Origin of the sequence: Brevibacterium moorei (assembly GCF_024580735.1) — a bacterium.
GTDB classification, from domain to species: Bacteria; Actinomycetota; Actinomycetes; order Actinomycetales; family Brevibacteriaceae; genus Brevibacterium; species Brevibacterium moorei.
This window is the reverse complement of sequence record NZ_JANIJX010000016.1, coordinates 1-57671: the sequence shown is the minus strand read 5'-3', so window position 1 is coordinate 57671 and position 57671 is coordinate 1. Positions and strand designations below refer to the sequence as shown.

Here is a 57671-nt window from a genome sequence, read left to right as displayed (position 1 = left end):
CGTGGTGCACGCTCACGCGCATGTTCTCAGGCGCAGTGCGCACGACTCCGGCGAAGTACCAGCGCAGGTATTCACCGTAGACGGCGCGCGGCAGGAAGGTGTCCTCCCGGGTCGCCGCGCACAGGGCGAGGATGTCGGCTGCCGGGGCGTAGTCCGGCGCGGTCCAAACGGCGAAGAGTTCGGCTGCGATTGCGGGAACGCTCGCGCCCCCACCCAGCCCCGCGCGCTGCGCGACCAACTGAGTCCACTCGTAGAGGTCGGGCCCGTTGCGCACGCGCGCGGCGCCGATCGTCTCATCAGTGAACAGGGTGAGTTGGCGGGCCGTGGCGTTGAGCAGCAGTTCGCGCGGCTGCTCGGGGTCCCAGATCTCGCCGGGTCCGGCCTCGGCATCGTCGCAGACGTGGACGTGCAGTGTGCGGTGGGGAACCGTGGAGGCGTAGGCGCTCAACCGTTCCAGGACCGAGGTCCCACGCGGGCCCGCGCCCACGATCGCCACGGAGTGGGGGCCGACCGCGGTTTCCAGTGGAACTCCGGAGGAGGGATGGACGGACTCGGTCACGGGTGCGGGGATTTCTTCAGCCACGCACTCAATCCTAGAGAGTCACCCTGGCCGTCCCCACACATCCCGACTCGCAGCGACGCAGGGCCGTGCTCGCGCTGCGCGACGCGACGCGCATCGGCTGCCACCGAACCGGCCCGGAAGACATTCGCGCGGTGTCCTGCACTCCGTCGTGCAGGACACCTAGCGAATACCCCTCAGGCGAACGGCTGCGAGGCCTCGTCGAGGCGAGCGACGGCCTCGGCCGGCAGGTCGAGGTCCTGCGCGGCGAACAGCGCGGGCAGCTGTTCGGGTGTGCGGGCCGAGGCGATCGGCGCCGTGATCCCCTTGGCCAGCAGCCAGGCGATGGCCACGGAGGCCGGCTGGGCGCCCAGGCCGTCCGCGACCTCGCGCAGGGTGCCGACCAGCTTGAGGCCCTCGGGGGTGCCGTACTTCTTCAGCGAGTGCGCGCGGGGGGCGTTCTCGAAGTCCGCGGCGGTGGAGTACTTGCCGGTCAGCAGACCGGCGGCCAGGGACCAGTAGGAGAACACGGCCAGGTCGAACTCTTCGGCCACGCTGCGGTAGCCGGCCTTCGGGGTCTCCGCCGGGCCCTCGTATTCGTGCCGGTAGACCAGCGAGTACTGCGGCTGGATCGCCACGGGGGCGGCCAGGCCCTCGCGCTTGGCGGTGAGCATCCAGTCGCGCTGACGAGCCGGGCTCAGGTTCGACATGGCGATGTAGCGGACCTTGCCGGACTTGACGGTGGCGTCGAAGGCCGCGGCGATGTCCTCGATCGGGGTGTAGTCGTCGTCGAAGTGCGCGTAGTACAGGTCGATGTAGTCGGTCTGCAGGCGGGTCAGGGATTCGTCCACGGTGGCCGCGATGTTCGCAGGCTCCAGGTTCTTCCGGCCCGGCTGGGCGCCCACCTTGGTGGCGATGACGACCTTGTCACGGTTGCCGCGGGCCGCCGTCCAATTGCCGATGATGGTCTCCGACAGGCCACCCACCGGACCGGTGTAGGACGCGGAGGAATCGATGAAGGTGCCGCCGCCCGCCACGAAGCCGTCGAGCACGTCGAAGGAGGTCGGTTCGTCAGAGGTCCAGCCGAAGACGTTGCCGCCCAGGTTGATGGTGCTCACGGACAGGTCGGTATTCGGAATCAGAGTGTATTTCTCAGTCATGCAAACAGTCTAAGGGCGGAGTGGCCCCCTTGCGCGGCCCAGCGCGAACTCTTGCCCGGCCTTGCACGACCCCGCGCGCACCCTTGTACCGCCCCGCTCTCATCCCAACGCTTCGCCCACACAATCCCAACGCCCGAACCGTCCTGTGGGCTAGTGTGCCCGCGTGCGGTTCTCAATAGCGTCGAAACATGACCCGAAACGACCCGCGCACCGCAGCGCCCCCACCCCGCAACTCATCGAAGAACTCATCGTCACACCGTACCTCCGGCGCGTTCCGCACCACCGCGCGCCGCACCCTGCGTTCCATCCTGGCACTGCTGGTAGCCGGCCTACTGGCCCTGGCACCCGCCCTGTTCACGGGACCGGCCCAGGCCTTCACCTTCCCCGATGGCTATCCCAAAATGGGCAAGGTGGCCGAGGCCGTTAACGGCTACTCCGTGAAAACGGCTTCCAGCTCCGTTCGCACCACCCTGTTCCCGCTGTACACGGAAGCCGGCGATAAAGCCGACCAGCTGGCCTACTGTGTGGAATTCACCGTCAACGCCCAGTACGACATCGGCATGAACGTGGGCGACTGGAACAGCTTCCCGGGCGAGAACAACTTCGCCGAGAGCCTGGAGGTCAGAGAGAAAGTCGCCTGGATCGTCTCCCACTCCTACCCGCAGATGAGCCTGGACGCTCTGCGGCAGACCTCCGGCATTTCCGGGCTGTCGGAGAAGGCGGCGATCGCCGGGACCCAGGCCGCCATCTGGAAGCTGACCGATGACTTCGTCTACCGCGGCTTGACCAGCAATGCTCCGAACGCCGCGACGAAACAGGTGGGCGACCTCATCGCCTATCTGACCGGCGATGCGAACACGCGCGAAACCGAATCCGACGCCCCGCAGCTGACCGCCAGTGGCCCGGACGCCGCAGGAGTCGCGGGCAGCAGGGTCGGCCCGTTCCGCTTCACCGCCTCCGCTCCCACCGTCGCGGTCACCGCCGATCCCGACTACCCGCTGGTCGATGCCGAGGGCAAGGCGATCGACGCCACGGCAGTGCCCGCCGGCACCGATTTCTACCTCGACGTACCCGCCTCGGCGGGTGCCGGCTCCGCGACGATCACCGCCTCGCTGACCGGCCCGGAGCGGGTGGGCATGCTGGTGACGAACACGGATCCGCGCGCCCAGACCCTGATGATCGCCCGCAGCGACCAGACCGAGGTCACCGCCTCAGCTCTGGCCGACTGGACCGATGTGCCCAAGATCGGCACCGAGGCCCGCGATGGGGACGACGAGGATTCCTTCCTCCCGGAGACCGGCCCCGCCACGATCGTCGACACCGTCGCCTACCAGAACCTGCGCCCCGGCACGGAATACACCGTCAGGGGCGAGTTGATGGTCCGCGATGGCTCCGCGAACGGCAAGCCCACCGGCATCACGGCGGAGAAGACCTTCACCCCCGAAGAGGCATCCGGCTCCGTCGAGCTGACCTTCGAGGTTCCAGCCGACGTGCTGCGCGGCGAGGTCGTGGTCGTCTTCGAGCGCCTGTACCAGGACGATCAAGAGGTCGCCGTGCACACCGACATCGAGGACGCGGATCAGACCGTTTACCGGCCCGCCATCGACACGGACGCCTACGACTTCACCGGTCACGACCCCGACTCCGATCCGGACCGCGACACGTTGGGCAAGCAGCTGCCGGCCACCGGCGGTGTGCTGCGCGACTACGTGTCCTACTCCGGTCTGCGCCCGGGCGACACCTACCGCCTGCGCGGGACCGTAATGGACCAGGAGACCGGCGAATCCACCGGCATCACCGGAATGGCCGACTTCACCCCGGAGGAGTCCTCCGGCGTGGCCCACATGGACTTCGACATCCCGGCCGAGCACGCCGGACGCACCCTGGTCGTCTTCGAGCGCCTGTTCCTGCTGCCCGAATCCGCGGACGAGGTCCCGGCCGGGGAAACGCGGATGCGCCGGTTCTCCTCCGAGACCGATGAGCCGAAGGAGAAGGAGCTGGCCAAGCACGAGGACCTGGCATCGGCCAGGCAGACGGTCACCGTCTCCCCACCGCCCACTCCGGAACCCTCGGAGACCCCGAGCGAAACGCCGACACCGGAACCCTCCGAGACGCCGACGCCAGAGCCATCTGAAACGCCGAGCGAAACGCCCAGCCCGGAACCCAGCGAGACACCCTCGGAGACTCCTTCTCCGGAGCCTTCCGAGACTCCCTCTGAGACGCCGTCCGAGACTCCGACGCCGGAGCCCTCGGAGACCCCGAGCGAAACGCCCCGCCCGGAGCCCAGCGAGACGCCCTCGGAATCACCGACCCCGGAGGACACGCCAGAACCCAGCGAGGCGCCCAGTGAGACTCCCTCGGAGACCCCATCGCCGGAACCGTCGGAAACGCCTGCCGACACTCCGAGTGAGACGCCGAAGCCGAGCGAGACCCCCGAGGAGGAGGTCCTTCCCAGCATCGTCCCGACCCCCGAGGACTCGCCCAGTGCACCCGCGGCACCCCCGGCGGGCCCTGAAGCCCCACGTGGACCCGAGGCCCCGGAACAGCCCGAACAGCCGAAGCAGCCGGACACCCCGGAACGCCAGGGCGATCGCCTGCCGCGCACCGGTCTGGAAGCGGGCCTGGCACTGACTGCGGGGCTGACCCTGCTGGCCATCGGCGGCATCACCATCGCGGTGAGCTACAGGCGCCGCCGGCGCTGACCGCATCCGGTGCCGACCGGCCCAGCCGGGTGGGACCGGCACAGGCCCGGAATCCCGGGCTCAGGCCTTCGCCAAAGCGGCGGATACCTGGGCCCGGGATTCGACCTGCAGCTTGCGCAGGATATTCGACACATGGAAGCGCACGGTCGCCTGGGAGACGAAGAGCTCCCGGGCGATCGCCGGGTTGCCCATCCCGGCGGCGATCAACTTGGCCACCTGGCGTTCCCGCTCGGTCAGCAGGCTCAGCTGCAGCTGAGCCACATCCCCGGACTGCGCCGTGATCCTCCTGCGCAGTTCGCCCACCCTGTCGATATAGCCATAGGCCCCGATTCGGTCCAGTTCGCTCAGCGACTCCAAGACCGCGTCCTCGGCCCGCTTGTAGTCACCCAGACCCGCCAGGAACTCCGCCTGGTCCGCCAGGGTCAGTGCCCGCGGCAGCGGATAGGTCCGCACCTCCAGGGCGCGCGCATAGGCGGCAGCGGCGTCCGATTCAAGACCCCTGGCCTGTGCCAGCCTGGCCTGCAGCCAGTCCAGGGTGCCCCAGTACTCGAACCAGCCCGAGCCGCGCAGCCCGGACAGCCGCCCGATCAGTTCGGCGGCCTCGGCCACGCGCCCCAGGTCAAGCAGCGCATGGGCGCGGTAGCCCAGATAGCCGCGCCGGGAGTTGTGCGAGGTGAGCAGGGCCGGATCCGCGGTCGCGGCCAGCGCGGCCTCGGGGTCGCCTGCCACTCTGGCCGCCTCACAAGCGGCGATGATGGGCGTGTCGTGGCCGAAGGACTGCCAGTCCATCTCCACCAAGCGCTCGGTCCCGCGCAGGAAGCCGGCGGCCTCGCCGGAGCCGGTGATGCTCGCGTGCAGGGCGCGCAGCGCCGCTGCGGTCAGCCTCGTCTCGATGTCCAACAGGACCTCGAAGACATTCATGAAGGTCTCCAAGCGGTCCAGCGCAGCACCGTACTCCCCCAGCAGGATCTGCGCGTCGACGTAGAGCAGATAGGGCGCGCCCGCGCCCCAGGGCAGGCCCACCGTGTCCATCAGGGTCAGCGCCTGCTCCATCAGATCCCGCGCCTGAACCACCTGATCGCTGAACAACTGCGCCGAGGCCAGGGGCACCAGGCAGTCCGTCTTCAGGGGCGTGTCCGGCAGTGCGGCGGTCAGCTCCAGCAGCCGCGGGAGCGCGGCCATAATGCCGGGCACGTCATTGGCTCGATAGACGGCGACGATCGTATAGCAGTCGACCACGGCGGAGAACTCCCGCGGGGTGACCATCCAGTGCAGCAGCGGATCCGCCACCTGCGCGGGGTCGCTGGGAGCCCTCTCGAAGATGCCCCTGACCAGCGGCACCATGGGCAGCAGGATGTTCGGCCCGTCGGGCGAGCGCAGGGTCATCATCGCCAGCAGGAAGGCCATGAACGACTGGATCGTGCGCTCGTCGGGGTCCTCGGTCGGCGCCTGCAGGACCGCCAGCGCCCGCTGCTGCGGAAACTCCTGATCGACCAGGTAGGCGCGCAGCATGAGAACGAGGAATTCCCGCAGAATGGACTGCGGCAGAGCTTCGAGTTCGCCCAGCAGGTCCAGGCACGCATAGCAGCTCTTCGCCTTGGTGTGGATGAGCGCCAGGCGGGTGATGAGGACACCGCGCCTGACGGGATCGTCGGCCAGGTCCAGGGCCAGGCGCAGCACCTCGATGGCGGACTCCGGCCGGCCGCGTTCCAGCGCCGCCGTCGTGCAGTATTCGACATCGCGGCCCAGTTCCTCGTCCCAGGCCGAGGCCCCGCGCAGGCGGTGCACAACGGCGGCGTGGCCGTCGCTCACCTGGGCCAGAGCGCGGTGCACGGCGGCGGCGCGCTCCCGTGGCACGGCCTGCCGCACCGCGTCCGCGACCAGGGCGTGGCGCGGCGCCAGGGTGGCGCCGAACCCGGCCTCGACGATGATCCCCGCCGCCAGGGCCCGCTCGAGCGCTGCGGTGACCCAGTCGGCCGGTTCCGTGTCCGGCTTGCCGTCCTCGGTGTCGATCCCGGGGTCGGTGGCGGCGCGCATGGCGGCCTGGCGCAGCCGCTCGGCGGGGACCTCGGCGCCGGCCAGGCAGACCAGTTCGCCGATCAGCCGCGCGGCTGAGTCGGCCGCCCGGTATTCGGAGGTGAGGGGGTTCCTGGCGTCCAGGGTCCGGCGGATCGGCAGGTCCCACACCAGGTGCAGGCGGGAGACCTCGTCGGGGGTCAGGCGGGAGAACAGTCCGTCGATGCCCAGGAAGGATCCGCCGGCGGCCCGGCACAGGTCCGCGGCGTTGCGGCGGGCGATGCGCACGGCGAAGCGGTCCAGTGCCAGGGCCTGGACCTCGTCGGGGGTCAGCGGTTCGACGTGCAGCACCCGGCCCGTTCCGCCGGATGCGGTGGCCAGCAGGAAGGAGCCCAGGCTGGAATCGGCGTGGGGTGTGCGGATGCCGATGGCCACCAGCACGCCGGGGCGCATCATCCGGGGCAGGGCGTAGCGCAGCACCCGTTCGGATTCCGCGTCGAGCCATTGGGCGTCGTCGATCACCAGCAGTCGGGCGCCGGTGTCGACCTTGGCCTGCAGGGCGCGCAGGCAGTGCCTGGCCACGGCCACCGGCTGGGGCAGGTCCTCGGCGTCGAAGATCGCATCAGCCTGGCCCAGGCTGCTGAGCAGTCGTTCGATGTAGGCGAAGGGGATGGACTGTTCGTCGTGGGCGGCGATGGTGCGGTGGACCCGCCAGGTGTCGTGGGCGCGGGCCTTCTCCACCAGCCGCCCCAGGGTCACGGTCTTGCCCATTCCGGACGGACCGTCGACGACGAACAGATGTGCCCTGCCCGCATTCGCTGCGGACAGGGCATCATCGAGTGCTGCTTCCCGGTGCGCTGTGGGACTACGCATGGATATTCCTTTTTCAGTGCAGGTAGTTCACCTCACATACTACGGGCATCCTGAGCAATCTCCTATGGCATTTTCCGACCGGTCAGCGCACCGTTGCGATCACTGCTCCGCTTTGATCAGATCGGAGGCCTTCTCCCCGATCAGCATGCATGTGATGTTCGGGTTGACGGCGGTCAGCTGCGGCATCACCGAGGCGTCGACCACGCGCAGGCCCGCCACGCCCTTGACCTTGAGATCCGGGGTCAACGGTGCCATCGGATCGTCGGCGGCGCCCATCTTGCAGGTGCCGGCCGGGTGGTAGACGGTGTTGTGGGTCTTGGACACGTATTCGGCGATGTCCTCGTCCGACTGCGTCTGGACCCCGGGGAACAGTTCCCGCCCGGCGTACTGCGCCATCGCCGGTTCGGCTATGATCTTGCGCGCCAGTTTGATGCCCTCGACGGCGATCCGCATATCGTAGCCCTCGGGATCGGTGAAGTACTTCGGATCCACCATCGGCTTGTCGCGGTAGTCAATCGAGCGCAGCCGGACCGTGCCCGTGGACTTCGCATGGGTGATGTTGGGCGTCAGCGCGAAGGCCTCTTCCGCACTCGGGTAGCCGTAGCGGCGGGTGTGCATATCGAAGGGCACGCAGCCGTAGTGCATCATCAGGTCCGGCAGTCCGGTGCCGTCTGCGCCGTCCTGGTCGACCTTCGTGAAGATGCCGATCTCCCACCACTGGGTGGCGTCCCTGGTCATCGGGACCTGGGACTCCCAGGAGATCACCGCTTCGGGGTGATCGCGCAGGTTCGAGCCCACCCCGGGCGCATCGACCAGCACGTCCAGGCCCAGTTCGCCCAGGTGATCGGCAGGGCCGATCCCGGAGAGCATGAGCAGCTGCGGGGTGCCGATGGCACCGGCGGACAGGATGACCTCGCGGGTGGCGTGCAAGCGGGACGAGCGGTGGAAGGGGTTGTCCACGAACTCGACGCCGGTGGCGCGCGGGCCCTCGGGTCCCTGTTCGAAGATCAGCCGGGTGACCTGGCGATCGGTCAGGATGTCCAGATTCTCCCGGTCCAGGATCGGGTGCAGATAGGACACCGAGGATGAGGCGCGGGTGCCGTCGGCCTTCGAGTTGATCTGGAAGAAGTTCGCGCCGTGGCTGACCGTGCGTCCCTCGTTGAACAGCTCACGCGGGATCCCGGCTTCTTCGCAGGCGTCCAGCACCGCAACGCCCACCTGGTCCTCCGGCGGAACCGACATGAGTTCGACGGGGCCGTCGTGGCCATGGCCCTCGCCCGGACGGTCATTGGACTCCAGGCGCTTGAGCAGGGGCCTGACCTCGGCGGCCGACCAGCCGGTGCAGCCCAGGGACTCCCAGTAGTCCAGGTCCTCGGCCGGGGTGTGGAAGGCGATGCAGGAGTTGTGCGATGAACACCCTCCCAGCACCTTCGCGCGGGCGTGGCGCATGAAGGAGTTGCCGTTGGTCTGCGGTTCGATCGGGTAGTCCCAATCGAAGCCGGACTCCAGGAGTTCGGGCCAGCGGTTCAGGGTCAGCACCTCGGCCTTGTCCACATCCGTGGGGCCGGCTTCGAGCAGGGCGACGGTGATGTTCGGATCCTCGCTGAGCCGGGCCGCCACCGCGGCACCCGACGAGCCGCCACCGATCACGATGTAGTCGTATGAGTCGCGCGAGTCGTTGGTCTCAGTCATATGTCACTCTCCGTTCTGCTGCGGGAACCAACCGCTCACGGCCGGTTCGGTGTTCTCGTAAATGTGCTTGGCCTCGACGTATTCGCCCAGGCCGCTGGGCCCCAGCTCCCGGCCGATGCCCGAGTTCTTGAAACCGCCCCATTCGGCCTGCGGCACATAGGGGTGGTAGTCGTTGATCCAGATCGTGCCGTGGCGCAGGGCCCGCGACACCCGGTTCGCCGTCCCGGAATCCGAGGTCCACACGGCACCGGCCAGACCGTATTCGGTGTGGTTGGCGATCTCGACGGCCTCGGCCTCCGTGGAGAAGGTCTCGACCGTGATGACCGGGCCGAAGCCCTCCTCGACCACTGCGGGATTGTCCCAATCGCACTGATCGAGCACGGTCGGCGTGTAGAAGAAGCCGTCCTTGAGTTCGTCGCCGCCCCAGGATCCGCCCACGCGCAGGCGGGCGCCGGCGGCCACGCCGCGCTCCACATAGTCGGTGACCTTGTTCCGGTGTGCCTCGGAGATCAGCGGGCCGGTCTGCGCGGCCTCGTCGAAGGGCCCACCCAGGCGGATGTCCGCGGCCCTGCGGACCAGTTCGTCGACGAAGCGCTCGGCGATCGTGTCCTGCACGATCAACCGGGTGCCGGCCGAACACACCAGGCCGGAGTCCAGGAAGCCCGCGTTGAGCGCATTGTCCACCGCCGCGTCGAAGTCGGCATCGGCGAAGACCACGTTCGGGTTCTTCCCGCCCAGCTCCAGCGCGACCTTCTTGATGGTCTGCGCCGCCGACTGGGCGATCGTGCGCCCGGTGACCAGCCCACCGGTGAACGACACCAGGTCCACATCCGGGTGGCTGGACAGGGGCGCGCCCGCGGTGGCGCCGGCGCCGAGCACCAGGTTGCCGACACCGGCGGGCAGGCCCAGCTTGTCGAGCACGTCCATGATGAGGATCGCGGTGTGCGGGGTCAGCTCCGCCGGTTTGAGGATGAAGGTATCACCGGCGGCGATGGCCGGGGCGATCTTCCAGGAGGCCTGCAGCAGCGGGAAGTTCCACGGGGTGATCATCCCGCACACGCCCACCGGCTCGTTGACGACCCGGGAGATCACCGTGGGATCGCCCGTGTCGACCAGCCGGCCCGGATGCTGATCGGCGATCTTGCCGAAGAACCGGAAGCAGCCCATGATGTCGTCCATATCGCCTTCGGCCTCGACCAGGCGCTTACCGGTGTCCAGGGCCTCGGCACGGGCGAATTCGTCCTTGCGCTCCTTCATCGCATCCGCGACCGCCAGCAGCAGGTCGCCGCGCTGGGCGGCCGGCGTGGCCGACCACTGGCCTGCGTCGAAGGCCCGCCGGGCGGCGGCGATGGCGCGTTCGGTATCCGCCGCCGAGGCCTCGGACACCACGCCGACCGTGGAACCATCCGCGGGGCAGTGGATGGTGCGCGTCGCCCCGTCGGCCGCCGGCACCCATGCGCCGTCGATGTACAGCGTCGCCACGCCGTTAGTCTGCTCAGTCATCGTTCTCCTTCTTCGGGTTCCGTCCCATTCGAGTTCTCCTTCGAGCGCCGGGCAGCGGGCTCGGTCTCTGTGAGTAGTTGGCGGGGGTTCACGGGCCGGGCGGCTGCCCGCCGGTCCCCCGTGCCCCCGAGGTCCTCCGGCTGCGGCGGGCGCGGGCCGGCGGCCGGTTCCAGGGCGTCCTTGGCCTCGACGATCGACTCCGCGACCTGGTCGGCCAGGTTCTCCGCCTCGATCTGATCGACGTCGTCCCACTGTTCGGGCGCCGGGCCGTCGATCGGGCCGGTGTCCGATGCGCTGTCGAGGCTGGACAGGTACATCACCCTGGCGTCGTAGCCATCGAGCACATCGGAGATGATCTGCTCCTTCGTGTAGCCCATGATGTCCCGGCCCCGCGAACCGGTGGAGGAGAACACCTCGAGCTTGAAGTACACATCGTTGACCGTGCGCACGTTGACCGCGAAGCTGGGCACCGGATAGGCCACGGGGTATGCCTCGTATTTGAAGTGCTCGCCGTTGCTGAAGGTGACCACCAGGTCGGTGTACGGGATCGGATAATCCGGATGCTCGCCGCGCTCACAGCTGACATCGGCGCCGTTGCGCTCCATTTCGGCGGCGACCTCTTCCAGGGCGGGTGCGGCCACGGTCTCCACGAAGCGCTTGGCCTGGGCTGCCGAGGTGTAGTTCATCCGCCGGCCCAGGCGCTGGCGCCAGTTCCGGCGTGGGTCGCGACCGGCGTCGGCCCGCGAGGACAGGATGTCCGGCAGCGATTCCGCCCTGGCGTCGAGCACCATGCGCTCGCGCCGCAACACCTTGTACAGGCTGTACATGACGAGGTACACGAGAATCGACAGCGGCAGGCCCACCATCACGGTGGCCGCCTGCAGAGTGTAAACGCCGTCGATGAACAGCATCGACAGTGTCAGGCCGCCGGTGATGACCGCCCACACGATGCGCAGCCAGCGGGGGCCGTCATCATCGGTCGACAACGACTTCGACGTCATATTCGCCATCACCAACGAACCGGAATCGGCAGATGTCACGTAGAAGAACAGCCCGGTGATGACCGCCAGCGCGATCGTGAAGGTGGAGCCCGGATACTGTTCGAGCAGCGTGAAGAAACCGGATTCGGGCAGGTTGATCGCCTGATCCAGGAAGCCCCCGTCGCTGTTCGGGTCGCGGAAGAAGCTCAGCGCGGCATTGCCGAAGATCGACACCCACAGCATGATGAAGGCGAACGGGATGAGCAGCACGCCGATGACGAACTGGCGCAGGGTGCGCCCGCGGGAGATCCGGGCCAGGAACAGGCTGACGAAAGGCGCCCAGGCGATCCACCAGGCCCAGAAGAACAGGGTCCAGTCCTTCATCCACTGTTCGGCCGGGTAGCCCTCCGTCCCGCTGGTCTGGGCGAAGGTATTCATCATCATCGAGGCGAAGCCGGCGAAGAAGTCGCCCACGTTCTGCACCAGGGCATTCAGCAATTCGTGGGTGTTGCCGGAGAACAGCACCCACAGCATGAGGGCCACGGCCAGGTAGACGTTGAGTTCCGACAGCCGTCGGATGCCCTTGTCCACGCCGGAGACGGTGGACAGGATCGTGATGAACACGGCCAGAGCCATCAGGGCGATCTGCACGCCGATGGACTGCGGGATCCCGAAGATCGCCGACAGGCCGTAGTTGAGGAAGACCACGCCGATGCCCAGGGACACGGAGATGCCGAAGACGGTGCCGATGGTCGAGGCGATTTCGGCCACATGGCCAACGGTGCCCTTGACGCGCTTGCCGAAGATGGGGGCCAGGGCCGAACGGATGCTCAGGGGCAGGTGATAGCGGTAGGCGAACAGGCCGAAGGCCATGCCCATCAGCGCGTACATCGCCCAGCCGGGGATGCCGTAGTGGAATACCGTCCACACCGGTGCCCACTTGGCCGCGGCATCGGACTCCGGCGCCACGTCCGGCGGGGTCAGGTAGTTCGTGGCGGGTCCGGAGATGCCGAAGAACATGAGGTCCACGCCGATGCCGGCGGCGAACAGCATCGCCGACCAGGTGAACATATTGAAGTGGGGACGGGAGTGGTCGGGGCCCAGCCGGGTCCGTCCCACCCGGGAGCAGGCGACGACGATGACGAAGACCACGACGATGCTGGCCGTGAGTACGTAGTACCAGCCGAAGTTCGTGGCGACCCAGTCCATCGCACCGAAGATCACGGTCTCCGCCTGTTCGGGCAGGAGCATCGCCCACAGGGCGAAGGCGACCATGATGACCGCCGCCCCAATGAAGACCGGCCAGTTGACGGCAGAGGTGCCCGATGAGGGCTTGGCTCCGTCCTCTTGGTCCTCTTGCGGTCCGGGCCTCTGAGAACTCGGGGCTGCTTCTGTCAAAACACGGCCTACTTCCTTATGGACGACGAGTCGATTACATCAAGTTGCCTTCACAAGTCCCCTTCATCCTATGGGGCACCCCCTGAGGTTCGCCAGCTACGCCCCCTACTTTACCTACCGGATGGTAAAGTGTCGAAGTATGAGTTCCGCGCATCCGACCGACACCCGTCGGCGCATCCTCCAGGCCGCCAAGCAGATCGCCCAGGACAACCGTTCAATTCAGGGCGTGACCATCTCGCTGGAGGCCGTGGCCAAGCGTGCCGGGCTGACCAAACCGGGACTGCTGTACCACTTCCCGACTAAAGAGGCCCTGATCACCGGCCTGGTCGACGCGGCCGCGGCGAACTGGGCGCAGATGATCTCCGCCGCCTGTACGCAAGCCGCGGTGGAGGCCTCGGACGGGACGGGGGATTCGGGCTGCGCCGGAGCACCGGGACACGATCCGGAGCCGGCGGGGGAACCCGCGGAGTTCAGCGTATTCGCCCGATACCGCGGCTATGTGCGGGTCGCGACCTCGGCCCGGGTGTCGCGAGCCGACTACTGGATCTTCTCCGATGCCCTCTACCATCCAGCGCTGTCACATGTCTGGCACGACCGGCTGAATCCCTGGTTCTCCACGGCCGGGGTGTCCGCCCCCGCCCGGGCATGGCTCACCACCGCGCGCTTCTGTGCCGACGGCGCGTGGATGTCCGAGGCCACCGGCATGTTCCCCGCGGCGGAACTCGACTCCGTGCGCTCCCACGCTTTGGAGCTGGTGGATCGTGCACGGGCAGCGGAGGACGAGCACGGCTGATGAAGTCCTGGCTGTTCCTGTGCGCGGCGATCGCCGCCGAAGTCGTCGGCACCCTGGCACTGCGGGCCAGCTCCGAGCACGCCGCCTGGATCGCGGTAGTCATCGTCGCCTATGTCCTGGCGTTCACTCTCATCGCCCGGAGCCTGCGCACCGGCCTCGGGCTCACCGTCGTATACGGAACGTGGGCGGCGGCCGGGGTTGTGCTCGTCGCCCTGCTGAGCACCGTCGTATTCGCAGAGTCCCTCAGCCCACCGGCCATGGTTGGAATCGGGCTGACAGTCGTGGGCGTCGTCCTGGTGGAAACCGGATCCGGCGAATCCGAAACCAAGGACTGGGAGACCGCGCTCGACGACGTGGTCGATGACATGGTCGATCTCAGCACCGATCTCGGTGCCGATTTCAGTGCTGATCATGGTGCCGGGCACGATGCTGATCATGATGCTGCGAGCGGTGATGAGAACCACAGGCGGGAGGGAACATGAGCTGGGTCTGGCTACTCGCCTCGGTCTGCTGCGAGGTCGCGGCGACACTGGGCCTGCGCATCGGCCAGGACAGTGACAAGCGCCGCAGCAAGTGGCGGTTCATACCGATCGGCCTGGGCTACGCCGCGGCCTTCGGCTGCCTCCGGCTGACCCTGGACGCCGGGATGCCCTTGGGCGTGGCCTACGGAATGTGGTCGGCCCTGGGCATCGTCAGCGTCGCACTGCTCTCACGCCTGCTCTGGCGTGATCCCCTGACCCGCCGCATGCTGGCAGGAATCGGCCTGATCATCTGCGGCGTGGCGATGGTGGAGCTGGGCTGACCGCCGACCTCAGCGCGCGGACTTGGACTTGCCCTCGACCAGCAGGGCTCCGGCGATCGCGGCGAGCCAGGCGTTATGGGATACGGAGACGCCATCGCCGGCGGGGCGCACGCCGTCGTCCTTGGTGAAGTCCTCGGTGCGGAAGTACATGGTCAGCATGCCGGCGCTGAAGATCGCCAGGCCGGCACCGGCCACCCGGTTGGGCACGAACGGGGCGAGCAGCGCACCGCCCACGGCGATCTCACCGGCGGCCAACAGCTTGCCGAAGGCCTTGTCATCGAGCTGGTCCAGGAAGGGGAAGCCCTTGGCGGCCATGCCCTTGAGGAAGCCGGCGCTGCCGTCGTCCAGGCTGAGCTTCTCGATTCCGGCGTTGAGGATGGAGGCCCCGGACAGGCCCCGGAGGATTGCCGTGCTCAAACGATGCGTCATGTTTCGACCTTCCGATCGGCGTGCAGGTGGATTCGATCATGCGCCCGCGGACTCCCCCGGGCACCCGTCCACTGTAATCCGGTGCCCGCACACGCATTGCGGAGGGTCGGCGATTGGTGGCGCACGAGGCCGACCACCGCGGCGATCCCTACGCCCGGGCGCCGAAGCGGTGCAGCCAGGCGTCGGTCCCGCGCCGGTGCCTGCGCACCACGTCGACGGGGTAGGCGCCCAGTCCCACCCCGGTGCCGATGCCCACGCAGATCGCGGCGGCCTCGGCGAAGGAGGACATGCCCTGGCCCCCTCCCATCAGTTGCAGGATCCCGAAGAACACCGGGATGCCGGGCATCAACGCGCCGGTGAAGCCCATGAGCGCCAGCACTTGTTGCGGATAGCCGGAGCGGACCGCATAGAATGCGGCCAAAGCCCCCAGCACCACCGCGGCCAGGGAGTTCGCCCACAGGGTGGGCAGCCCCGCCCCGATCAGCAGCGCCTGGTTGACCGCACCCGTCACCAGGCCCAGGCCGGCCGCCGGCAGCACCAGTGGCAGTCGGCCGCCATTGGCGAAGGCGTTGGCCACCGCGCCCAGCGCGCAGAACACCAGCACCAGGTACCAGGGGAAGGACGGCAGCTCGTCCAGGCGCGGATGCTCCATGTGCAGCACCTCCCCCAGCATGAAGGTGAAGGCCCCGGCTATCGTCAGGGAAATCACCGCGACCAGCAGGCTCGCAGTGCGCGTCATGGCGGAGACGAAGTCGGAGGCGATCGCATCGGAGACCGCCCCGATGACCTGCGGCAGCGGCACCAGGATCAGCCAGCTCACCGCGATCGCGGCGGCCGCGCCCACCGGGTCGACGAAGCCCACGAGCACCAGGACCGTGGCCAGCGCCCCCGAGGTGCAGCCCTGCACGGCGGTGGCGAAGAGCTTCGGCATGCGCACCGCACCGGTGGCCGCACCCATCAGAGACGAGGCCAACTGCACCAGTGCGGCGGACACCCAGGCCTGCCAGGAGACCCCCACCTGCATGCTGATGAAGAAGGCCAGCATGGTCAGTCCGCCCATGGACAGCCACCATGGGGTGGCGGACTCACGCAGCCGGTCCACCCTGTCCTTGGCCGCATCCAGGCGCGCTTCGACCGCGAGCTCCGCCGTATCGGCCGAGGTCGCCGCCTGTACCAGCCCCATCGCCACGTCCTGCAGGGCGCGGGCCCTGGTGCAGTCGATCATGTCCAGCCCGCGGGCAGCACCCGACACAGAACTGGTCGACCCGTCGCCGCGCGTCGTATCGATCAGCAGAATCCGCCCGAAGGCGTTGAAACCCAGATTGTCCACGCCCAGCGCCACGGCGGTGCGCCGCACCACCGGCTCGACCTGCGAACTGGTCTGGCCCGATTCCATCAGTCCGTACGCCAGGACGGTGAGGAAGTCCAGACGCCGGCGGATCTGGGAGGCTGTCAGGGCCGGCGGCCGCTCCATCGGGGTCTCCTGCGGTGTCTCCATGAGTCGATGATAGTGCGAGCCCCGGCTCGGTCCGGTCAGTCCGGCAGCTCGGCCCTGCGGTGCAGCCGGCCGACCGCATCGAGCTCGACCACCGCATCGATGCCGATCCGGCGCAGGAACGGATGGTCGTGGCTGATCACCAGCAGCGCGCCGCGATAGGCGTCGAGCGCCTCGGCCAGCTGTTCGACGCTGGCGATGTCCAGATTGTTCGTCGGCTCGTCCAGGATCAGCAGCTGCGCAGGAGGATCGGCCAACAGCAGGCGGGCGATGCACACGCGGAAGCGCTCGCCGCCGGACAGGGTGGACACCGGGCGGTCCACCGTATCCCCGCGCAACAGCAGGCGCGCCAGACGGTTGCGGACCTCGCCGGCGGGCAAGGCGGGGGCCACCGCCCTGACATTGTCCATCGCGCTCGCCTCATCGTCGAGCCCGTCGAGGCGCTGCGGCAGGTAGCCCACCCGCTCGGTCAACAGCCGACCGCCGGGACGGCCGGCCACAGCGCCGGCACCGTGTCCGGTTCCTCCGGCCGAGGCCCCCGCGGGCTCGACCTGCGCCGGATCCGCTGCCGTACCGGCCAGCAGGCGGGCGACCAACGTCGACTTGCCTGTGCCGTTCCCGCCGACCAGGGCCAGACGCTCCGGCCCCTGCAGCACGACCTCGGTGACCCCGTCCGTCAATTCCAGCAGACGGCGCGAGCGCGGCACCGCCGGATCCGGCAGATCCAGACGGATGTGTTCGTCCTCGCGCACTCGGGCGTCGGCGGCATCGACAGCAGCCTGCGCTGACCGCACCTTGTCCTCGTGCACGGCGCGCAGACCCGCCGCGGAATTCTGCGCCTTGCGCGCCAGAGTCCCCGCCACGATCTTCGGCAGGCCGCCCTCGCGCTGGGCCCTCCGACCGGTGCGCTCGCGACGGGCCAGCTTGGTCTGGGATTCGATCTGCTGGCGCTTCTCCACCTTGAGCGCTTGGTCGGCGGTCCGGGCGGCCTGCTCTGCCGCTGCCTGTTCGTTCTCCAGGTGGGCGCGCCAGGCACTGTAGGGTCCGCCGAAGGTCTCCAGCCGACCGTCGTGCAGTTCGGCCGTGACGTCCATGCGTTCGAGCAGTTCGAGGTCATGGCTGACGACCACCAGGGTGCCGGGCCAGTCGTCGATCAGTCCGGACAGGCGGGCGCGGGCGGAGCGGTCCAGATTGTTCGTCGGCTCATCGAGCAGGGTGATGGGGGTGCCGCGCAGCCGCAGGCCCGTCACGGCGGTGAGCATGGCCTCGCCGCCGGAGAGTTCGACGACCCGGCGGTCCAGTTCGATACCGGGCAGGCCGATCCGCTCCAGGGCAGCGGCGGCGCGGGCCTCGATGTCCCAGTCGTCGCCCACCGCATCGAAGTGTTCCTGGGCCACATCCCCGGCTTCGATCGCGCGCAGGGCCGCCACGGTTCCGGCCACGCCCAGCAGATCCGCGATGGTGGTCGTGGCCTCCAGGGTCAGGGTCTGCGGCAGATAACCGACCTCGCCCGTGGTCTCGATATGACCTCTGGTGGGAGTCAGGAGGCCGGCGATCAGGCGCAGCAGTGTGGATTTGCCGGATCCGTTGCGCCCCACCAGGCCGGTGCGGCCGGGGGTGAAGGTGCCGGACAGGCCGGTCAGCGCCGGGGTGCCGTCGGGCCAGTCGAAGCTCAGATCGACCAGGGTGATGGAGGGCTTGGCGGGGGTGTGTGAATGATGGGTTGGCATGAAGATACTCGCGTTTCTCCCGGCGAGCGCGGCGAAATGCGGCCGGTCCGGGTGGAGTCAGGGACGGGGACGTGTGTTCACGCGCGCATCTTCATGTGCCCCACCCTAGCAGCACCCACAGCCACGCCCACAGCAAGTTCGGGCGGTCTATTTCAGATTGGGCCGTACGTACGGCCCAATCTGAAACAAACAGCCCAAACCTGTCCGCGCGCCGGACCGGCTACTCGCCGCAGCCGCAGTGCTCCTCTCCACACCCGCCGCCGTGCATGGGACGGGGCACGTCAAGCGTCGGATTGACGTCGAAGAACCCCGAGGGCTTCATCGTGAACCCGGCCAGGTCCACCGGCATGATCGGCCAGTCCTCTGACCTGGGGAAATGCGTCAGGCCGAAGGTGTGCCACAACACGACGCGCTCGCCTTCGATCGACCGGTCCTGTTCCACCCAGTCCTCGAGGGCCCCGTTGCCAGGGTTCTGGTTGACGTACTGGCCCGACGGGAACCGTTCGGCGTCGGCGTACTGCGTGACCCACAGATGGTGCTTGGCCAAGGATGCGCGCCGCGCGATCGAGGACGATTCGTCGGCCAACAGGCAGGGAGTGCCCTCGGCGAAGAGCTCGTAGGCGACGGGGGCGCCGTGCGCGTTCAACCGCTCCGGATTGACCACGCGCCATACCCGGCCCTCCGTCGGCAGGGCGTCGCGGATGCCCTCCTTCTCCGTGTGCAGCCGGCGAACCATGCGGGTGAAGGCGTTCCCGTAGGGGTTCTCCGGTCCGGCAGACAGGCGTTTGACCTGGGCCTCCTCCACCGCGTTCACGGGGCCGTCGACGTCCAGCACCAGGCGGGCGGAGAACAGGTGCTGGCGGAAGGGCGCGCCGACTCCCTCGTGGAAGTACTGCGTCGAATAGTCGTTGGGGTGCTGGGCGTAAGCGGCCGTGTACACGACGCCGGTGGCCTTGCACTCCAGCTGGATCGTGCCGCCCAGGTACAGGTACCAGTAGAAGCCGTAGTCGTAGTTGCCGACCGTGATGAAGAAGGAGATGACCATCCTGCGCTGGCGGCGCACGTCGGTGGAGCCGGTGTACTCATCGGTGTGCTTCCACAGGATGCCGGAGTCCTCTTCGTGCATGCACACTGCGTTGACGATTCGCGACGGCGCTCCGTCGTCATCGGCCAGCACGGCGTCGGCGTAGACGATCTCCCCCAGGCAGTCGCAGCCCAGTTCCAGCGAATTCGCCGATTTGCCCAGTGAGTACTCACCCGCGTCGAAGTAGTTCTGCCAGAACCTCACGGGGCTGGGGTCGCCGTAGGGCACCACCATCTCGGCGACCGAGGCGCGCTTGACGATGCCACGGCGCCTGCCGTTGTCCTCGAACGAGATGTCGCGCAGCACCAGGCCCTCCACCTGGTTGAAGTCCAGGGCCAGGCGCCATTTCTCCCATTCGAGCACCCCGTCCTCCAGGGAGAAGCTCACTCCTTCCGGCTGGGTGATCACGATCGGCCGTTGGCTGGTGCGCGGCTCCGGCAGCCACGAGTCCAGATGGAAGTCGAACCGTTTGGCGGGGATCGACACGATATCGGTCTCCACCAGCTGAACCACCTCGCCGGAGTTGAGGTCGAGGTAGGCCACCAGGCCCTCCACCGGATGGGCCCAGGCGTTGTCCTGCGGATCGGACTGCACGAAGGAACTGCCGCGCACCAGCCGGCGGCCCTCCTCCCCCGGGATGTCGAAGCATCCGGCGCTGAGCGCACACACGCGGACCCGCTCGTCGTCCTCGACCCCGCGGCGGCGCATGGCCTCCCGCCAGCCCGCGTCCTGTCTGATTAGCTTCTCCGCCAGGTCGAACTCCTCGAGCAGGATGGGCGGCTGGCCTTCCGAGGCCACGTCGACCTGCCGGGCGGACACGACCCTGCGCGTGTCGAGCGAGGCCACGACCTCGGTGACGGCGCCGGTGCCGCGCTCCAACAGGGTTGTGGCGATCAACTGTTCCCGGTCGTCGCCTCCGGTATCCCCCGGGGCGCCCTGCGCCGGGCCGGCGGCGCCGCCCAGTGACGGCTCCACCTCCTCCACCAGGGTGAATCGGGTCGATTCCGTGACGTACCCGGCATCGGCCAGGATCTCCGTATTGGCCCGGATAGCGTCTTCGGTCAATCCAAGTGAATGCTGTGCCATTGTCTTCTCCAGTGAGTCCTTCGTCTTGTGTCGAGTTTCGTATCGGGGCGCCGGCCGCGCCTCCGGTCTACCGCCGGTACACGGGTTCTCCGGCGACGAATGTCGCCTCCACCGCGATGCTGCCCAGTCCCGCGGGCTCCACCGCCAGCGGATCGCCGTCGAGGACCACGAGGTCGGCGGATTTCCCCACGGTGATGCTGCCGGTCAGATGATCGGTGTGGTTGGCGCGGGCCGCGTCGAGGGTGGCGGCCCGCAGTGCCTGCTCCGGGCTGAGGGCCTCGGCGGGTAGGAGCGGTTCGTACTGTGCCAAGTCGTCCTGGCCGTGGGGATCGTACGGGGGCGCGGTCCGGTTGACGGCGGTGTGGATGGCCCATAGCGGATCGGAGCTGGAGACCGGCCAATCGGAGCCGAAGGCCAGCCGGATGCCGTGCTGGGCCATGGTGCCGAAGGCGAAGTGCCACTGTCTTTGTTCGTCGCTCAGCAGCGGCAGTTTGGTCTCCACCAGCACCGAGTCGTTGCGCGCCCACAGCGGCGAGACGTTTGCGATGATGTTGTTCCGCGCCATCCGGGGGCAGGTCGGCGTGGTCCACGATGTCGAGGTGGGCGATCTGGTGCCTGCGGTCCTCGCCTCCGCGCCCCAACCGCACCAACGCGCTCGTGGCCATGTGCACGGCCCTGTCACCCACCGCGTGGATGTGCACGTCGAACCCCTCGGCGTCCGCGGCGGCCACGATGTGTTCCAGCTCGTCCTCGTCGAACATGGTCATGCCGCGTTCCTCGCCGTGGTCGCGATAGGGCGTCAGCATGGCGCCCGTGAGGTTCTCGCACACCCCGTCGACCATGATCTTCACCGCACTCATCGAAAGTCCGCCCAGGCTGTCCGCCGCTGCGGCGCCGCCGGCCTCGGCCACCAATCTCCGGCGTTCCACCATGCCGGCCAGCTGCGAGTCGAAATCCAGCGCCCGGTCCCACCACAGCGCCCCGGTGACCCGCGCGGTCAGCGCTCCCCGGCTCTGCAGATTCGTATATGCGGAGAAGGTGTCCGGGCCGCCCAGCATGGCGCCGACCCCGGCGTCCTGCCAGCCGGCGATGCCCAGCGAATGGTAGTAGTCCTGTGATTCCAGGATGGCGGCCTCGACCTGGGCGGTGTCTGTCCGCGGGAGCAGGTCAAGCACCAGGTCCATGGCGTTCTCCAGCAGCAGACCACTGGGCGCGCCGTCCGGTGTGCGGACGATGCGTCCGCCATCCGGGTCCGGGGTCCGCGCATCCACGCCGGCGTGCGCCAGTGCCTCCGAGTTGACCCAGACGCCGTGCCCGTCGTGGCTGGTCAGGACCGCCGGACGATCCGGCACCACGGAGTCCAGTTCCCACCGGGTGGGGAAGCCGGTGGGGAAGGCGTCGCCGTACCAGCCCGAGCCGACGAGCCACTCGCCCCGGTCCAGTTTGGCCGCATGTGCCGCAATCCTCTCCCGGTAGGCGGCGAGTCCGTGCACCTCGTCCAGGCCGCAGCCCCGGCGGTTCAGACCGCCGGTCACCGGGTGGGCGTGGGCGTCGTGGAAGGCCGGGACGACAGTGGCGCTCAGCGCGTTGAGGACCTCCGTTCCGGGTCCGCGCAGACCCCGGCAGTCCTTGTCTCCAAGCGCCACGATGCGCCCGTCGCGCACCGCGACGGAATCACTGTGCACAGCGTCCGGGTCCATTGTCCGGATGGTGGCGTCGTGGATGATCAGGTCGGCCGCTTGCATCGAATGGGTCCTTTCATCATGGCCTCAGTCGAGGCCCAACTTCGTCAGACGCGGAGCCAGCAGGAGCAGCGCCACGGAGCACAGGAGGGCGGCACCGGCATTCAGCCAGAAGAATCCGACCTCGTTCATCGCGCTGTACAGCTGTCCCATGAAACCGGAGAGGCTCGAACCCAGTGCCAGGGCCAGTCCCCACAACGCCATGGTCTGCGCGGTGTAGGCCTTGGGCGCCAGCTGCGAGGCCGCGGACATGCCGATCGGCGCGAAGCTCACCTCGGTGATGCCCATGATGATCATCCCCACGACGACCGGGAGCAGCGACACCTGCCCACTGCCCAGGCCGAGGACTGCGAACCATGCGAAGGTCACGGTCATCAGCCCCATGCCGATGCCCAGCTTGGTGCCGTCGTGGATCTTCGGGCCGCGCGGACGGGCGCCGATCCGGCCCAGTAACGGTCCCACGATGATCCCGGCGACCACTTCGAATGTGCTGATGTACGGGGCCGGGATCGAGATCGCTCCGAACGCCAGGTTCACACGGGTGTCGGCATAGACCGCGAAGGTCGTGAACAGCTGCAGGATCATGGCCCAGAACACGACGCCGGCGATGAAGACGGGCACGAAGGCCACGAGCGAGCGCCGTTCCGCTGCCGTGGTCTTCGTGGATCTGAAGAGCACGAAGAAGTAGACGAGGACGACCGCGCTGACGATCCCCATCACCCACAGGTCCGCATTGTCGATGGTGACCACGCGGGTGGCCACCAGCACCGTGATCACGACCAGGATGCACGCCGCGACGGCCACGGCCCTGCTGCGGCCGGCGCGGGTCACCGGATTGGGCACACGGCGGGAGGAAGCGGGCAGGTGCTTGCCCCCGGCGACGTAGAGGAGCAATCCGAACAGCATGCCCAGCGCCGCTGCGGAGAAACCCCAGTGGAAACCCATGTGGACTTGGAGGAACCCCGTGACGATCGGCCCGAACAGAGCTCCGATCAACACTCCGGAGTAGTACAGGGAGTAACCGAAATCGCGTTTGCGCGAGTGCCGATCGTACAGTTCCCCGACCATGGCGTTGAGATTGGGGAACAGCGCGCCGGTGCCCAGCACGATGAGCAGCAGACCGGTGAGCAGACCGCCCAGGCCGGGCAGCAGCGCCAGGCTCAGGTGCCCGGCCATGATCACGATCCCGCCGATCAGCACGAGGGTGCGCGCGGGGATCAGCCGGTCGGCCAGCCAGGCGCCCACGGGCTGGAACAGGTAGACGGCGCCGCCGTAGGCCCCGGCAATGCCCAGTGCGACCGAATCCGGCAGGCCCAGGCCGCCCTGCCCGGCTGTGTAGTAGATGTAATAGGCCAGGATGACCTCGAGGCCGTAGAAGCTGAAGCGCTCCCACATCTCGGTGCCCGCCAGGGTGTAGATCCCCTTGGGGGTCCGCTCCTGCAGCCGGCCGGGGTCGGCTGCAGGAGCGTTCGCACTGTCGGCGGCGTTGCTCTTCGCATTCGACATGGCGTCTATCGCCTATCCCCACTGCATCCAGGTCGTCTTGAGGTCGGTGTAGTTCTCCAGGGCGTGGATGGACAGATCCCGACCGAAACCGGACTGTTTGAAGCCGCCGAAGGGCGTCGTGAAACCGAGTGCGTCGACGGTGTTCACCGACACGGTCCCGGCCACCAGCCGCCGCGATACCCGGTGGGCGCGCGCCAGGCTGCCGGTCCACAGCGAGGCCGCGAGGCCATAGGGAGTCTTGTTCGCCCTGGCCACGGCCTCGTCCTCCGTGTCGAAGGGCGCCACGACGACAACGGGGCCGAAGACCTCTTGGTGGTGCAGTTCGTGGTCCGCCGGCACATCGGTGACGATGGTCGGTTCGATGAAGGTCTGGACTCCGTTGATCGTGGGCTGGGCGCCGCCGGCCACGATCGTGCCCGCCTCGCGCGCCGCGGTGATGCTGCGCCACACCTGTGCGGCGTGGCGGGCCGACACCAGCGCGCCGGTCCCGGATTCGGGGTCCAGCGGATCCCCCGGGGCGAACTTCAGGGCTTCGGCCTTGAGGAGTTCGAGGAATTCCCGGTACACCGGCGCCTCGACGAAGATCCGCGAGTTCGCCGAGCAGACCTCGCCCTGGTTGTAGAAGCAGCCGAAGGCGGCCTGGGCCGCGGCGGCCCGCAGTTCGTCGCAGTCGGCGAACACCAGATTGGAGCTCTTGCCGCCGGCTTCCAGGGCGAGTCTTTTCATATTCGAGGCGCCCGCGTACCGCTGGAGCTGTTTGGCGACCTCCGTCGACCCGGTGAAGGCCAGCATGTCGACGTCGGGGTGCATGGCCAGGGAGCTGCCCACCTTCGAGCCGCGGCCCGGCAGGACGTTGACGACGCCGGCGGGGAACCCCGCCTCGACGGTCAGGTCCGCCAGCCGCAGTGCGGAGTGCGAGGATTCGACCGAGGGCTTGACGACGACGGTGTTGCCGGCGGCCAGAGCCGGGGCCAGCTTCCACGTCAGGATCTCCAGCGGATAGTTCCACGGCACGATCACGCCGATCACGCCCAGCGGTTCGCGGGTGACCAGCGCGGTCGAACCGGGCGGGGTCGCCGGGATCATGTCCTCGAGCTTCTCAACCGCCTCCCCGTAGAACCGGAACAGGGCGGCCGCGCCCGGCGCGTCCACCGCCGCCGCCTCCCGCACCGGCTTTCCCATGTCCAGGGAGAGGTGACCGCCATCCCGAATTCGCCGTCGGCCCTGGCGAGGATCGAGAAGGTCATCGACCGCTCCCCTCGGGGACTGCCTGGGACGCGGGGGCTGTCAGCACCGTTGGTTCGAGCACGGCGGTCGCGTCGATCTCCACCAGCCATTCCGGGCGCGCCAGCGCTTGGACGACCAGTCCCGTCGACACCGGGTAGACGCCCTGCAGCCAGCGGCCCATCACCGTGTAGACGGGTTCGCGGTACCGGATGTCGGTGAGGTAGACGACGACCTTCACGATGTGTTCGAGGCGCCCGCCCGCCTCCTGCAGGAGCAGGGCGATGTTCGCCATGGCCTGTTCGGCCTGTGCTTCGACGTCGCCGATGCCCACACTTTCGCGGGTGTCGAGGTTCTGGCCGATCTGCCCGCGCAGGTAGACCGTGTCGCCGGCCACGACCGCTTGGCACAGGTCGTTGTCCAGGTCCTGTTCCGGGTAGGTGTCACGGGTGTTGAATGGGCGAATCCTTTTGTGCGGTGTCATGTCAACCCATCTTTGTGGCACCCGACACATCTGTACAATATCCGATTCCGAGCATGTGGATCTGATATTCCGATCCTCCCTTCCCCATGCCGGATCACTTCCCCATTCACTTGGAAACATGCATGAGGTGAGTCTGTATCTCGATTTCCGATGCATTCGACCGCCAATGACTATTGGCGCGTCCACGCTCCCCTGATGTTGGCTGGTGACCGACAACACTAAGACAGGCGGAAGGGGAGACGATGACCGCAGAGCAGACAGAGGTCCTGGTCGTCGGAGCGGGCCAGACGGGCCTGGCCACGAGTGAGCACCTGAGTGCGCAGGGGATCGAGCACATCGTCGTCGAGCGCGACCGGATCGCGGAGCGCTGGCGGACCGAACGCTGGGATTCGCTCGCGGCCAACGGACCCGCTTGGCACGACCGCTTCCCCACCCTGGAGTTCTCCGACGTCCACCCGGATGGTTTCGCGGGCAAGGACCAGGTCGCCGACTACATGGTCGAATACTCCCGCCTCATCGACGCACCCGTGCGCACTGGGGTCGAGGTCCGCTCCGTCGTCAAACGCGATGGCGCCCGTGGGTTCCACGCGGAGACCTCGGCCGGGCCGATCGGGGCCGACTACATCGTCGCGGCCACCGGCCCCTTCCAGAAACCGGCCATTCCCGAGGTCGTCCCCAAGGACGCGGGCGTGCACCAGCTGCACTCGAGCTCCTACCGCAATCCCGACATGCTCCCCGCCGGCAATGTGCTCGTCGTGGGCGCGGGCTCTTCCGGGGTGCAGATCGCCGCGGAGCTGCAGAGCGCGGGCCGGCAGGTGTACCTGGCCGTCGGACCGCATGACCGGCCGCCGCGGTCCTACCGCGGCCGTGACTTCGTCTGGTGGCTGGGCGTCCTGGGCAAATGGGATGCGCAGACGCCGCCGATCGGCGCCGATCACGTGACCATCGCGGTCAGCGGCGCCCACGGCGGCCACACCGTCGACTTCCGCGAACTGGCCGCCTCCGGGATCCAGCTGGCCGGTCGGGCCGGGCCCTTCTCCGATGGCGTCATGCACTTCGCACCGGACCTGGCCACCAACATCGGCAAGGGCGATGAGAACTACCTGGCACTGCTGGACGAGGCGGATGCCCATATCGCCCGCAACGGCCTCGATCTGCCGGAGGAACCCACCACCAGGGTCTTCCCACCCGATCCCGCATGCCTGGTCGATCCGATCTCCGAACTCGACCTGGCAGCCGCCGGGATCACCACCGTTCTGTGGGCGACCGGTTTCCGCACGGACTACAGCTGGCTGCAGGTCGACGCCTTCGACGACCAGGGCAGGCCACGCCACCAGCGCGGCGTGTCATGTGAACCGGGCGTCTAGTTCGTCGGACTGCCCTGGCTGTCACGGCGCGGATCGAGCTTCATCTGGGGCGGATGGCACGATGCGAAGTACGTAGCCGACCAGATCCAGATCCAGCGCAAGTACGCGGACTACCTGCCCGAATAGCCGCTATATTCAACGACCATGGCCGATCGTTTCAACATCACGCTGAACCAATTGACGTACTTCTCCGCGTGCGCCAAACACCTGAACATGACCGCGGCCAGCCAGGAGCTGCACGTGGCGCAGTCGGCGGTGTCCGCGGCGATCGGCCATGTCGAACGGACCGTCGGCGCCCAGCTGTTCGTCCGCCAGCACGCCAAGGGGCTCATCCTCACACCCGAGGGGGAATCCCTGCTGCGCAGCACCAATGAGGTGTTCGGGCTGCTGTCCTCGTCGATCACCTCGATCCAGGACAGCCAGGGGCAGGTGCGCGGAACCGTGCGGCTGGCGTGCTTCAGCACCGTGGCGCCGTTCCTGCTGCCCCGGCTGCTCCGGCTCCTCGAAACACAGCACCCCGAACTCACGGTCGAGGTCACCGAAGGAGACCACGATGAGAACATCGCGGCACTGCGCAGCGGCCGTGCGGAGATCGCGGTCAACTACCGGTTCGCCGCGATCGACGGGATCGCCGCCGAGTCCCTGGGGCGGATCGAACCACACGTCCTGGTCGGCCAGGAGCACCGACTGGCCGACAGAACGTCGGTCGGCCTGGCCGAATTCGAGGACGACGGACTGATCCTGCTGGACCTGCCCGGCAGCCGGGACTACTTCCTCAACATGTTCGTCCAGGCGGGGGTGACGCCCCGGCTGCGCTATCGCACCCGCAGCTATGAGACCGTCAGGTCGATGGTCGGCGAGGGGCTGGGCTACTCGATACTGAACCAGCGGCCCGCCGACGACATGACGTACTCGGGCTTCCGCACCCGGATCCTGCGGATCACCGACCCGGTGCCCAGCCTGGAGGTCGTCATGATGTCCCTGGCAGGCACGCCCGCATCCGCCAGGGTGCAGGCGGTGGCACAGACCGTGAAATCCATTCTGGGCGACGCCCGGACGAATCGGGCGGAGGGCGCCTGAACCGGAATCGGAGCCTGGCAGGCCCGTCAGCCAATCGAATTTCCAGATCGCGCCGTCCGCATTTCCCTATTGGCTCGTTTTTGTGATGGGCATTACAGTGTGAACGACGCATAGAAAACAACCCCCGCGATTTTCACGAATGCGACCACCCCCATTTTCTCACGCATATTGGAGGACGTCACGATGCAGAAAAACGATTCAACGGTCATGGCCCAACAGGAGACCGGACATCTGAAGAAGACCCTGGGGCGTTTCGACATCATCTTCCTCGTCATGTCCGCAGTGCTCAGCATCGAGGTCCTGGCCGAAACCGCCGGCTTCGGCGCCGAGACCTTCACCTGGACCCTGGCGCTGGCCATACTCTTCCTCGTCCCCTACGCCCTGGTCTTCGCCGAAACCGGTAGCACCTTCCTGAGCGAGGGCGGCGCCTATATCTGGGTCCGCCGCGCCTTCGGCCGGCCCGCCGCGGCCCTGGCATCCATCCTCTCGTGGATCACCCAGCCGGTGTGGGTCGGCGGGTCCATGGCCTTCCTCGCAACGGAGACGTGGGACCATTTCATCTCCCCGCTTCCGGCCGGTTCCATAGGCGATTACATCGTCAAATTGATATTCATCTGGATCACAGTCGTGGCCGCCATCCTATCGCTGGCCAAAGCCAAATGGATTCCCACTCTCGGGGCCATTCTCAAAATCGTGTTCATCGGCGTATTCCTCATCACGACCATCCTCTTCGCAATGGAGAACGGAATCGAACCGATCCACCTCTCCGACTTCTCCCCCACCATGACAGGATTCCTCGGCCTGGTGCCGCTCCTCCTGTTCTCATACCTGGGATTCGAGGCGGTCAATAGCGCATCCGATGAGATGAAGAACCCCAAAAAGGATATTCCGGCTTCGATCGCCCAGTCCGGACTCGTCTCCGCACTGTGCTATCTGCTCCCGATCCTGGCGATCCTGTTGGTCATGCCCTCGCAGGAGATCACCGGCATCGGTGGCCTGATGGACGCCGTGCAGTCCGTGTTCTCCGTCTACGGACCGGCCGCAGGGCCCATGACGACCATCGCGGCGGCGTGCTTCATCGTCATCCTGGCATCCCAGGGGTCGTCCTGGATGATCATCTCGGACCGGATGCACGCGCTGACCGCCGCCGACGGATCGTTCTTCGGCGGATTCTTCGGCAAGTTCCACCGCACCCTTGGCACCCCCGTGCGCGTCAACATCCTGTCTGGCGTCGTGGCCACGGCGTTCCTCATCGCGGCCATGCAGCTGACCGGTACCTCGGCTACCTGTTCTCCGTCGTGCTCTCCATCTCTATCTCGACGTTCCTGCTGAGCTACCTGCTCATCATCCCCGCCGCGATCAAACTGCGCCTGGCCCATCCCCATGAGGAACGGCCGTTCCGGGTCCCCGGGGGCAATGGGGTCTTCGTCGTCCTGGGCTCGATCAGCTTCTTCTGGGTCCTGTTGGGAGCCTGGGTGGCCGTGTTCCCCGGAACTCTGGAGGCGGCCTTCGGAATCTCCTATGATTTCGTCGAGGAATGGGGTGTGGAGCGGGGTCCGTTCGAAGCGCTGACACTGGGCACCCTGGCCTTCCTCGTCCTGCTGGCCCTGGTCGGCTACGTCCGCGGTCGCAGGATTCGCGCACAACGGCCGCTTGACGATCAACAGCAGGCCGCAGAGTCGTCAGTCACGCTGCGATAGTGGAGAGGCCACGTCCTCCAGGGACTTCCTCTCCGCATCGACGCCGAGGAACACCGCCACGGTGCCGGCGGCCATCATGAGGACCGCGCCCACGGCGAAGGCGATCGACGTGTCGAGCGGATTGCCGGTCCCCACCATCTTGGCGAAGAACAGCGGGCCGCTGATCCCGCCGGCAGCGGTGCCGATGGCGTAGAAGAATGCGATCGCCATCGCCCTGACCTCCATCGGGAAGACCTCGGAGACCGTCAGGTAGGCGGAACTCGTGCCCGCCGAGGCGAAGAACAGCGCCACGCACCAGCACAGGGTGAGCGTGACGGCCGTCAGCACACCCGCGTTGAAGAGGAGAGCCGTTGCGAATAGGAGGGCCCCGGACAGCAGGTAGGTTCCCGAGACCATGGGCCGACGGCCCCACAGATCGAACAGCGGCGACAGGAGCAGCGGACCGATGAAGTTGCCCGCGGCCAGGGTCGCGTAGAAGTAACCGGTCCGGCCGGAGGGGACGTTGAAGAACGTCGCCAGGATGGTCGCGTATCCGAAGGTGATCGCGTTGTACAGGAAGGCCTGGCCGATGAACAGCGAGAACCCCAGGATGGAACGTTTCGGATATGCCCTGACCATGGTCCGGGCGATTTCGCCAAAGCCGATCGAGCGGCGCTGGTGGATGGTGATCTCACCGTCCGGCTCCGCCAGGTCCCGCCCCGTTTCCCGCCTGACCCGGTCCTCGATCCGCCCCGCCAGCTCCTCCGCCGCGGCGGCGTGACCGTGGATGAACATCCAGCGTGGGCTCTCCGGCACGTGCCTGCGCACCAGCAGGATGACCAGGCCCAGGACGACGCCGATCCCGAAGGTGACGCGCCAGCCCAGATCGATGGGAAGCAGGCTGGTGTCCAGGGCCACAATGGACAGCAGTGCGCCGCCCACCGCGCCCAGCCAGTAGGTGCCGTTGATGATGATGTCGATGCGGCCCCGATAGCGGGCGGGAATCAGTTCGTCCACGGCCGAGTTGATCGCGGAGTACTCGCCGCCGATTCCCGCGCCGGTGAGGAACCGGAACAGATAGAACATCCACGCCTCTGTCGACAGACCCGTCAGGGCCGTGGCCAGGAGATAGAGGCCCAGGGTGATCATGAAGAGCCGTTTACGACCCCACCGGTCGGTCAGGTAGCCGAAGGCCAAGGCTCCCACACAGGCGCCCAGGACGTAGAGCGCCGCGGCAGTGCCCGACGCCTGGGCATCCGTGATGTCGATGCCGCTGCCGGACTCCGAAAGCCGGGTGGTGATGTTGCCGACGATCGTCACCTCGAGGCCGTCGAGGATCCACACCGTGCCCAGGCCGATGAGGACTCTCCAATGCCAACGCGCCCACGGCAGTCTGTCCAACCGTGCGGGGATGTTCGTCGTGATCGTATCCAGTGGTGCCTGCGCCATGTTCGCTCCTCTTCGTCGACTTCCGGGCCGGGCCCGGTGCCGCGTCCGTGACCGGTCGGGGAGCGTCAGGGAGAGGGCTGGCCCCCGTTGACGTGAATCGTGGAGCCCACGACATAGCTCGACTCGCTGGATGTGAGGAACACGTAGGCGGGTGCCAGTTCGGTCGGCTGGCCGGCCCGACCGATCGGCGTATTGGTGCCGAACTCGGGCAGGGCCTCCTGCGGCTGGCCGTCCGAGACCTGCAGCGGGGTCCAGATGGGTCCCGGCGCCACGGCGTTGACACGTATTCCGTGCGCGATGATCTGCTGGGACAGGCCTTTGGTGAAGTTGTTGATGGCGGCCTTGGTCGCCGCGTAGTCCAGCAAATGCGCCGACGGGTTGTATGCCTGGATGGAGGTCGTGTTCACGATCGTCGACCCGGGTGGCAGGTGGGGGATCGCCGCCTTCGAGACGCGGAAGATCCCGCCGATGTTTGTCGCGAACGTGGTCTCCCACTGTTCGTCGCCCAACTCTTCGATGTCTTCGACGGCGATCTGCCGCCCGGCGTTGTTCACCAGTGAGTCCAGACCGCCCAGGGCCTCCCGCGCGGAGTCCACGATCCGATGGCAGTAGTCCGGATCGGTCAGATCACCGGGGAACTGGAAGACACGGCGTCCGGTGTCCTCGATGATGGACTTCACCTCGTCCGCATCGGGTGCTTCTTCGGGAAGGTAGGACAGGGCCACATTGGCGCCCTCCCGGGCGAAGGCGATGGCCACGGCTGCGCCGATCCCCGAGTCCGCGCCCGTGATGAGGGCCTTCCTCCCCTCCAGACGGCCCGTCCCGCGATACGTGTCGCGGCCCCGATCGGTCTCCGGTGTGAGCTGTTGTTCGAGCCCGGGCTCCGGCTGGCGCTGCCGGGGTGGATGAATCCTGGGGTAGCGATCAACGGGGTTCTGGAAATACAGCTGGTCCTGGATGTCCGACATGATATGACGCCTCCTGACTGATCTGGATGACCGACCGAAAGGTTCCGGCCCGAGCCGTACACCGGTCGGACGGGATGTTTCAGCTCGGGACAATCACAGTACGCACAACACCCGGCAGACACAAGCCACCTTGCTCTTCTTGTTATCGTGGGGCGCCGCTGGTAGACTCCCACATACCGCGTACCGCGGGGCGGGCCGGAATCTCCCTTCCGGAACACCCCTTCCACGTCCGATCGATAGGAGTTGGCCATGGGTTTCATCGCATATCTCGTCCTCGGTCTGATAGCCGGAGCCGTCGCCAGGCTCATTCTGCCCGGCAGGCAGGGCGGCGGCTGGCTCGCAACGCTCGTGCTCGGCGTCATCGGCGCTCTGCTGGGAGGTTGGCTGGGTGGCCTCATCTTCAACGTCGCCATGGATTCGTTCTTCTCCCTGTCCACCTGGCTCTGCGCGATCGGCGGCTCCCTGATCGTGCTGGTCATCTGGGGCGCCATCACGGGCCGCAGGTCCGTCGGCGACTGAACCGCCGCCGGGGGAGACCATGAGGATACTGCTCCTGACCGACCCCGGGGTGCCGGCGCGCAATGGCGAACGGCTGCGGAACCGTTTGGATCGGCGACTACGGTCGATCACCGGCGCACCCACGGAAATCGCGACCCGCGTGCAGCTGGTTCCGCTGACAGTCGATCAACAGCTCAAGATATCCGGGATCACGCGGATCTCCCGGGAGAATTTCGACGCCGACGCCTGCATCGTGCTCACCGAGATGCCGCGGCTCCGCAAGAGGCGCCCGATCGTCGCGGAGGTCTTCCCCGCCGATCGGGTGGCGGTCGTATCCTATTCGGCGCTCGGCCCGTGGGCCACGCGACGCCGCTGCGTCGACACGATAACCGAATGCGTGCGGATCCTGCGCGGCGAGGGCCTTGCGCCCGGGGCGCGGCCCAACCGCAGGATTCGGCGCGAGCAGATCGACGAGGACCGTAGCGTGTACACGATCTTCGCCCCGCGGTTCAGAGGACCGGCCGCGCTGGTGGCCGGGATGATCCGCTCGAATGAGCCGTGGCGCACCGTGCCCCGCCTTTCGAGCGCCCTGGCCGCGGCCGCGGCGACGGGGGCCTTCGGTATCTTCTACAACTCGATCTGGCAGATGTCGGCCATTCTGTCCCCTACTCGCCTGACCATCATCGTCCTGGGCGCAGTCCTGATCCTGGCCGGCTGGTTGATGGTCCAGAACCGGTTATGGGACAGGCCGCGCAGCGAGGCCTTCAGCTCGATCGTCCTCTACTACAACGCCTCGACACTGGCGACTCTCCTACTCGGGATGCTCAGCATCTACCTCATCCTGGCGGTCATCATCCTCGTGTGCGCCCTGCTGGTGATCGACCCCGAACTCATGAGTCGGACCGTCGGGTATCGCGTGGACTTCACGAACTACCTGCGGCTGACCGTATTTGCCTCTGCCATGGGGCTGGTGGCCGGGGCCCTGGGATCGAGCTTCGATTCGGGCACCGACCTCCGGCAGTTCACCCACGGGCGGCGCCAGAGGATGCATGTGGAGGAGGACGAATCCTAGAACCGTCCGGCGGGGATCCTGCCGACCAGCTCCGCCGGCTCCACCGCCCCGGGCTCGGACAGCACCTCCCGCGCCTCGTCGAGGCCGCCGTCCAGACTCACGAGCAGGACGCCGCGGACCTGGCGGGCGTCGTCCAGATAGTAGACGACGCCGCGCTCGCAGGGGTCCGCCCAGTCCTCGACCGTCTGCAGACGGCAATCGAGTGTTCCCAGCGCCCGGTAACCGAACTCGAAGACGTTCGAGTAGAAGTAGGGGGTGTGGGTGTACTCCTCGGTGCTGCCGGCCATGATCCGGCCAGCCGCAGCACCCATCTGTTTGGCGTTGTCGACGTGTTCCACGCGTTGCCGGCCCAGGATCCTGTCGGGGTAGCGGGCCACGTCTCCTGCGGCGTAGACGTTCGGATGTGAAGTCCGCAGGTGTTCGTCGACGACGATCCCATCGTCGACGTAGATGCCGGCCGCCGCCGCCGGCCCGGTCGCGGGGTCGATCCCCAGGCCGACGACCACCGCGTCGAACGTTCGGGTGTGCCCGTCCTGGTCCGCGAGCACAACGGTGTCGCCCTCACTGTGGCCCCCGGTGATGGTGGTGCCGCCGACCAATTCGACGCCGTGCTGTGCGTACATGTCGTGGAAGTGCGTGGCCAAACGGGGTGGGAAGACCTCCTCCTCCAGCGTGCCGCCGTCGAAGAACAGAGTGGTCTCCGTATCGTTCTGGACCAGGGCCGCGGCCAGTTCGGTGCCGATGAAGCCGCCGCCGACGACGGCGATCCGTCGGTGCCCTCCGGCCAGACCGCGCAGACGGCGGTAGTCGGCGAAGGTGCGGAAGTAGATGACCCGCTCCCCCGGCTCCAGGTCGATCGTCCGGGGTTCGCCACCGGTGGCCAGGAGGAGTCTGTCGAATGCGAGGGTCCCGGCACTCGTCGTGACGGTTCCCGCCGCCGGGTCGATCTCGGTCGCCGAGGTCCCCGTATGGACCTCGGCACCCGTGTCGGCCGCGGTGTTCAGAAAGTTGTCCTCCCGGCTGAAACCCGGATCCGTCCACAGTTTCTTGCTCAGGGCCGGGCGCGTATACGGTTCATCGGCGTCGGCGCCGATGATGGCGATCGTTCCGGTGGTGTCGTGCTCGCGGATCCCACGTGCAGCGGCGTCCGCTGCCATGCCCCCGCCCACGATCAGGTAGGTGTAGTGCTGCATTTTCAATGGCCTCCATCCTCGTCGGTTCGCCCACTCGAAGCTCTTGACATGCAATGGCCTTGGCCGGCCGCTGCGGTGGCGCCGCGGTCACACCGTCGCGACCGATCCCGCATCCACCCGGTAGTTGGAGCCGTTGACGAAGCTCACCGCGTCCGAACAGAGGAACGCGATGACCGTGGCGACCTCTTCCGGCCGGCCCCGGCGGCCGAGCTCCATGAACGGCCGTTCCTCGTCGAGGAACGACGCGATCGCCTGATCGAAGGAAACGCCGAGTTCGTCCGTGCGCCGGCGCATCATCTCGTCGGTCATCGGCGTGGCGATGAAGGCCGGGGACACGGTGTTGACCAGCACGCCGTCCGCCGCGTACGACCTCGACAGGCCCTTCGCCAGGGCCAGCAGGCCGGCCTTCGCCGCGCAGTAGGGCAGTTCGTCGGCGTACGGCTGGACCGCGTCTTCGGATGAGACGAAGACCAGGCGGCCCCAGCCGCCCCGGCGCAGCCCCGGCAGGAAGGCGCGCGTTATGCGCACGGGGCCCAGCAGGTCGGTGTCGATCGTCGAATTCCAACCGCTCTGGTCGATTTCGTGGAACTGGCCGCCCGCCCCGTGGATCCCCGCCACATTCACGAGGATGTCGAGGTCTCCGACGGTATCGGCCACCCAGCCCGCCAGTTGGTCGACGTCCGCGTCGACAGTGATGTCGGCGGCTTGCGCATACACCTTTCCCGTGGAGCCGCTGGCCACCGCGTCGAAGCTCCGCTGCAGCTTCTCGGGGTCGCGGTCGGTCATGACGACGGTGGCACCCTCTTCCGACAGCGCCCGCACAGTGGCCAGTCCGATCCCCGAATCGGCCCCGGTGACCAGGGCCACGCGTCCGCGAATGTTGAGATCCATGAGAGCATCCCTCCAGCATCGACGATATGTTCCGTGATTCGTTCACCATGGTCGCACGAAGCCACTGACGCAACAAGTGAGCTTGTTGTATTAGGAGTGGTTTCCGATGGACTCCGAACAGTTCACGGAGGATTTCGGAGAGCTGCCCGGCGCCGGCCGCGACGACTTTTCAGCGGCCTCGGCCAAGGGGCCCGCCGGTAGCCTACCGCTCCTCCCGTAGCTCCGCCAGGCCGGCCCTGGCCTCAGCGGCCGCGGCCTGCAGCGCCGCGGGTTCGGCCGGAGTGCGGGGGAAGCCCTCGGGCAGGTCGGCCAGTGCCCGGGCGAACACCCGTGCGCGTTCGCTCCGCCGGAGTTCGACGGGCAGCTCCATCAGCTTCCGGTTGAAATCGTCGTACCAGGCAGACGGGAACACCGTATCCCAGGCGCGGCGCTCGGGCCCGAAGTCGAACAGCTCATCCGCATCCGCACCTTCATCCGCGGCCGGGGCCCCGGCCGGTTGCGCTGCAGCATTCGCCCGACCGGCCTCATCACGGCACTGCGCGGTCGTGTCCTCGTCGACGGTGACCAGGCCGGTCACCCCGTCCACGTCCAGAACCACACCGTATTCGGCCCTGGCCGCGGCCACCGAGACCAGCCCCAGCTCCACATCGTGGGCCACATCGGCGATCGGCCGCTGCAGCGCGGAACCGTAGCCACCTCCGCCGGGAGTGCGGAAGGTGACGGTCTGGCCGGCGCGAAGTTCCAGGAAGTCGAACTTCTGCAGGCGCCGTTCCTCCCGGGTGCCGGCGTCCACCAGCACCTCCATGGGCAGGCCGGGCCGACCGCCCAACACACCCCAGGGGCGGAACACGAACCGGTCGAGGCCGCGGGCCAGCACCCGGGTGTGGTCGGCCTTGATGCGCAGCACGAACTCCAGGCCGGCACCGCCGCGGTACCGCCCGGCTCCGCCGGAATCGCAGCGCAACCCGTAACGGACCACGTCCACGTCCAGCGCGGCCTCGGTCGCCTCGACCGGGGACGGCTGGACGATGCTGTAGCTGTTGTCGCGGCCATCGTGTCCGTCCAGCCCCTCGGCCGCGCCGAAGCCCCCGTAGAGGGTCATGGCGACCTGCGAACCGTAGCCCGCGGCGGTGCGCTCGGCCACCACCACGGGCACCACCACGCCACTGCCGGCGGCCGGCAGCACCCCCGGCGCGGCCTGGAACAGGGCCCCGCCCAGCACATCGGACAGGCGCACCCCCGAGACGTGCCTGGCACCCACCGCGGCGGGGCGTTGGGCGTGGACCACCGTGCCGACGGGCTCGGTGACGTGCAGGGCCCGCAGCTGGCCGCCATCGGTGGGGAAGTCCGGATCCAGGGTCGACAGGGTCGAGCGGATCCGCCCGGTGGTCATCGGATTCGACCGGCCGGCCGTGGCGATGTTGAAGGCCGAGGCGACCTGCGGGTCGGTGCCCGTGAAGTCGATATCGAAGTCCCCGTCCGCGCGCACGCCCACCCGCACCTTGAACCGCACGGGGTAGGGTGTCAGCCCGTCGTCGTCGAGGAAGTCGCTGAACTCGAACGGTCCGGCGGGCAGTTTCCGGGCCAGCGCGCGGGACTTCTCGGCGCTGCGCTGCAGGATCTGCCCGCCCGCGGCCAGATAAGCGCCGAGGCCGTACTTGTCGACCAGCCCGGCCACCGCCTGCTGCCCGTGGCGCAGGGCCGCGAGCATCGCGCGGATATCCGATGAGTTGGCGTCCGGGGTGCGGGAGTTCTGCCGCATAATCCGTTCGATCTCCGGGTCGATCTCACCGTTCTTGACGAACTTCACCGGCGGGATCTGCAGACCCTCCTGGAACACATCCGTGTTCAGCGGGGAAATGCTGCTGGGCACCCGGCCACCCACATCGGAGGAGTGGATGAACGCCCAGCCGTAGCCCACCAGGGTGTCCTCGCAGTAGTACGGCTGGACCACGTGGATGTCCGCCAAATGACTGGAGAGCGCACCGGAGGTGAAGGAGTCGTTCGTGATGAGCACATCACCGGGCCCCAGGCCGCCCACCGCCTCGATGGCCGCCGTCACGTCCACCAGGGTCAACAGGGTGGATCCGACGGTGTCCGGCGCGCCGAGCACCAGGCCGTCCACCCCGACCACGGCGGCGCAGAAGTCCTCGCCGTCCTTGACGTAGAGGGAGCGGCTGGTGCGTTTGAGGGTGAAGCCCATCTCCACCGCGATCGCCGGCAGACGGGCCGCGATAGCGGAGAGGACGACGGGGTTCAGCGGCTCGTCGGTCAATGTCTCCATCTCCTTCGTCATCGTTCCTCCCGATCCAGGCGCAGCGTCGATCCCAGGCCGAGCCCCGCCCGCCAGCCCGGCGGGACCAGGACCGTCGTATTCGGCAGGTCGAATACCGCGGGGCCGGTCACGTGCAGGCCCGCGCCGAGGTCCGCCGCGGTCAGCACGGAGGCCTCGTGGGCCACCCCGCCGAGCACGATCCGGCGGGTGGGGCGCACTGCCGGCGCCGCAGCACGGGCGGGTTCCGGATGACTGCGCTCCGGCGCCCCGCCGGTGGCCGTGGCCTTGGCCGCGATGATGTGGATGGGAGCGTGCAGATCGCGGTGCCCGAACTCCTGTTCGTGCAGCCTGTGGAACTCCTCGGTCAGGGCCGCGACGTCCAGGGGCAGATCGGACGCCGTGACGGGCAGTTCCAGGCTGAAAGCCTGGCCCGCATAGCGCATCTCCAGGCGCAGCAGCACGCGGGCGCGTTCTGCCGCGGAACTGGATTCGGATGCGACCCAGTGCAGGCCCTCGGCGTCGAGTTCGGCGAGGAGGTCGTCTGCGCGCCGGACCGACTCCTCGGTCAGCGGCGCCGCGATCCCACGCAGGTAGTCGCGCCGCAGCTCGGATTCCACCGCGCCCAGGGCGCAGTAGGTGCCGGCGGTCAGTGGGACGATCACGGTCCCGATCCCGACCTCCTCGGCCAATAGTGCGGCATGGGTCGGCCCCGCGCCGCCGTAGGGGACGAGGGTGAATTCTGCGGCCTCGTAGCCGCCGCGGGCCAGGACCTTCTGCAGGCCGGCCGCCATATCCGCCGAGGCGACGGCCACGACGTCGGCGGCCGCGGCCTCGGCCGCCCGCGGGCCGGTGTGCCCCAGCGCCGGTGCCAGCCGTTCCAGGGCCGCCCGCGACAGCTCCGGATCCAGCGTCTGGCGCCCGCCCAGCGGTTTATCCGCGGCCAGGATGCCCGAGGCCAGGTACGCGTCGGTGATCGTCGGCTCCCGATTGCCCAGTCCGTATGCGGCGGGCCCCGGCACGGCTCCGGCGGACTCGGGACCCACGTGCAGGCCTCCGGATGCGTCGACTCCGGCGATCGAACCGCCGCCGGCGCCAATCGCGCTCACGGCGATGACCGGCAGGATGAGCGGGACACCGCCGACCTCGCTGCGGGTCGTGACCTCAGCGGCACCGCCGACTCCCACGGCGATATCGCTGCTGGTCCCGCCCATATCGAAGGACACCATCTGGGCGATGCCGTTGTCCTCCGCCAGGTGCAGGCTCGCGGCCACGCCGGAGGCCGGTCCGGACAGCACCGTGTCCACGGGGCGGCTGCGCGCGGTGGACACCCCGATCGCTCCCCCGTTGTTCGCCGTGATGTACAGCGGGGCGGTGGTGCCCAGCCGCGCCAGGCGGCGCTGGAGTTCGTCCAGGTAGCCGCGCATCAGCGGGGTGATGTACATGTTCAGCGCAGTGGCCGAGGCCCGGTTGTATTCGCGGATCTCCGGCCACACGCCCGCCGAGGTGCTGATCGGGGTGTCCGGGAGGAGTTCGGCCAGGCGTTCGGCGATGCGCGCTTCGAACTCCGGGGCGCGATAGCTGCCCAGCACGACGATCGCCACGGCCGACAGGTCGCGGGCCCTGATCGCCTGGGCGACCCGAACCAATTCCTCATCTGTGGGTTCAGCCGTGATCCGGCCGGCTGCGTCCTGCCGTGCCTCGATTTCGAAGACGTTGTTCCGTGGCACCAGCGGATGCAGACGGGGCTGGCGCAGATCGTATTCCTTGGGCAGACGGCGTCCCAGTTCGAGGATGTCACGGTGGCCCGAGCTGACCACCAGGCCCACGCGGGCGCCCTTGCGCTGGATCACCGCGTTGAGTCCGATGGTCGTGCCGTGGACGATGCTCACGATGTCCGCAGGACGCGCATCCAGCTGTTCCAACAGCCGCGTCAGTCCCCGGATCACCGCCAGGGAGGGATCGTCGGGTGTGCTCGGCTCCTTGACCTGAATCCGCTGGGATGCGGGGACGTCCGGCCCAGCGGCCAGGGCGGCGGTGGACGTCGCCGGGGCCGCCACGGGATCGTCCACGACGGCGACGAAGTCGGTGAACGTGCCGCCCACGTCGATGCCCACGCGGATCCGTTTCGCGGATACCGGTGCGGGAGCCACAGGGGAAGCCGGGGTGGAAACCGGAGTGTCCTCAGTCAACGGGGTGCTCCTTGTCTGCTGCGGCCTCGGGCACAGCATCCGGATCGTGGTCGACCACCGCGTCCTTGGTCTCCGGCATGGTCAGGAAGATCAGCGCGGTGACGGCCATGATGAGGACGACGTAGCCGGCGATGAACGTCGGATGACCGATCGAGATGAACCAGGAGGCCAGCAGCGGTGCGGTGCCGCCCAACACCGCGGTGACCAGCTGATAGGAGAAGCCGATCCCCGACACGCGGACCCGCGGGGGCAGCAGTTCGACGCCGATCGCCGGCGTCAGGGCCTCGATCGTGGACAGCAGCAGCCAACCGATGATGTTCGCCGCCAGATAGGCGCCGAACGACGGATTGTGCAACAGCAGGAAGCACGGGTAGACCATGATGACCAGGCCGATCGAGCCGATGAACAGCAACGGCTTGCGCCCGTATCGATCGGCCAGCCGGCCCGCAGTGGGCAGGGCGATGAGGTAGAGCACCAGGCCCAGCGAATTGCCCATCAGGGCCTTGGACAGGGGGATCCCGCTGACCAGATTCGCATAGGTCGGGATGAACGTGGACCACAGGTAGTAGGGCACGCACACGAACTGGGCCGCCGCGATCTGCAGCAGCCGCATCGGGTACGTGCGCACCACCGTGCGCATCGGGGTCGGAGCGACCTTCTGCTCCTCGGCGATCTCCGTGAACGCATGCGATTCCGGTACGCCGAAGCGCACCCACAGGCCGAATGCCGACAGGACCGCACCCAGTACGAAAGGCAGGCGCCAGCCCCAGGCCGAAAGAGCGGGGTCCGAAATCAGGCTGGTGACCAGATTGGCCGAAACGGTCGCCAACAGGATCGCGACACCGGCCGCCGCGTTGAACAGGCCCGAGAGCATCCCGCGCTTGCCCCGCGGGGCGTTCTCCAGCAGATAGCTGGAGCCGGATTGGAATTCCCCCGCCGCGGACAGGCCCTGCAGCAGCCTGGCCACCAGCAGGATGACCGGGGACCACAGGCCGACCGCGTCGAAGGTCGGCAGTACCGCGATGATGAGCGAGGCGATGCCCATCGTCACGATGGACCAGGCCATGAGCCAACGGCGGCCCAGTTTATCGCCCAGCGGGGACAGGATGAGCGCGCCCAGGGGCCGGATCAGGAAGCCCACCGCATAGACGGCGAAGGCCTGCAGAATCGACGCGATCGCGCTGTCGGAGGGGAAGATCAAAGGGGCGAAGACACTGACCAGGAGTCCATAACAGAACCAGTCGTACCATTCGACCACGGTGCCGATGAGGCCTCCGGTGATCATCCTGGCGCCGAGCTTCGGCGCTCCCCGATCAGTGGCCGCCGCGCTCGCGGCGCCCGTCCCCTGTGGGGTCCGGGCTTCCCTGTCCGCCATGCTGTCGAATCCTCTCGCCGCTCGAGTGCATTACCTGGTCACACGGTCAGCTAGTTTAATCTGCGACGATCTGGTGCCCATGGCCCGGCGTCATATTCAGTGGATCCTTGTTCAGTGGATCTTGATCTGGGTCCTGTCCTTGCCCTGCCACTTGTAGGTCGTGAGCACCCTGGCCTTGCTGATGGACACACAGCCGGCGGTCGTACCGGAACCGGTGTGGACGTGCAGGAAGATGCCCGAGCCCTTGTTCTTCGTGTTCTTCGGGTTGTATCCGATGACCTGGGCATACCGATAGGCCGGCTTCACATAGAGGGATTCGCCCTTATAGCCCTTGGATTTGCGCTGCATCGTGTTGTAGCCCTTGCGTTTGCCCCGGCCGTCGACCCACACATAATCCTTGGTGACCTTCGTGTATTTCTTCGCGCCCTTCTTCCACTGGCCGGGACGCTTATTCACGCCGAAGGCATTGCCCATGGTGAACACGCCGATGGGGGTCTTGCCGTCTCCCTCGACCTTCTTCGCGCTCATCCCGCCGTAGCCGGTGTTGGCGTGCCAGCCGCCGTAGTCCCGGATATAGCGCTTGCCCGACTTGTGGCACAGGTAGACCAGGGAGTCGTCCCGCTTGGACTTCTTGCCCGACTTCTTCTGGTGGCGGACCTCGATGACCTTCTTAGCCGTGACCTTCTTGTCCTTTTCGATCCCGGTGCAGTAGTGGGTCTTCGCCTGGGCGGCGGGGACGCCGAGGCCACTGAGCACCAGTGCTGCCGCCATCGTGAACGAGGTGGCAGCTGTGAGGAGGGGTTTGATTTTCAGCACAGGACTATTGTGCTCCCCCGCGTCCAACCGGCGGGCGGCCGGTCCTCCTCGGACCGGCGCTACGACCCAAGGGGCGTGGCGAACAGGGTATCGAAGGTATACGTGCCCTGTGCCCGGTTCTGGTGGACCGCACACCAGTGGATATGCGAAAAGGTCACGGTGCCCAGCGCCGAGGTCACCGCGGGGTCCCGCTCCAGCCTGCCGGTGATCTGCGCATCGTCCCCGGTGGCGGTCGCATAGGCCAGCGTCAGATGCGGGCCCCACGGAGGTGCGTAGTGCGTTGCTTCCCGGCCCAGGGCCTCGCCCGCCGCTGCGCGCACGGAGGCCACCAGGGCCTCCCACACGGTGTCGGGGCCGGCCGGCACCAGGACCGAGTCCTGGGTCACGGTAGGACCGGCGAACTCCAGCGTCACCGGCGCAAGGCCTGCGGCAGCCTCGCCCGCAGTGCGTTCCAGGGCCGCCAGGCCGGCGGCGCCCAACTCATCGGCCGAGAACCCGAACCGCTGGACGGTCGCGTGCAGCGCATCCAGTGGCTGCGGCGCCAGGAAGGGCAGATCGGCAAGCCGGTCCAGGGCAGGGCACAGACGGTCCCGGGTCGCGGAATCCGGCACCAGGTAGGCGTGCAGCTTTCCCGAGGGATCGTCCCAGTCGTCGACCGTGGTGGCGAAGAAATCGGTGACCATCGTTCACTTCTTCCCTGTGCGGTAGGGGCCGTAGAACACACGCGCCCCGTCCTCGTCCCGCCAGCCGTTGCCGGCCAGGTCCTCGAGTTCGTCCATGCTGCGGCCCTTGGTCTCCGGGGCCAGGAAGATCGAGACCACCAAGCCGAAGATGGCGACCGCGGCGAACAGCCAGGTGGCATTGGCCATGCCCCAGGCGCTCACCAGGATGGGGAACACCAGGACGCCCAGGATCGAACCGACACGGCTGGCCGAACCGGCGAAGCCGACGCCGGTTCCGCGCAGCCGCGTGGGGAACATTTCGTTCGGGTAGACCATATTGAGCACGCCGGGCCCCAGGTTCGCCAGCAGGATCGTCACAGCCAGCAGCACGATCAGCAGGGCCAGGGTGGGCTGCTGCCACACCGCCAGGATCACCAGGGCGATCGCCATGCCGACGAAGCACCAGATGATCTGGCGGCGCCTGCCCCACCGTTCGACGGTGACCATACCGATGCCGGCGCCCAGCACGCCCAAGGCCGCGATCAGCGCAGCGCCCAGGAAGGCCAGCGCGGGCTTCCCGTTCGTGAACGGATCGAGAATCGTCGGGGTGTACATCTGGATGCCGTAGAACGACACGGCGAAGGCGAACCAGAACACCGAGCAGAACACCGTCGCCCTGATGCTGCGGGCGCTGAACAGTTCGCGCCAGCGCCCGGATCCCGCGGCCCGTGCCTGGCCGGCGGCACCGTGTGCGGCCTCGGCGGCAGCGCTGTGCTCTGCTGCGGCCATGGCGCGGGAGTCGATGACCAGGTCGTGCTTCTCCCACATCTCACGCTCGATCGCATCGGCCTCTTCATCGCGGTTCTGGGTGCGCAGCCAGCGCGGCGATTCCGGCATGTTGTGCCGGAAGACGATCACAATGATGGCCAATACCGCACCCACGAAGAGCATCCAGCGCCAGGCATTGGCACCCACCGGCATCAGGAGAATGCCGGTGACGTAGGCGGTGAAGGCACCCAGCTGCCACAGCAGTGACATGAAGATGATGAGCCGGCCGCGGCGTGCGGGGGTGGTGAACTCGGCGGTCGTCGAGGAGCTGATCGGATAGTCGGCGCCGATGAACAGACCCAGCAGGAAGCGCGCGGCGATGAGCTGCCAGGCTTCCTGTGTCACTGCCGCGACGAGCGCGAAGACGACGAAGCCCACCAGGTCGAACATGTACATCTTGCGACGCCCGAAGTAGTCGACGAGCCGGCCGCCGAACATCATTCCGAAGAACATGCCGACGACCACCGAACTGGCCACCAAGCCCGATACGAGGCCGCTGGTGATGTGCCAGGCCGAGGTCAGCCCGGGCAGGGCGACGGCGATGACGGAGACGTCGAATCCATCGATGAACATCCCGGCTCCCGCCAGGAGTGCGATTCGGCTTTGGAATCTGCGGGCCCGGGGAGTCTCCACGCGGGCCTGATCATGAGTCTGGGCGTTGTTCACGCCGCAACTGTACGCCGTGGCCCCTGTTCATTCGGAAAGGAGGGCGGAGAAGAGGGCGGGAAGGTGGGCGGGTCGTGGATTTCACCGGCGACGCATCGACACCTCCATGCCGCCCTGGCCCGGAATCGTCACCGAGGTGAACGGCCCGTCCGGGTCGCGCACGAATGCCAGGTAATCGGCGTACTCGGAATACCCGCTGAGCACGTTGTCGCAGACGACGAGGGCGCCGGGCCGAAGATGGGGCGTGACGAGTTCCAGCGCCGGGCGTGCCATGGGGATCCAGATGTCGACGAGCATGAAGTCGATCGGCCCTGCGATGTCCTGCAAGGTCTCCCGCAGGTCGCCCTGCAGGATGTCGACATAACCGTCCACGCCCGCGGCCCGCAGAGTGCGGTGCGCCGCGGCGGCCTTGGCCGGTTCGTGTTCGGTGCCGATGACGAGGGGCTCCACACCGTCGCCTAAGACACCTCCCGAAGCTGCCGCATTGTCACGGACCGCTGCATTGTCACGGACCGCTGCGGCCAGATAAATCGTCGATACCCCGAACGAGGTCCCGGCCTCCACCACGCGCACAGCGCCCAGCGAGCGACACAGGAGGTAACACAGTGCGGCCTTCTCCGGGTCGAGGGCCACGAGCTTGTCGGACAGAAACCGCTTGCCGTCATCCGTCTGTGTGTTGTCCCATGAGCCGTTCTTGATCCTGCTGCGCACACTGCTCACCAGCTGTGGAAGCAAGGACGTGCCGAGCTGTCGGCGGCTGCGGGCGTGGAGTCTGTCTGCCACGGCACGGGCACGTGGGTCCAATGGCGATGCTGCGAGTTTCGACATGCGCACACCCTAAGAACCCGGCCTGATCAAACCCTGTGCGCATGATCTGCTCACACGGCCGCGCCGGTATCCGGTGCAACATTGATTGTTCTAGTTACACTAGAACAAAGATTCATTTCGGTGGGGAGCACACACCGGCTAATCAATGAGGAGGCCCCATGCTCATCCGGGTAGACGTGGGCGACGCCCGATCACTGCACAATCAGATCGCCGATTCCGTTCGCGCGGATATCGTCGGCGGGTCCCTGACCCCGGGCGACAGACTGCCCAGTGCCCGGGAAACGGCCCAAGCTCTCAACGTCAATGTCCATACCGTCTTGCGCGCCTACCAGCAATTGCGAGATGAGGGGCTCTTGGAGCTCCGGCGCGCCCGCGGTGCCATAGTCACCCCACAGGCGGCGCCCCTGGTGGAACTGTCAATGGACGTGAGCGATCTGGTGGCCCGCGCGAAGTCCCTCGGGATCTCCCGCGAAACCCTGGCGGCACTCATTACGGGAACACAGGAGGAGAACCGATCATGACTCTGCTCAGCGGGAACCGACCCGATTCGAATCGGCCTGCATCAACCGCCCCCGCAGTTCGACGACAGCGCATCGTCGTCCTGTGGATTGGACTCATCCTGCCGGTCCTACTGATCGCGGTGGGTGCCTTCATGATCTGGTTGTGGTTGCCCGAACTGCCCAACCCGGCAGCCACCCATTGGAGCAACGGCCCCGAACCAGATGGGTTTGGGCCACCTTCAACGTACTTAGCCGTACTCTTGGCTATCGGCGGTGGCATGGCAGTGGTGATGGGCGCAGTCGCTTACGGGGCTGAGCGCAGATCCCCCGGCTCGCAGACAGGAACCTGGTTGTCGGCATTCAACCTGGCCATGGCCGCGTTCATGAGCACCACCATGTGCTGGAGCGTGGCCATGCAACGTGGGCTGGCCGATGCCCGCCAGGCGGGGTCCGTGGACCCGTCGATCCTCGTCGCCACCGGGGTAGCGGCCCTGCTGGGCATCGCCGTCTGGCTGGTTCTACGGACCACCGCCAAGGGTGCCTCTGAGCAGAGAGCGAACGGCGACAGAGCTGCAAGCGGGGTGGCCAGCCCGAATGAGCACTCTTTCCCTTTGGCCTCGGGCGAGCGCGTGATGTGGACCGGCACGGCGCGGATGGGCAAAGGCCCCCTCATCATCCTGGGGCTGGGGGCCCTGCTGGCCGCAGGGGCATCCGTATATGGGATCGTCGTCGATCGCTCCACCCTGTGGATCACCGGTCCGACCCTCTTAATCGTGATTCTGGCCAGTGCCAGCTGTCTGACGTTCCGCGTGGTGATCGGGCGAGGCGGCATCACCGTGCGATCTCTCATCGGTATCCCCCGAGTCCACATTCCCCCTGAAAAGGTCGCCGAGGTGCGCGTCGTCGAGGTGGATCCGTTCGCCCAATTCGGCGGCTGGGGCTGGAGATTCGGCGCCGGACGCGCGATGGGGTTCGTGCTGCGCAAGGGTCCGGGCTTGGAGGTCGTGCGGCACACCGGCAGCCGCATCGTGGTTACCATCGACGATGCCACCGAGGCAGCCGCGGTACTTCGGGCCGTCTCCGATTCCCGCAGCGCAGCTTAAGATTCCGAAGCCGCCAGCATATGGCGAATACCCTCGGATGTCCCGCCCGGACTTACCCTCAAGCCTCCTTGAAGGCAAGGCTGACAAACCGGGGAAAACCCTGAGCATATAAGCTAACTTGGTGTCCTTTCCTGAGAAAGGCCTCAAGGTACATTGTCCCCTACCGAAGGCACTGCGTGAAAGACCCGAATCCTCAGAAACCAACGGAACCATTAGTGGAACGCCAGCAGTTCGGCGGAACCGCACGGAGCAGCAGGCGCAGCAAAGACGCTGACACCAAGATGCGCCCTCCCATCTCCAGCACTGAAATGAAGCGCGGGCCCGCGGATCTAGCCCCCGATCCGGCGAGCGGTGGCTCGCGTGTGAATTGGAAAGTCTTCCTCATCTCATCCGCCGTCATCGTGGCATTCTCCATCTGGGCATTCGCAGTGCCGAACAGTGCGCAAACGACAATGAAGTCGGTTGTCGACTGGATCGCCCAGAACCTCGGCTGGTATTACGTCCTCACCGTCACCGTCGTCATCGGCTTCGTCCTGTGGGTCGCCCTGTCCAAATCCGGCAGTCTGCGGTTGGGGCCGGACCACTCGAGGCCCCAGTACAAACTCTTCACCTGGGTAGCGATGCTGTTCTCCGCGGGCGTCGGCATCGACATGCTGTTCTTCTCCGTCTCAGGACCCATCAGCCAGTACATGCAGCCGGCCGGAGCCACTCCGGAATCCGCGGCCGCCGCACAGGACGCCGTGGTGTGGACCATGTTCCACTACGGCATCGCCGGTTGGTCCATGTACTCCCTGCTGGGCATGGCCATGGGCTACTTCGCGTACCGCTGGGGCATGCCGCTGTCCATCCGCGCCGTGCTGTACCCGTTGTTGGGCAAGCGAGTGCGCGGAGCCGCAGGCGATGCGATCGACATCGTCACACTGATCGGAACCGTCTTCGGCGTGGCCACCTCCATGGGCATCGGCGTGGTCCTGCTCAACGTGGGCTTCTCCTTCCTGTTCGGCCTGCCGGAGGGCCTGGCGCTGCAGATCGCATTGGTCATCGTGGCGGTGGTGATGACCGTGGCCGCCTGCACCTCCGGCGTGGACAAGGGCATCCGCTTGGTCTCCGAGCTCAACCTCTGGGCCTGTGCGGCGATGATGCTCTACATCCTGGTCACCGGCAAGACGGCATTCCTGCTCAATGCCTTCGTCGAGAACGTGGGCCGATTCGTCTTCACCCTGCCGGAACGCACTCTGTCGACCCTGGCCTATGTGGGCAACGGCTCGGAGTGGATGGGCGCGTGGACCCTGTTCTTCTGGGCGTTCTGGCTGGCCTGGGGGCCGTTCGTGGGTCTCTTCCTGGCCCGGATCTCCCGCGGCCGGACCCTGCGCGAATTCGTGATCGCAGCCATCACCGCCCCGGTCCTGTGCGACTTCATCATCGTGTCGATCTTCGGCAACTCGGCCCTGTCCAAGGTGTTCGACGGCGACAAGGGCTTCGCCGGACTTGCCATCGATTCCCCGGAACGTGGGTGGTACGCGCTGTTGGAGACGTTCCCGGGTGCTCCGTTCCTGATCGGCCTGGCCACGCTGTCCGGCCTGTTGTTCTACCTGACGAGCGCCAATTCGGGTGCCATGGTGATGTCGAACTTCAGCTCCTCCATCCCCAATCCCGCCGATGACGGCAAGAAGTGGCTGCGCATCTTCTGGGCGCTGCTCACCGCGGTCCTGACCATCGCCATGCTCGTGGCCGGCGGAGTGACGACGATGGAGTACGCGACGCTCATCTTCGCGCTGCCGGTGACGGTGATCGCCTATCTCGTCATGGCCTCGTTCTCCAAGGTCCTGCGCATGGAGAACGCCGAACGCGAGGGCCGGACCCGACGGCACCACGCGATCGCCACCGACGGCGGACCCACGCCGGAGAAGACCTGGCGACAACGGTTGGCCCGGTTCCGGTCGCATCCATCGGAACGCGAGGTCCGGAAATTCGTCGCCGAGGTCGTGCAGCCGGCACTGCAATCAGTCGCCGCCGAATTCCGCCGGCTGGGCTACACGACGAATCTGGAGCAGGGGATCGACCAGGAGTCCGGCATCGCAACGGACACACTGTCGGTTGATATGGGCGAGCACCGCGATTTCAGCTACCGCGTCGCCCCGGTCGAAGCGCATACGCCGGCGTTCGGCGCACGCAATGCTCCCCGCGGTGACGACGTCTACTACCGCTTGGAGGTGTTCACCCAGACCGGTTCCGAGGGCTACGACCTGATGGGCCTGGGCCGGCAGCAGATCATCGACGATGTGTTGGACCGCTACGAAAGCCACATGTCGTTCCTGGGCTATTCGCACGCGTACGCGGTCAAGTCGGTCGTCACCCCGCCGACCGTGCCGGCCGATCCCGGATCCGCTGCGGCCGAGGACGCGACCATCTCTGCGGACAAGGCCACCACCCGGACAGAGGACGGGGCCTTGGAGAAGTAACGCGCTCCGGTGTCCGGGTCCGGGGCTTCTGCACATGCCGGAGGGGAGGCCCTCCGGCATGTGCAGACACATCCCGTGCAGGCCGCCCGTACACGGATCGAGAACTTTGATATGTTTCGCTCATGATGTTTCCGACAAGGTTCCCGGATTTCACACGTGGAAGTGCCTGTGCCGCCCAATTTTGATTTCTCAGAACAGATGGCGGCCCGGGCCCGCAGCAAAGACCGGTTCAACGGGATCGTAGCCCTGGTGGTCGCGGTCGTGGCGATCGTGTTCGGGCTGTATGTTCACCACACCGGCGTCGATGCCCGAGCGCACATGACGGAAACCGGCACTGCGACGCTTTCCCCCGGCGCCTCCGAGGATCGGGAATCGAGCTGTAGCGGCAGCGGCCATTCCAAGTGCGACACCCGTTACACGTGCAACTTCACCTACCAGTTCATCCCGGAGCGCGCCGGCAGCCGGGGTGACGAAGATGCCAAGGTCAGGGGCTCGGGCTCCGACAGTGGGCAATGCGGCAACGACCACACCGCAGGCGTGCAGATGACCGTCTACTACGATCCCGCCAATCCGGATCGGAACACCGTGGTGAATCCGAGCAACTTCATGAACACGTACTCGTGGCTGGTCCTCGTGGCCGTCGGAGTGGCCTCGGCCATTTTGGGACTCGTCTGGATTCTCTCCTCCCGGGCGAAGCGCAGGGACTGACGAGCCGATCCACACATTCCGCTTCCCGGTCGTGGCCGTGAAGGCAAGAGGCTTCCCATTCGGCGGAGGATAAGGGATTTGAACCCCAGGGTTCTGTTGGTGAGATCCGCGCCGTTACTGGGGAAGCAGGGCTTGGCAAGCACCAAAATGTGCCATACCCACACATTCCCCACACATCTGTTCAGCGTCAGCGCGCCGCCCAAAGGGCAGACTGCTGCCATCCTTCGGGCGCCCCGATTCGTTTGAACGGAACGACCCCGTTCTCTGGATACGTCGTCAACAAGGCCGGTAACGAGGTGGCGGCCGACAGCTTCAACTCATGGTGCAGGTACTGAATCAAGGTGAGCTGCGTGAAAACGCGATTCTCGCTACCCTTCGCCACAGCCAGCCGTGGATCGCTGCTGAATCTCGGTTTGATGTCGAAGACACGGTTGAACAGCCGCGCATGGTGCGCAGCGTAGTTCCTCAAAATGTTCAGTGACTTCAACCATGACTCAAGTTGCGGTGCTCTCAGCCCGCACGCGTCAGCGACCGGGTTGCGTGCACACCCGGGCGCCATACCGTAGAGGTGTGAAAGGGTGCCCCAGTCCATCACCTCGACAGCCGCCCAGATCGGGAGTTTGTCACCATACTTCTTCTTATGGTGCGCAACGAAATCTTCACGCGATGCTCTCAGCGCTGCTTCGTATTTCTTCAGCCAAACCTCGTAGCGAGTATCTCCCCGCTTCGAGACGATCTGGCGAGCAGAGGCTCCAAGCAGTTCTGGTTTCAAGTGGAAGAAGGGATCTATCGCACCCAGTGCATGCCCGAGTAGCGCACGAACGGCCAGTTCGATTCATGCGAGTTCACCAGAAACGACATTTCGGAGTTGCTCGTCGAACAAGTACAACTGGTGGACAAGCTCAAATGACGCACCCGGCCGAAACACGTCGAGGCTCTGCCCAGTTCCAGAATCGAAGCGCCGCATGGGATGCCAGTAGCCGGAAAGACGGTAGTAGTTCAGCTGACGCAACAACGCTACAGCAGATGGCGGGTCTTCGACGGTCATGCCGCGCTGTTCAAGAAGTGCAATCTGCTGCGTATATGTCTTGAACTGCTTGGCGTCCGTCATCGTCACCACTTTGGAAGAAAAACGAGGACCGGCCCTGGACTCCCACCGAAGCGGGCAGCGGAACCGGTCTTGTTATCCCGAAACTAGCACAGACGTCGTTGAAAAAGAAGACCGCCCCTGACTTCGAAGAGGCGAGCCGGTACTGATGCAACACGTTCTAGCAGAGGCTATCGGCCAAAAGAGAACAGACCCGCGTCTCATTTAGAGAAGCGAGCCTGTCGTAGTGCCCTTAACTTCAGGCGAGAGACGTCGGCCGGTCAAGCAAACGTGCATCGTTGTCAAGGGTCCGCTCCCCCAGTCTAGACAAGGGAAAAGCCCGGAATCTCAGTGATTCCGGGCTTCAACCTCAACGCGGAGGATAGGGGATTTGAACCCCCTCGAAGCTTCAGCAACTATAGCAACGGACTTCGCGAATGGTGATTCCACGTCACCCCGAAAGTCATGCCCCACCACGGTCTCACATTCGTTCATCAAAATTCGTGAAAAATTGCTAGACACCTGCAACTCGAGGTACGTCTCACTAAACATCCCAAAGTTGCAGTAACGGCCTGCAAGCCTTATGAAATCCTCCAAGATACTGCGGCCAACGTAGCGTGCAGTCTCGCGGAGAGTCAAGCCGAGTCGGGCGATTGTGCATGACCATTGAGTTGATCTCTTAGACCGCTGTAGCTGACGTCTCACCCATGACCCACCCACTTTGCAGGTACCGTCATGAAAGTGCATGAGACTGACAACTCGACCCCACCGGTGCATAGTTGCTGAGGCGTAAGTAGAAGAATGGCTTGTCGTGCGTTCCAAGGCCTTTGACATGGAGTTTCGATCCAATGGCGTTGAGCAGCATCAGGATGATGAAGCCAGACAATAGCTTGTCCACTACCGACAGGATCAGATTCGCCTGGAAGACGGACAGAAGTTCAGGCTCTCCCAAGCTCGTGAACGTATGAACAATAGAGTCGCCATTATGTCCAGTGCCACCGTTGAAAAAGAGAACGAGTATAGGGGTCGCAATCAGGGAACAGGCCACAGCTACAGCTACATTGAGTGAGAAGTAGCGACTGAAGGAACGTCCGAATCCAAGTTTCCGAACTCCGTAACCCCAGACGAGAGCGCCTATAGAGCTAACCACGACAAGTGGGATCACCATCGAGCCGTGGATCGAATATCCGAACACGCTTGTGGCAGCACCGACGAAAACGCCATACCAAGGCCCCAGTGCAATCGCAGCAAGACCAGTGCCGATCATGTCTAGATAGAGCGGTAAGTGCAGGAAAGCGATCGCCGTATAGCCCACAAAGTTAATCCCCAAACACAGTGCAACTAACAGCGCACGAACGGCAACTGGATGCAAACTCGGCCATGCTGGTTTTGGTGTTTCCTCCGTGATCTTTGGTTCCGGTTGAGTTACAGATTCTGGTGTAGGAGCCGACTTCACCCTTACGGATAGCGCCCGAGCTTCATTGCATCGAGTCCGCCAGGTTGCTACCTCTGCTTCAGTGGCTCCGAGGGCTTCCACAATCTCGCAAACCAAGTTCGTATTGATTCGAGAACGCCCCTCGCGGAAGGCGTCATAGACAGTGGTGCGGCCAGGGCGAGAGGAGGCAGGACTGACGCCTCGGGCTTCACGTTGCTTACCGATTCGACGGACGATCTCAGCGTAGGGAACGTCTCCAGCGGTGACCCGAAGCTGTTGAAGGTCATGAGCTATCTTGTCGTAGCTCTCGTCTTCCGAGTGTTCCAACCCCTCGGCTGTCATCAACGTCTCCTGTCTCTCACCTGTGTTGGCAACGATCATAACGGGCGTGTTCGGGAGTGCATACCGCGGTCGGGCTTGTTCGGGTTTGTTCGGGATGCGTGCTCCTGCAGTTGAGCGCGTCTAGTGCCACATACGGTGAATCTCGAACCCCTTTACGTACTGACCTCAGACAGGTGTGTCTCCGTACGCCCTGGACTGTTGCGAACCAGGAAGGACGAACCCACATGGGCATGTTCGGAGAGGTAGCCAAAGGAGCAGCCACAGGCTATGCAGTCGGCTCATTCTTTGCAGACCCCAGAAGTACCAGCCGCAAGGCAGTAGCAGCCGCCTTCACCATCGTTGCAGCATTCTTCATGATCCTCTTGACCAGCCTGATGCAACTCATGGGTAGCGATGGCGACACCGAGAAGAACATGGCAACGTCTCCATGGGGCATTGTCATGAGCCTGGTCATTGTGATTGCCGGAGCCAAGTTTCTCACTAAGGCCCCGTTCTCAGTCTTCAAATTCCCCCTCCATCTCATCGCATCCTTCCGGACTAGCATCCCGTGCATCGTTGGTTGGGTCGTGCTTGTCTTGCTGATGATCCCGACTTTCTTCATCGTGAAGAGCCCTGGCGGACTGTTCTTCCTCGATCTACTCGTGATCGTGGTTTCGTTTGTAGTAGGTGGGCTCTCCGTCTCGGACATCAAGAAGATCCAGCAAGGCGGCAGCGCAGTGCAGACCGGAGTAGCGCGAGCAATGAATGCAGCTCCTGAAGCAGTACAGCTCACATGGACGGGGGCACTTCACAAGCCAACGTATATTGTGGCGCTCCCCTACGTTCTCCAGCGTGAAGCTCTTCCGATGCTTCACCAGAATCTCGCTCATGCACTCCCGAACCATCAGGTCATCGACTTGAACGAACACCAGGTGGTGCTGGCTCAAGCATGAGACTCACGACCAGAACAACAATGACGACACTTGCAGCCATAGCCAGTGTCTGTCTTGCACTCGCGCTCACTGCATGTGGCGGATCGGGTGGAGGCTCCACGGCCAAGACACCAGGTGCTAGCCCAACAGCTGAGTTCAACCCCAAGCTCACGATGCAGTCCGAGACGCTGAAATACGGCGACAAGTCCACAGTGACGGTAGATGCCCAGGTGCCGAAGGTTACGGGCGTTGAGTCATCCATAGCTGACGGCTACACCAAGGCTTTCAAAGCTGACCTCATGAAGGAGTTGAAGAAGAACTCCATCAGTATCGAAAGCGGTATCTCGGGCGGCTCAGAGGAGCAATGTGACGAGCACACCAAGGGCAAGTGCATCACTCATGCTCGGTTCAAACAGCATGACGCTCAGATCTACAAGGACTACGCCACTGTCTCGTACGAGCTGGGGATCACACCATTCGGCGCCCATCCCGAGACCACGGTCAAGTCACTTACCGTGAACCTCCGAACCGGGAAGCCAGCCCAGCCGAGCGACTTCATCAACACCAGTGACCCTGACCTTGCCTCAGCTATCAAGAAGGGCAAGTGCTTGGAAAACTACGATGAAGATCCAGCCTCGGCCAACGGCTTCGAAGCATTCAGCCCCACGGATAGTGGCTTCAATGCCACATGGTCGGCCGGAGCGCACTCATTCGACGCCTGCGGGATTGGGGATGTGACGCTCCCCTGGTCGGACTTCGGGAAAGAAAAGCCTTCAGGTAGTCCGAACGCTGGTATCCAGGAACCAAGCGATTCCCCGAAGGCCGCAGGGAACTCATGCGCTGGAAATCCCAAGTTACCGGAGGGAGCAGCGCCGGAAGGTTGCGTGACAAGACCAAAGGGAGCGAAGCAGCTACCCACTGAGAGTCTCATCATGACTCCGACCAAGAACATCTGGTGCAGTGCTTCAGCTGAAGTTCTGGATTGCAGCATGATCAACCCCCAGGTTCGAATAGATCTCAACCCCACTGGCAAGGCGTTCAAACCGAACCGCGATGACGGCCCTGCAGCACAACAGCCAGTAACGCTTGCACACGGCACTTCAGCGACCATCGGTGACTACGCCTGTTCAAGTGCAAAGAAGGGACTCACTTGCTGGAGCATCCACTCTAAGCATGGCTTGTTCCTCTCCAAGGCTAAGCAAGTCCTCTGGTGACCCTTCCCCAAAGCTACTGAAAGGCAGTAACTCTATGCGCACAATCAAGCCGATCCTCGGAACCCTCGCAACGCTCGCACTCGTCGGAAGCCTCACTGCTTGTGGTGGCGGAGGATCTGACAAGGCAGCGGATGGAACTAATGGCGACTCAGCGAAGGAAGCAAACCAACCGAAGAGTACATACTCAAGCGATCCGAACGACCCAAAGCACCTACTTCTTGCGGGCAGACACCCTGAAGAGACTTGTATGGCTTACCTCGGCAAATCAACTGACTTCGCCAAGAAGTTCGACCTCAAGAGCGCACCGTCTACAAAAGAACCTGATAAAGATGCAGTCGCGGCGCCGGCTAATGGTGCCTGGAACGCAGAATACGATGACAAAGCAGGGAAAAGCGAGGACTCCAGGCAATCTTACGAAGAAGATGGCGCGAGTCTCTCGTGCTCCATACCATTCAAAAAAGACAAATACGGAAAGTTCGTATTTGTAATGAAAATAAATTACAAAAGCGCAGGCGGAACTTCAAATGAGGGTGACACCATCTCCGATTACAATAAGCGGATGGGAGTTAGTTGGTACACGATTACGACCAGAGGTAGCTCCGAAAGTGAAACAGGAAGCGAACCAACAGCGAATATCTCACCCAAAAACGATAACGACGAATACACTGACTTCATGAATAAAGTACTCGAAAACATGCAATATTAACACCCGTAGAATTGACTGGAGTTGCCGCACCGAAAGGGTGCATTCTTATGCATGTATTAAAGCCAATCCTTGGAACCATTGCAACGCTCGCAATCGTAGGAATTTTGACCGCTTGTGGCGGTGGCAGTAGTTCATTAACTGGTGCAGCAAAACCTGACGATAGACTCAGCATCGACTCAATCGATTCCAAGGAAAAGCTGAAGCCGCTTGTATGAAGGTGGCAGGAAATCCAGAAACGCTATTTAAGGCACTCGGTCAGACACGCAAACCGGAAGGGGATGACTGGACAAATAGAGTCGACGATTTCGGCAAAGGTGGCAGCAACGGTAGACTCCTTCGCTGTAACATGCCAGTTGACTACACACCCGAAAATAGCGACGAACTCGACTACTCAGAAATTCAAATTATATTCGGAAATAAACAGGGCTGGGACAATCTAGCGCACACCATTAACGGCACTGACGGACTAGTTATCGGCGATGACAGTGTAACTACGACAGTAAATATTTCTGACCCACTAGATATAGTAAAATCGGTCGACAAGGAGATAATGGCAAACTATCTTAGTCATCAAGTGATCCCAAAGATCAAGGGCTGACCACTTCTCTCACTCGGAGCCGGCCACCGATTGGAGGTGGCCGGCTTTTTGTAGTCTGACGGATCACTTCAGAGCGGGTTTCGAGAAGTCGCCAACAGGTGTGAGTCCCCGAAACAGAGGGATCGTCATCAGTATGGCAATAACTCCGAGGACGAGGACCCAACCTGCTCCAGGTAACACTAACGCTCCATATGCACAAACCAGACCCCAGAGGATCGTTCGGGGGAATCTGAACATCACGATTCCAACGATGCAAGCGACACCAGCGATCCAGAAGAACCGAATGTCACCAGTTGTCCACCAGAGAACGCCACCGATGAAGAGCACCAGGAACGAGATCTTGTGACGTGCAATCAGTGTGCCGATCATGAGCTATCAGCCTTTTTCTTGGCTGCTTCCCACTGTTCAATCGTTACATAAGGCTTGTTCTCCTAGCCGTAGATGCCAAGGACCCGATCAACCGTAGTGCGAGACACCTTCCAGTCCTTAGCGATCCTCCGGTCTGTAGCCCCGTCCTTGTAGTCATCCCGAATCGCCTTGACCTGCCGGTTGCTCAACTGAGGCTTCGGCCCAAGCCGTAGACCTTTCTCAACCTTTGCTGCTCGACCCTCACTCATCCGTGAAGTGATCAAGTCTCGTTCGAACTTAGCGAGACCGGCAAAGATCGTGACTACCAACTCGTCATAGGCGTTCCCCAGTTCGTACTTCAGTCCACCGTCAAGAGTCCTGAAGCTTGCTCCCATACGAGCCAGTCGTTCCAACCCGTCCAACACTGACTTCGTGCTCCTACCGAAGCGGTCAAGCTTTACAACGATGACTTCAACAGCTTCATCCTCATCAAGCCTCTCTTGCGCCAACTCGAAGAGGTGACGATACTTCGGTGACTTGTGGTTCTTGGCACCGCTCACTGCCTGGTCAGAAATAACCTCGTCACAGCCAGCCTTACAGAGCTGTTCTTCCTGAACCTTCGTGGACTGTCCTTTGGTGCTTACGCGAGCATATCCAATTTTGTAGGTCATGATAAATCTCCTTCAAGTCTGTTTGCAATTTCATCTAGCCGGTCTGCTTCGTCAAGCCAGGATTGGATGTATTCAGCTTCAGCTTCCAAAGAAGCATCAGGACTCGGCTCATTCTTCCAATCCACCATTTCTTTGCGTAGAGCAATAGCAGCCCCGGTGAGAGTTTCAGCAACAGCTTCGATTGCTTCCTGCTCGCGGGGTGCAACACCGAGCCAATCAGGCCGTGAATTCATATCTTTCTGGATCAAAACCACTTGGGAGTCAACATCTGTCGTATCAAGATCGCCGCCAACCGCGATAACCTCTTGACCAATGCCTGACAATATATTCTCAAGGAGTCGGCACAACTCGCTGTCTACACCTAGCCTCGATTTTTCACGGGTTGGGGTTTGTGCTTGATCGCGGCGTCGTTGTCTCATGTTGTAGGTGATTGTACTGTTCGGGTGTGATGTGCCTGCGCGTGTCGCCGCGGTGGTCGGGCCGTTCCATGGG

Annotated in this window: 45 protein-coding genes and 2 pseudogenes (1 of these 47 running past the window's edge); 18 read left to right on the top strand and 29 right to left on the bottom strand. The window is 65.5% G+C overall.

The window, feature by feature from the left end; genetic code table 11:
• Positions 1-583: the 5' portion of an FAD/NAD(P)-binding protein gene (locus tag NQ034_RS11230; protein ID WP_257048928.1), read on the bottom strand. Its footprint begins 1721 nt before the window's first position; 583 of the gene's 2304 nt are visible here — the first part of the coding sequence; it begins with the start codon at positions 581-583; the stop codon falls past the left edge of the window.
• A 173-nt stretch (positions 584-756) separates the two neighbouring features.
• On the bottom strand, positions 757-1719 hold the full coding sequence (locus tag NQ034_RS11225; protein ID WP_257048927.1) for an aldo/keto reductase: 963 nt from the start codon (positions 1717-1719) through the stop codon (positions 757-759).
• 188 nt (positions 1720-1907) lie between these two features.
• Here NQ034_RS11225 and NQ034_RS11220 point away from each other — a divergent pair, with 188 nt between their 5' ends.
• Entirely contained in the window at positions 1908-4421 is a 2514-nt protein-coding gene (locus NQ034_RS11220; protein ID WP_257048926.1) for a VaFE repeat-containing surface-anchored protein, read from the top strand.
• 60 nt (positions 4422-4481) lie between these two features.
• Here the strand turns inward: NQ034_RS11220 and NQ034_RS11215 are convergent, their stop codons facing one another.
• The 4 genes from NQ034_RS11215 to betT (NQ034_RS11200) form a co-directional block, all read right to left on the bottom strand.
• Complete coding sequence (locus NQ034_RS11215; RefSeq protein WP_257048925.1) at positions 4482-7310, bottom strand: helix-turn-helix transcriptional regulator; 2829 nt, start codon at positions 7308-7310, stop codon at positions 4482-4484.
• A gap of 99 nt (positions 7311-7409) precedes the next feature.
• Positions 7410-9002: a GMC family oxidoreductase gene (locus NQ034_RS11210; protein ID WP_257048924.1), complete on the bottom strand. Its 1593-nt coding sequence runs from the start codon at positions 9000-9002 to the stop codon at positions 7410-7412.
• Positions 9003-9005: 3 nt separating this feature from the next.
• Positions 9006-10505 (bottom strand): aldehyde dehydrogenase family protein, encoded by a 1500-nt coding sequence (locus NQ034_RS11205; RefSeq protein ID WP_257048923.1) that lies wholly within the window; start codon positions 10503-10505, stop codon positions 9006-9008.
• The gene (gene betT / locus NQ034_RS11200) at positions 10502-12883 is read right to left on the bottom strand and encodes a choline BCCT transporter BetT (RefSeq protein ID WP_257048922.1); all 2382 of its coding nucleotides are present in this window, start codon (positions 12881-12883) and stop codon (positions 10502-10504) included. The genes NQ034_RS11205 and betT (NQ034_RS11200) overlap by 4 nt, the downstream gene beginning before the upstream one ends.
• 139 nt (positions 12884-13022) lie before the next feature.
• On the opposite strand from betT (NQ034_RS11200), the gene NQ034_RS11190 reads away from it, so the two are divergent.
• Genes NQ034_RS11190 through NQ034_RS11180 form a run of 3 tightly spaced genes read left to right on the top strand, consistent with a single transcriptional unit; the run spans position 13023 to position 14478 of the window.
• On the top strand, positions 13023-13676 hold the full coding sequence (locus NQ034_RS11190) for a TetR/AcrR family transcriptional regulator (protein WP_306428258.1): 654 nt from the start codon (positions 13023-13025) through the stop codon (positions 13674-13676).
• Positions 13676-14158 carry a DMT family transporter gene (locus tag NQ034_RS11185; protein WP_257048921.1) on the top strand — a complete coding sequence of 161 codons (483 nt, stop codon included), beginning with the start codon at positions 13676-13678 and terminating at the stop codon, positions 14156-14158. The genes NQ034_RS11190 and NQ034_RS11185 overlap by 1 nt, the downstream gene beginning before the upstream one ends.
• A complete protein-coding gene (locus tag NQ034_RS11180; protein WP_257048920.1) occupies positions 14155-14478 on the top strand; it encodes a DMT family transporter in 324 nt (107 codons plus the stop codon). The genes NQ034_RS11185 and NQ034_RS11180 overlap by 4 nt, the downstream gene beginning before the upstream one ends.
• 9 nt (positions 14479-14487) lie before the next feature.
• On the opposite strand, the gene NQ034_RS11175 is transcribed toward NQ034_RS11180, so the two are convergent.
• The 8 genes and pseudogenes from NQ034_RS11175 to NQ034_RS11140 all read right to left on the bottom strand — a co-directional run bounded on the left by NQ034_RS11175 (position 14488) and on the right by NQ034_RS11140 (position 25258).
• Entirely contained in the window at positions 14488-14907 is a 420-nt protein-coding gene (locus NQ034_RS11175) for a hypothetical protein (protein WP_257048919.1), read from the bottom strand.
• Between the two features lie 148 nt (positions 14908-15055).
• Entirely contained in the window at positions 15056-16405 is a 1350-nt protein-coding gene (locus tag NQ034_RS11170) for a threonine/serine exporter family protein (protein ID WP_257048918.1), read from the bottom strand.
• A gap of 35 nt (positions 16406-16440) precedes the next feature.
• The gene (locus NQ034_RS11165) at positions 16441-18132 is read right to left on the bottom strand and encodes an ATP-binding cassette domain-containing protein (RefSeq protein WP_257048917.1); all 1692 of its coding nucleotides are present in this window, start codon (positions 18130-18132) and stop codon (positions 16441-16443) included.
• A 220-nt stretch (positions 18133-18352) separates the two neighbouring features.
• Entirely contained in the window at positions 18353-20302 is a 1950-nt protein-coding gene (locus tag NQ034_RS11160; RefSeq protein WP_257048916.1) for a primary-amine oxidase, read from the bottom strand.
• A gap of 67 nt (positions 20303-20369) precedes the next feature.
• A pseudogene (locus tag NQ034_RS11155) lies at positions 20370-22002 on the bottom strand (amidohydrolase).
• Between the two features lie 69 nt (positions 22003-22071).
• Positions 22072-23550 carry a peptide MFS transporter gene (locus NQ034_RS11150; protein ID WP_257048915.1) on the bottom strand — a complete coding sequence of 493 codons (1479 nt, stop codon included), beginning with the start codon at positions 23548-23550 and terminating at the stop codon, positions 22072-22074.
• Positions 23551-23562: 12 nt separating this feature from the next.
• Positions 23563-24732: an aldehyde dehydrogenase family protein gene (locus tag NQ034_RS11145; protein ID WP_257048913.1), complete on the bottom strand. Its 1170-nt coding sequence runs from the start codon at positions 24730-24732 to the stop codon at positions 23563-23565.
• A 61-nt stretch (positions 24733-24793) separates the two neighbouring features.
• The gene (locus NQ034_RS11140) at positions 24794-25258 is read right to left on the bottom strand and encodes a RidA family protein (protein WP_257048911.1); all 465 of its coding nucleotides are present in this window, start codon (positions 25256-25258) and stop codon (positions 24794-24796) included.
• Between the two features lie 242 nt (positions 25259-25500).
• Between NQ034_RS11140 and NQ034_RS11135 the strand changes: the two genes are divergently transcribed.
• The 4 genes from NQ034_RS11135 to NQ034_RS11120 all read left to right on the top strand — a co-directional run bounded on the left by NQ034_RS11135 (position 25501) and on the right by NQ034_RS11120 (position 29405).
• Positions 25501-26625, top strand: a complete 1125-nt coding sequence (locus tag NQ034_RS11135) for a flavin-containing monooxygenase (RefSeq protein ID WP_257048910.1) — start codon at positions 25501-25503, stop codon at positions 26623-26625.
• A 144-nt stretch (positions 26626-26769) separates the two neighbouring features.
• Positions 26770-27705, top strand: coding sequence for a LysR family transcriptional regulator (locus tag NQ034_RS11130; protein WP_257048909.1), 936 nt, complete (start codon positions 26770-26772; stop codon positions 27703-27705).
• Between the two features lie 183 nt (positions 27706-27888).
• Entirely contained in the window at positions 27889-29037 is a 1149-nt protein-coding gene (locus NQ034_RS11125) for an APC family permease (protein WP_257048908.1), read from the top strand.
• Complete coding sequence (locus NQ034_RS11120) at positions 29004-29405, top strand: hypothetical protein (protein WP_257048906.1); 402 nt, start codon at positions 29004-29006, stop codon at positions 29403-29405. The genes NQ034_RS11125 and NQ034_RS11120 overlap by 34 nt, the downstream gene beginning before the upstream one ends.
• Here the strand turns inward: NQ034_RS11120 and NQ034_RS11115 are convergent.
• Together NQ034_RS11115 and NQ034_RS11110 are read right to left on the bottom strand one after the other, a co-directional pair.
• On the bottom strand, positions 29388-30833 hold the full coding sequence (locus tag NQ034_RS11115) for an MFS transporter (RefSeq protein WP_257048905.1): 1446 nt from the start codon (positions 30831-30833) through the stop codon (positions 29388-29390). The genes NQ034_RS11120 and NQ034_RS11115 overlap by 18 nt on opposite strands.
• 65 nt (positions 30834-30898) lie before the next feature.
• Positions 30899-31801, bottom strand: coding sequence for an SDR family oxidoreductase (locus NQ034_RS11110; RefSeq protein ID WP_257048904.1), 903 nt, complete (start codon positions 31799-31801; stop codon positions 30899-30901).
• A 249-nt stretch (positions 31802-32050) separates the two neighbouring features.
• Between NQ034_RS11110 and NQ034_RS11105 the strand changes: the two genes are divergently transcribed.
• Together NQ034_RS11105 and NQ034_RS11100 are read left to right on the top strand one after the other, a co-directional pair.
• On the top strand, positions 32051-32320 hold the full coding sequence (locus NQ034_RS11105) for a GlsB/YeaQ/YmgE family stress response membrane protein (RefSeq protein ID WP_257048903.1): 270 nt from the start codon (positions 32051-32053) through the stop codon (positions 32318-32320).
• Between the two features lie 19 nt (positions 32321-32339).
• The gene (locus NQ034_RS11100; RefSeq protein ID WP_257048902.1) at positions 32340-33371 is read left to right on the top strand and encodes a hypothetical protein; all 1032 of its coding nucleotides are present in this window, start codon (positions 32340-32342) and stop codon (positions 33369-33371) included.
• Here the strand turns inward: NQ034_RS11100 and NQ034_RS11095 are convergent.
• The 9 genes from NQ034_RS11095 to NQ034_RS11055 all read right to left on the bottom strand — a co-directional run bounded on the left by NQ034_RS11095 (position 33368) and on the right by NQ034_RS11055 (position 45094).
• Entirely contained in the window at positions 33368-34564 is a 1197-nt protein-coding gene (locus tag NQ034_RS11095; RefSeq protein ID WP_257048965.1) for an NAD(P)/FAD-dependent oxidoreductase, read from the bottom strand. The genes NQ034_RS11100 and NQ034_RS11095 overlap by 4 nt on opposite strands.
• Before the next feature lie 87 nt (positions 34565-34651).
• Positions 34652-35455: an SDR family NAD(P)-dependent oxidoreductase gene (locus NQ034_RS11090; RefSeq protein ID WP_257048901.1), complete on the bottom strand. Its 804-nt coding sequence runs from the start codon at positions 35453-35455 to the stop codon at positions 34652-34654.
• Positions 35456-35657: 202 nt separating this feature from the next.
• Entirely contained in the window at positions 35658-37751 is a 2094-nt protein-coding gene (locus tag NQ034_RS11085; protein ID WP_257048900.1) for a hydantoinase B/oxoprolinase family protein, read from the bottom strand.
• On the bottom strand, positions 37748-39919 hold the full coding sequence (locus NQ034_RS11080) for a hydantoinase/oxoprolinase family protein (RefSeq protein ID WP_257048899.1): 2172 nt from the start codon (positions 39917-39919) through the stop codon (positions 37748-37750). Before NQ034_RS11080 ends, NQ034_RS11085 begins: the two co-directional genes overlap by 4 nt.
• On the bottom strand, positions 39912-41294 hold the full coding sequence (locus NQ034_RS11075) for an MFS transporter (protein ID WP_257048898.1): 1383 nt from the start codon (positions 41292-41294) through the stop codon (positions 39912-39914). Before NQ034_RS11075 ends, NQ034_RS11080 begins: the two co-directional genes overlap by 8 nt.
• A 111-nt stretch (positions 41295-41405) precedes the next feature.
• Entirely contained in the window at positions 41406-42110 is a 705-nt protein-coding gene (locus NQ034_RS11070; RefSeq protein ID WP_257048897.1) for a L,D-transpeptidase family protein, read from the bottom strand.
• A 59-nt stretch (positions 42111-42169) separates the two neighbouring features.
• On the bottom strand, positions 42170-42793 hold the full coding sequence (locus NQ034_RS11065; protein WP_257048896.1) for a 2'-5' RNA ligase family protein: 624 nt from the start codon (positions 42791-42793) through the stop codon (positions 42170-42172).
• Between the two features lie 3 nt (positions 42794-42796).
• Positions 42797-44266 (bottom strand): MFS transporter, encoded by a 1470-nt coding sequence (locus NQ034_RS11060; RefSeq protein WP_257048895.1) that lies wholly within the window; start codon positions 44264-44266, stop codon positions 42797-42799.
• Positions 44267-44347: 81 nt separating this feature from the next.
• On the bottom strand, positions 44348-45094 hold the full coding sequence (locus tag NQ034_RS11055) for an O-methyltransferase (RefSeq protein WP_257048894.1): 747 nt from the start codon (positions 45092-45094) through the stop codon (positions 44348-44350).
• A gap of 158 nt (positions 45095-45252) precedes the next feature.
• Here NQ034_RS11055 and NQ034_RS11050 point away from each other — a divergent pair, with 158 nt between their 5' ends.
• The 4 genes from NQ034_RS11050 (at position 45253) to NQ034_RS11035 (ending at position 49867) form a co-directional block, all read left to right on the top strand.
• Positions 45253-45615, top strand: coding sequence for a GntR family transcriptional regulator (locus tag NQ034_RS11050; RefSeq protein WP_257048893.1), 363 nt, complete (start codon positions 45253-45255; stop codon positions 45613-45615).
• The gene (locus tag NQ034_RS11045; protein ID WP_257048892.1) at positions 45612-46697 is read left to right on the top strand and encodes an SdpI family protein; all 1086 of its coding nucleotides are present in this window, start codon (positions 45612-45614) and stop codon (positions 46695-46697) included. Before NQ034_RS11050 ends, NQ034_RS11045 begins: the two co-directional genes overlap by 4 nt.
• A gap of 281 nt (positions 46698-46978) precedes the next feature.
• Positions 46979-49159, top strand: coding sequence for a choline BCCT transporter BetT (gene betT / locus NQ034_RS11040; RefSeq protein WP_257048964.1), 2181 nt, complete (start codon positions 46979-46981; stop codon positions 49157-49159).
• 168 nt (positions 49160-49327) lie between these two features.
• Positions 49328-49867, top strand: coding sequence for a DUF3592 domain-containing protein (locus NQ034_RS11035; protein ID WP_257048891.1), 540 nt, complete (start codon positions 49328-49330; stop codon positions 49865-49867).
• 187 nt (positions 49868-50054) lie between these two features.
• On the opposite strand, the pseudogene NQ034_RS11030 reads toward NQ034_RS11035, so the two are convergent.
• Both NQ034_RS11030 and NQ034_RS11025 read right to left on the bottom strand, forming a co-directional pair.
• Positions 50055-50834, bottom strand: a pseudogene (locus NQ034_RS11030) (Abi family protein).
• 853 nt (positions 50835-51687) lie between these two features.
• Positions 51688-52731, bottom strand: a complete 1044-nt coding sequence (locus NQ034_RS11025; protein ID WP_257048890.1) for an ECF transporter S component — start codon at positions 52729-52731, stop codon at positions 51688-51690.
• 224 nt (positions 52732-52955) lie between these two features.
• Between NQ034_RS11025 and NQ034_RS11020 the strand changes: the two genes are divergently transcribed.
• From NQ034_RS11020 to NQ034_RS11005, 4 genes are all read left to right on the top strand, one after another.
• On the top strand, positions 52956-53663 hold the full coding sequence (locus NQ034_RS11020; RefSeq protein WP_257048889.1) for a hypothetical protein: 708 nt from the start codon (positions 52956-52958) through the stop codon (positions 53661-53663).
• Positions 53660-54856: a hypothetical protein gene (locus tag NQ034_RS11015; RefSeq protein ID WP_257048888.1), complete on the top strand. Its 1197-nt coding sequence runs from the start codon at positions 53660-53662 to the stop codon at positions 54854-54856. The genes NQ034_RS11020 and NQ034_RS11015 overlap by 4 nt, the downstream gene beginning before the upstream one ends.
• A gap of 34 nt (positions 54857-54890) precedes the next feature.
• Positions 54891-55562: a hypothetical protein gene (locus NQ034_RS11010; RefSeq protein WP_257048886.1), complete on the top strand. Its 672-nt coding sequence runs from the start codon at positions 54891-54893 to the stop codon at positions 55560-55562.
• Positions 55563-55773: 211 nt separating this feature from the next.
• Complete coding sequence (locus tag NQ034_RS11005; protein ID WP_257048885.1) at positions 55774-56160, top strand: hypothetical protein; 387 nt, start codon at positions 55774-55776, stop codon at positions 56158-56160.
• Between the two features lie 431 nt (positions 56161-56591).
• On the opposite strand, the gene NQ034_RS11000 is transcribed toward NQ034_RS11005, so the two are convergent.
• Complete coding sequence (locus NQ034_RS11000; protein WP_257048884.1) at positions 56592-57179, bottom strand: recombinase family protein; 588 nt, start codon at positions 57177-57179, stop codon at positions 56592-56594.
• Positions 57176-57671: hypothetical protein (locus NQ034_RS10995; RefSeq protein WP_257048882.1), on the bottom strand; the 496-nt coding region annotated here is incomplete at its 5' end. The genes NQ034_RS10995 and NQ034_RS11000, both read right to left, overlap by 4 nt.

What these genes read in the sequence shown, in the direction of transcription:
- NQ034_RS11225 (WP_257048927.1), bottom strand. Translation starts at nt 1,719, where the DNA reads ATGACTGAGAAATACACTCTGATTCCGAATACCGACCTGTCCGTGAGC.
- NQ034_RS11220 (WP_257048926.1), top strand. Translation starts at nt 1,908, where the DNA reads ATGACCCGAAACGACCCGCGCACCGCAGCGCCCCCACCCCGCAACTCA.
- NQ034_RS11215 (WP_257048925.1), bottom strand. Translation starts at nt 7,310, where the DNA reads ATGCGTAGTCCCACAGCGCACCGGGAAGCAGCACTCGATGATGCCCTG.
- NQ034_RS11210 (WP_257048924.1), bottom strand. Translation starts at nt 9,002, where the DNA reads ATGACTGAGACCAACGACTCGCGCGACTCATACGACTACATCGTGATC.
- NQ034_RS11205 (WP_257048923.1), bottom strand. Translation starts at nt 10,505, where the DNA reads ATGACTGAGCAGACTAACGGCGTGGCGACGCTGTACATCGACGGCGCA.
- NQ034_RS11190 (WP_306428258.1), top strand. Translation starts at nt 13,023, where the DNA reads ATGAGTTCCGCGCATCCGACCGACACCCGTCGGCGCATCCTCCAGGCC.
- NQ034_RS11185 (WP_257048921.1), top strand. Translation starts at nt 13,676, where the DNA reads ATGAAGTCCTGGCTGTTCCTGTGCGCGGCGATCGCCGCCGAAGTCGTC.
- NQ034_RS11180 (WP_257048920.1), top strand. Translation starts at nt 14,155, where the DNA reads ATGAGCTGGGTCTGGCTACTCGCCTCGGTCTGCTGCGAGGTCGCGGCG.
- NQ034_RS11175 (WP_257048919.1), bottom strand. Translation starts at nt 14,907, where the DNA reads ATGACGCATCGTTTGAGCACGGCAATCCTCCGGGGCCTGTCCGGGGCC.
- NQ034_RS11170 (WP_257048918.1), bottom strand. Translation starts at nt 16,405, where the DNA reads ATGGAGACACCGCAGGAGACCCCGATGGAGCGGCCGCCGGCCCTGACA.
- NQ034_RS11165 (WP_257048917.1), bottom strand. Translation starts at nt 18,132, where the DNA reads ATGCCAACCCATCATTCACACACCCCCGCCAAGCCCTCCATCACCCTG.
- NQ034_RS11160 (WP_257048916.1), bottom strand. Translation starts at nt 20,302, where the DNA reads ATGGCACAGCATTCACTTGGATTGACCGAAGACGCTATCCGGGCCAAT.
- NQ034_RS11150 (WP_257048915.1), bottom strand. Translation starts at nt 23,550, where the DNA reads ATGTCGAATGCGAAGAGCAACGCCGCCGACAGTGCGAACGCTCCTGCA.
- NQ034_RS11145 (WP_257048913.1), bottom strand. Translation starts at nt 24,732, where the DNA reads ATGGGAAAGCCGGTGCGGGAGGCGGCGGCGGTGGACGCGCCGGGCGCG.
- NQ034_RS11140 (WP_257048911.1), bottom strand. Translation starts at nt 25,258, where the DNA reads ATGACACCGCACAAAAGGATTCGCCCATTCAACACCCGTGACACCTAC.
- NQ034_RS11135 (WP_257048910.1), top strand. Translation starts at nt 25,501, where the DNA reads ATGACCGCAGAGCAGACAGAGGTCCTGGTCGTCGGAGCGGGCCAGACG.
- NQ034_RS11130 (WP_257048909.1), top strand. Translation starts at nt 26,770, where the DNA reads ATGGCCGATCGTTTCAACATCACGCTGAACCAATTGACGTACTTCTCC.
- NQ034_RS11125 (WP_257048908.1), top strand. Translation starts at nt 27,889, where the DNA reads ATGCAGAAAAACGATTCAACGGTCATGGCCCAACAGGAGACCGGACAT.
- NQ034_RS11115 (WP_257048905.1), bottom strand. Translation starts at nt 30,833, where the DNA reads ATGGCGCAGGCACCACTGGATACGATCACGACGAACATCCCCGCACGG.
- NQ034_RS11110 (WP_257048904.1), bottom strand. Translation starts at nt 31,801, where the DNA reads ATGTCGGACATCCAGGACCAGCTGTATTTCCAGAACCCCGTTGATCGC.
- NQ034_RS11105 (WP_257048903.1), top strand. Translation starts at nt 32,051, where the DNA reads ATGGGTTTCATCGCATATCTCGTCCTCGGTCTGATAGCCGGAGCCGTC.
- NQ034_RS11100 (WP_257048902.1), top strand. Translation starts at nt 32,340, where the DNA reads ATGAGGATACTGCTCCTGACCGACCCCGGGGTGCCGGCGCGCAATGGC.
- NQ034_RS11095 (WP_257048965.1), bottom strand. Translation starts at nt 34,564, where the DNA reads ATGCAGCACTACACCTACCTGATCGTGGGCGGGGGCATGGCAGCGGAC.
- NQ034_RS11090 (WP_257048901.1), bottom strand. Translation starts at nt 35,455, where the DNA reads ATGGATCTCAACATTCGCGGACGCGTGGCCCTGGTCACCGGGGCCGAT.
- NQ034_RS11085 (WP_257048900.1), bottom strand. Translation starts at nt 37,751, where the DNA reads ATGACGAAGGAGATGGAGACATTGACCGACGAGCCGCTGAACCCCGTC.
- NQ034_RS11075 (WP_257048898.1), bottom strand. Translation starts at nt 41,294, where the DNA reads ATGGCGGACAGGGAAGCCCGGACCCCACAGGGGACGGGCGCCGCGAGC.
- NQ034_RS11065 (WP_257048896.1), bottom strand. Translation starts at nt 42,793, where the DNA reads ATGGTCACCGATTTCTTCGCCACCACGGTCGACGACTGGGACGATCCC.
- NQ034_RS11055 (WP_257048894.1), bottom strand. Translation starts at nt 45,094, where the DNA reads ATGTCGAAACTCGCAGCATCGCCATTGGACCCACGTGCCCGTGCCGTG.
- NQ034_RS11050 (WP_257048893.1), top strand. Translation starts at nt 45,253, where the DNA reads ATGCTCATCCGGGTAGACGTGGGCGACGCCCGATCACTGCACAATCAG.
- NQ034_RS11045 (WP_257048892.1), top strand. Translation starts at nt 45,612, where the DNA reads ATGACTCTGCTCAGCGGGAACCGACCCGATTCGAATCGGCCTGCATCA.
- betT (WP_257048964.1), top strand. Translation starts at nt 46,979, where the DNA reads ATGCGCCCTCCCATCTCCAGCACTGAAATGAAGCGCGGGCCCGCGGAT.
- NQ034_RS11025 (WP_257048890.1), bottom strand. Translation starts at nt 52,731, where the DNA reads ATGACAGCCGAGGGGTTGGAACACTCGGAAGACGAGAGCTACGACAAG.
- NQ034_RS11020 (WP_257048889.1), top strand. Translation starts at nt 52,956, where the DNA reads ATGGGCATGTTCGGAGAGGTAGCCAAAGGAGCAGCCACAGGCTATGCA.
- NQ034_RS11015 (WP_257048888.1), top strand. Translation starts at nt 53,660, where the DNA reads ATGAGACTCACGACCAGAACAACAATGACGACACTTGCAGCCATAGCC.
- NQ034_RS11010 (WP_257048886.1), top strand. Translation starts at nt 54,891, where the DNA reads ATGCGCACAATCAAGCCGATCCTCGGAACCCTCGCAACGCTCGCACTC.
- NQ034_RS11005 (WP_257048885.1), top strand. Translation starts at nt 55,774, where the DNA reads ATGAAGGTGGCAGGAAATCCAGAAACGCTATTTAAGGCACTCGGTCAG.
- NQ034_RS11000 (WP_257048884.1), bottom strand. Translation starts at nt 57,179, where the DNA reads ATGACCTACAAAATTGGATATGCTCGCGTAAGCACCAAAGGACAGTCC.